Annotated in this window: 52 protein-coding genes, 2 tRNA genes and 1 pseudogene (1 of these 55 running past the window's edge); 33 read left to right on the forward strand and 22 right to left on the reverse strand. The window is 69.7% G+C overall.

Annotation, left to right across the window (positions count from 1 at the left end; genetic code table 11):
* Window positions 1-600: 600 nt before the first annotated feature.
* The 4 genes from AB0O93_RS04645 to AB0O93_RS04660 form a co-directional block, all read right to left on the reverse strand.
* Window positions 601-957 carry a hypothetical protein gene (locus AB0O93_RS04645; protein ID WP_363341028.1) on the reverse strand — a complete coding sequence of 119 codons (357 nt, stop codon included), beginning with the start codon at window positions 955-957 and terminating at the stop codon, window positions 601-603.
* Between the two features lie 87 nt (window positions 958-1,044).
* Window positions 1,045-1,953, reverse strand: a complete 909-nt coding sequence (locus AB0O93_RS04650) for a hypothetical protein (protein WP_363341029.1) — start codon at window positions 1,951-1,953, stop codon at window positions 1,045-1,047.
* A 395-nt stretch (window positions 1,954-2,348) separates the two neighbouring features.
* The gene (locus AB0O93_RS04655; RefSeq protein WP_363341030.1) at window positions 2,349-2,579 is read right to left on the reverse strand and encodes a hypothetical protein; all 231 of its coding nucleotides are present in this window, start codon (window positions 2,577-2,579) and stop codon (window positions 2,349-2,351) included.
* A gap of 288 nt (window positions 2,580-2,867) precedes the next feature.
* A complete protein-coding gene (locus AB0O93_RS04660) occupies window positions 2,868-4,367 on the reverse strand; it encodes a recombinase family protein (RefSeq protein WP_363341032.1) in 1,500 nt (499 codons plus the stop codon).
* Between AB0O93_RS04660 and AB0O93_RS04665 the strand changes: the two genes are divergently transcribed.
* The gene (locus AB0O93_RS04665; protein WP_363341838.1) at window positions 4,366-4,857 is read left to right on the forward strand and encodes a DNA-processing protein DprA; all 492 of its coding nucleotides are present in this window, start codon (window positions 4,366-4,368) and stop codon (window positions 4,855-4,857) included. The two genes, AB0O93_RS04660 and AB0O93_RS04665, sit on opposite strands and share 2 nt — an antisense overlap.
* A gap of 62 nt (window positions 4,858-4,919) precedes the next feature.
* Window positions 4,920-5,822, forward strand: a complete 903-nt coding sequence (locus tag AB0O93_RS04670) for a tyrosine recombinase XerC (RefSeq protein ID WP_363341034.1) — start codon at window positions 4,920-4,922, stop codon at window positions 5,820-5,822.
* A 10-nt stretch (window positions 5,823-5,832) separates the two neighbouring features.
* Here the strand turns inward: AB0O93_RS04670 and AB0O93_RS04675 are convergent, their stop codons facing one another.
* Window positions 5,833-6,357 (reverse strand): M23 family metallopeptidase, encoded by a 525-nt coding sequence (locus AB0O93_RS04675; RefSeq protein WP_363341036.1) that lies wholly within the window; start codon window positions 6,355-6,357, stop codon window positions 5,833-5,835.
* A 286-nt stretch (window positions 6,358-6,643) separates the two neighbouring features.
* On the opposite strand from AB0O93_RS04675, the gene rpsB reads away from it, so the two are divergent.
* The 9 genes from rpsB (at window position 6,644) to AB0O93_RS04720 (ending at window position 13,319) form a co-directional block, all read left to right on the forward strand.
* Window positions 6,644-7,579, forward strand: a complete 936-nt coding sequence (gene rpsB, locus AB0O93_RS04680) for a 30S ribosomal protein S2 (protein ID WP_363341038.1) — start codon at window positions 6,644-6,646, stop codon at window positions 7,577-7,579.
* Window positions 7,580-7,668: 89 nt separating this feature from the next.
* The gene (gene tsf, locus AB0O93_RS04685; RefSeq protein ID WP_363341040.1) at window positions 7,669-8,496 is read left to right on the forward strand and encodes a translation elongation factor Ts; all 828 of its coding nucleotides are present in this window, start codon (window positions 7,669-7,671) and stop codon (window positions 8,494-8,496) included.
* 78 nt (window positions 8,497-8,574) lie between these two features.
* Window positions 8,575-9,294 (forward strand): UMP kinase, encoded by a 720-nt coding sequence (gene pyrH / locus AB0O93_RS04690; protein ID WP_053548317.1) that lies wholly within the window; start codon window positions 8,575-8,577, stop codon window positions 9,292-9,294.
* 48 nt (window positions 9,295-9,342) lie between these two features.
* On the forward strand, window positions 9,343-9,897 hold the full coding sequence (gene frr, locus AB0O93_RS04695) for a ribosome recycling factor (protein ID WP_363341043.1): 555 nt from the start codon (window positions 9,343-9,345) through the stop codon (window positions 9,895-9,897).
* Between the two features lie 8 nt (window positions 9,898-9,905).
* On the forward strand, window positions 9,906-10,946 hold the full coding sequence (locus AB0O93_RS04700; RefSeq protein WP_363341045.1) for a phosphatidate cytidylyltransferase: 1,041 nt from the start codon (window positions 9,906-9,908) through the stop codon (window positions 10,944-10,946).
* Window positions 10,943-11,497: a DivIVA domain-containing protein gene (locus AB0O93_RS04705; RefSeq protein WP_363341047.1), complete on the forward strand. Its 555-nt coding sequence runs from the start codon at window positions 10,943-10,945 to the stop codon at window positions 11,495-11,497. The genes AB0O93_RS04700 and AB0O93_RS04705 overlap by 4 nt, the downstream gene beginning before the upstream one ends.
* 53 nt (window positions 11,498-11,550) lie before the next feature.
* The gene (locus tag AB0O93_RS04710) at window positions 11,551-12,306 is read left to right on the forward strand and encodes a lytic transglycosylase domain-containing protein (RefSeq protein ID WP_363341049.1); all 756 of its coding nucleotides are present in this window, start codon (window positions 11,551-11,553) and stop codon (window positions 12,304-12,306) included.
* Between the two features lie 4 nt (window positions 12,307-12,310).
* Window positions 12,311-12,598, forward strand: a complete 288-nt coding sequence (locus AB0O93_RS04715; RefSeq protein ID WP_363341051.1) for a hypothetical protein — start codon at window positions 12,311-12,313, stop codon at window positions 12,596-12,598.
* 1 nt (window position 12,599) lies between these two features.
* Window positions 12,600-13,319 carry an alpha/beta hydrolase gene (locus AB0O93_RS04720; protein ID WP_363341053.1) on the forward strand — a complete coding sequence of 240 codons (720 nt, stop codon included), beginning with the start codon at window positions 12,600-12,602 and terminating at the stop codon, window positions 13,317-13,319.
* 1 nt (window position 13,320) lies between these two features.
* On the opposite strand, the gene AB0O93_RS04725 is transcribed toward AB0O93_RS04720, so the two are convergent.
* The gene (locus AB0O93_RS04725; protein ID WP_363341055.1) at window positions 13,321-14,385 is read right to left on the reverse strand and encodes an AI-2E family transporter; all 1,065 of its coding nucleotides are present in this window, start codon (window positions 14,383-14,385) and stop codon (window positions 13,321-13,323) included.
* 174 nt (window positions 14,386-14,559) lie between these two features.
* Here AB0O93_RS04725 and AB0O93_RS04730 point away from each other — a divergent pair, with 174 nt between their 5' ends.
* On the forward strand, window positions 14,560-16,428 hold the full coding sequence (locus tag AB0O93_RS04730; protein WP_363341057.1) for a glycosyl transferase: 1,869 nt from the start codon (window positions 14,560-14,562) through the stop codon (window positions 16,426-16,428).
* The gene (locus AB0O93_RS04735) at window positions 16,425-17,360 is read left to right on the forward strand and encodes a tetratricopeptide repeat protein (RefSeq protein WP_363341059.1); all 936 of its coding nucleotides are present in this window, start codon (window positions 16,425-16,427) and stop codon (window positions 17,358-17,360) included. The genes AB0O93_RS04730 and AB0O93_RS04735 overlap by 4 nt, the downstream gene beginning before the upstream one ends.
* A 76-nt stretch (window positions 17,361-17,436) precedes the next feature.
* Here AB0O93_RS04735 and glgB read toward each other — a convergent pair whose 3' ends face one another.
* From glgB to glgX, 3 genes are all read right to left on the reverse strand, one after another.
* Window positions 17,437-19,596 (reverse strand): 1,4-alpha-glucan branching protein GlgB, encoded by a 2,160-nt coding sequence (glgB, locus tag AB0O93_RS04740; RefSeq protein WP_363341061.1) that lies wholly within the window; start codon window positions 19,594-19,596, stop codon window positions 17,437-17,439.
* Window positions 19,593-21,560 (reverse strand): alpha-1,4-glucan--maltose-1-phosphate maltosyltransferase, encoded by a 1,968-nt coding sequence (locus AB0O93_RS04745; protein ID WP_363341840.1) that lies wholly within the window; start codon window positions 21,558-21,560, stop codon window positions 19,593-19,595. Before AB0O93_RS04745 ends, glgB begins: the two co-directional genes overlap by 4 nt.
* A 167-nt stretch (window positions 21,561-21,727) precedes the next feature.
* Window positions 21,728-23,815 carry a glycogen debranching protein GlgX gene (glgX, locus tag AB0O93_RS04750; protein ID WP_363341063.1) on the reverse strand — a complete coding sequence of 696 codons (2,088 nt, stop codon included), beginning with the start codon at window positions 23,813-23,815 and terminating at the stop codon, window positions 21,728-21,730.
* A 59-nt stretch (window positions 23,816-23,874) separates the two neighbouring features.
* On the opposite strand from glgX, the gene AB0O93_RS04755 reads away from it, so the two are divergent.
* The 3 genes from AB0O93_RS04755 (at window position 23,875) to ligA (ending at window position 28,507) form a co-directional block, all read left to right on the forward strand.
* Window positions 23,875-25,062 (forward strand): cysteine desulfurase family protein, encoded by a 1,188-nt coding sequence (locus AB0O93_RS04755; protein WP_363341065.1) that lies wholly within the window; start codon window positions 23,875-23,877, stop codon window positions 25,060-25,062.
* A 9-nt stretch (window positions 25,063-25,071) separates the two neighbouring features.
* Complete coding sequence (gene mnmA, locus AB0O93_RS04760; RefSeq protein WP_363341067.1) at window positions 25,072-26,163, forward strand: tRNA 2-thiouridine(34) synthase MnmA; 1,092 nt, start codon at window positions 25,072-25,074, stop codon at window positions 26,161-26,163.
* Between the two features lie 76 nt (window positions 26,164-26,239).
* Window positions 26,240-28,507 carry an NAD-dependent DNA ligase LigA gene (gene ligA, locus AB0O93_RS04765; protein WP_363341842.1) on the forward strand — a complete coding sequence of 756 codons (2,268 nt, stop codon included), beginning with the start codon at window positions 26,240-26,242 and terminating at the stop codon, window positions 28,505-28,507.
* Between the two features lie 21 nt (window positions 28,508-28,528).
* Here ligA and AB0O93_RS04770 read toward each other — a convergent pair.
* Window positions 28,529-30,240, reverse strand: a pseudogene (locus AB0O93_RS04770) (long-chain-fatty-acid--CoA ligase).
* 56 nt (window positions 30,241-30,296) lie between these two features.
* Here AB0O93_RS04770 and gatC point away from each other — a divergent pair.
* From gatC to AB0O93_RS04800, 6 genes are all read left to right on the forward strand, one after another.
* Complete coding sequence (gatC, locus tag AB0O93_RS04775) at window positions 30,297-30,596, forward strand: Asp-tRNA(Asn)/Glu-tRNA(Gln) amidotransferase subunit GatC (protein ID WP_363341069.1); 300 nt, start codon at window positions 30,297-30,299, stop codon at window positions 30,594-30,596.
* Window positions 30,597-30,604: 8 nt separating this feature from the next.
* On the forward strand, window positions 30,605-32,128 hold the full coding sequence (gatA, locus tag AB0O93_RS04780) for an Asp-tRNA(Asn)/Glu-tRNA(Gln) amidotransferase subunit GatA (protein WP_363341844.1): 1,524 nt from the start codon (window positions 30,605-30,607) through the stop codon (window positions 32,126-32,128).
* Window positions 32,128-33,657, forward strand: a complete 1,530-nt coding sequence (gene gatB / locus AB0O93_RS04785) for an Asp-tRNA(Asn)/Glu-tRNA(Gln) amidotransferase subunit GatB (RefSeq protein WP_363341071.1) — start codon at window positions 32,128-32,130, stop codon at window positions 33,655-33,657. The genes gatA and gatB overlap by 1 nt, the downstream gene beginning before the upstream one ends.
* A gap of 63 nt (window positions 33,658-33,720) precedes the next feature.
* On the forward strand, window positions 33,721-34,986 hold the full coding sequence (dinB, locus tag AB0O93_RS04790) for a DNA polymerase IV (protein WP_363341073.1): 1,266 nt from the start codon (window positions 33,721-33,723) through the stop codon (window positions 34,984-34,986).
* A 39-nt stretch (window positions 34,987-35,025) separates the two neighbouring features.
* The gene (locus tag AB0O93_RS04795) at window positions 35,026-35,346 is read left to right on the forward strand and encodes a hypothetical protein (RefSeq protein WP_363341075.1); all 321 of its coding nucleotides are present in this window, start codon (window positions 35,026-35,028) and stop codon (window positions 35,344-35,346) included.
* Window positions 35,347-35,368: 22 nt separating this feature from the next.
* On the forward strand, window positions 35,369-35,914 hold the full coding sequence (locus AB0O93_RS04800; RefSeq protein ID WP_363341077.1) for a hypothetical protein: 546 nt from the start codon (window positions 35,369-35,371) through the stop codon (window positions 35,912-35,914).
* A gap of 4 nt (window positions 35,915-35,918) precedes the next feature.
* On the opposite strand, the gene AB0O93_RS04805 is transcribed toward AB0O93_RS04800, so the two are convergent.
* From AB0O93_RS04805 to AB0O93_RS04835, 7 genes are all read right to left on the reverse strand, one after another.
* Window positions 35,919-36,422 carry a DUF2017 family protein gene (locus AB0O93_RS04805; RefSeq protein WP_363341079.1) on the reverse strand — a complete coding sequence of 168 codons (504 nt, stop codon included), beginning with the start codon at window positions 36,420-36,422 and terminating at the stop codon, window positions 35,919-35,921.
* On the reverse strand, window positions 36,415-36,726 hold the full coding sequence (gene clpS, locus AB0O93_RS04810; RefSeq protein ID WP_363341081.1) for an ATP-dependent Clp protease adapter ClpS: 312 nt from the start codon (window positions 36,724-36,726) through the stop codon (window positions 36,415-36,417). The genes AB0O93_RS04805 and clpS overlap by 8 nt, the downstream gene beginning before the upstream one ends.
* Complete coding sequence (locus tag AB0O93_RS04815) at window positions 36,717-37,070, reverse strand: metallopeptidase family protein (RefSeq protein ID WP_053548298.1); 354 nt, start codon at window positions 37,068-37,070, stop codon at window positions 36,717-36,719. Before AB0O93_RS04815 ends, clpS begins: the two co-directional genes overlap by 10 nt.
* Window positions 37,071-37,104: 34 nt before the next feature.
* Window positions 37,105-37,180 (reverse strand) — tRNA-His (locus AB0O93_RS04820).
* 37 nt (window positions 37,181-37,217) lie between these two features.
* The gene (orn, locus tag AB0O93_RS04825; protein WP_363341083.1) at window positions 37,218-37,841 is read right to left on the reverse strand and encodes an oligoribonuclease; all 624 of its coding nucleotides are present in this window, start codon (window positions 37,839-37,841) and stop codon (window positions 37,218-37,220) included.
* A gap of 74 nt (window positions 37,842-37,915) precedes the next feature.
* Window positions 37,916-37,988 (reverse strand) — tRNA-Arg (locus tag AB0O93_RS04830).
* Between the two features lie 222 nt (window positions 37,989-38,210).
* The gene (locus AB0O93_RS04835) at window positions 38,211-38,918 is read right to left on the reverse strand and encodes a hypothetical protein (RefSeq protein WP_363341085.1); all 708 of its coding nucleotides are present in this window, start codon (window positions 38,916-38,918) and stop codon (window positions 38,211-38,213) included.
* A gap of 61 nt (window positions 38,919-38,979) precedes the next feature.
* Between AB0O93_RS04835 and AB0O93_RS04840 the strand changes: the two genes are divergently transcribed.
* The 5 genes from AB0O93_RS04840 (at window position 38,980) to AB0O93_RS04860 (ending at window position 43,901) form a co-directional block, all read left to right on the forward strand.
* Window positions 38,980-40,404: a PLP-dependent aminotransferase family protein gene (locus AB0O93_RS04840; RefSeq protein WP_363341087.1), complete on the forward strand. Its 1,425-nt coding sequence runs from the start codon at window positions 38,980-38,982 to the stop codon at window positions 40,402-40,404.
* A 179-nt stretch (window positions 40,405-40,583) separates the two neighbouring features.
* Window positions 40,584-41,120, forward strand: a complete 537-nt coding sequence (gene ssb / locus AB0O93_RS04845; RefSeq protein WP_363341089.1) for a single-stranded DNA-binding protein — start codon at window positions 40,584-40,586, stop codon at window positions 41,118-41,120.
* A 37-nt stretch (window positions 41,121-41,157) separates the two neighbouring features.
* On the forward strand, window positions 41,158-41,670 hold the full coding sequence (locus tag AB0O93_RS04850) for a hypothetical protein (RefSeq protein ID WP_363341091.1): 513 nt from the start codon (window positions 41,158-41,160) through the stop codon (window positions 41,668-41,670).
* A 61-nt stretch (window positions 41,671-41,731) separates the two neighbouring features.
* Window positions 41,732-43,411, forward strand: coding sequence for an energy-dependent translational throttle protein EttA (ettA, locus tag AB0O93_RS04855; protein ID WP_363341093.1), 1,680 nt, complete (start codon window positions 41,732-41,734; stop codon window positions 43,409-43,411).
* 1 nt (window position 43,412) lies between these two features.
* Window positions 43,413-43,901, forward strand: coding sequence for a thioesterase family protein (locus tag AB0O93_RS04860; protein ID WP_363341846.1), 489 nt, complete (start codon window positions 43,413-43,415; stop codon window positions 43,899-43,901).
* A gap of 4 nt (window positions 43,902-43,905) precedes the next feature.
* Here AB0O93_RS04860 and AB0O93_RS04865 read toward each other — a convergent pair whose 3' ends face one another.
* Window positions 43,906-44,751, reverse strand: a complete 846-nt coding sequence (locus AB0O93_RS04865) for an acyl-CoA thioesterase II (protein WP_363341847.1) — start codon at window positions 44,749-44,751, stop codon at window positions 43,906-43,908.
* A gap of 75 nt (window positions 44,752-44,826) precedes the next feature.
* Here AB0O93_RS04865 and AB0O93_RS04870 point away from each other — a divergent pair, with 75 nt between their 5' ends.
* Window positions 44,827-45,507 carry a hypothetical protein gene (locus AB0O93_RS04870; RefSeq protein WP_363341095.1) on the forward strand — a complete coding sequence of 227 codons (681 nt, stop codon included), beginning with the start codon at window positions 44,827-44,829 and terminating at the stop codon, window positions 45,505-45,507.
* Here the strand turns inward: AB0O93_RS04870 and AB0O93_RS04875 are convergent, their stop codons facing one another.
* Genes AB0O93_RS04875 through pepN form a run of 3 tightly spaced genes read right to left on the reverse strand, consistent with a single transcriptional unit; the run spans window position 45,508 to window position 49,600 of the window.
* The gene (locus tag AB0O93_RS04875) at window positions 45,508-45,933 is read right to left on the reverse strand and encodes a globin (protein ID WP_363341097.1); all 426 of its coding nucleotides are present in this window, start codon (window positions 45,931-45,933) and stop codon (window positions 45,508-45,510) included.
* Window positions 45,930-47,027 carry a mechanosensitive ion channel domain-containing protein gene (locus AB0O93_RS04880; RefSeq protein WP_363341099.1) on the reverse strand — a complete coding sequence of 366 codons (1,098 nt, stop codon included), beginning with the start codon at window positions 47,025-47,027 and terminating at the stop codon, window positions 45,930-45,932. The genes AB0O93_RS04875 and AB0O93_RS04880 overlap by 4 nt, the downstream gene beginning before the upstream one ends.
* A gap of 26 nt (window positions 47,028-47,053) precedes the next feature.
* On the reverse strand, window positions 47,054-49,600 hold the full coding sequence (gene pepN, locus AB0O93_RS04885) for an aminopeptidase N (protein WP_363341101.1): 2,547 nt from the start codon (window positions 49,598-49,600) through the stop codon (window positions 47,054-47,056).
* Window positions 49,601-49,725: 125 nt separating this feature from the next.
* Between pepN and AB0O93_RS04890 the strand changes: the two genes are divergently transcribed.
* From AB0O93_RS04890 to AB0O93_RS04905, 4 genes are all read left to right on the forward strand, one after another.
* A complete protein-coding gene (locus AB0O93_RS04890) occupies window positions 49,726-50,922 on the forward strand; it encodes a ferrochelatase (protein ID WP_363341103.1) in 1,197 nt (398 codons plus the stop codon).
* Window positions 50,923-50,958: 36 nt separating this feature from the next.
* The gene (locus tag AB0O93_RS04895) at window positions 50,959-51,504 is read left to right on the forward strand and encodes a ribose-5-phosphate isomerase (RefSeq protein WP_363341105.1); all 546 of its coding nucleotides are present in this window, start codon (window positions 50,959-50,961) and stop codon (window positions 51,502-51,504) included.
* Window positions 51,505-51,509: 5 nt separating this feature from the next.
* On the forward strand, window positions 51,510-52,508 hold the full coding sequence (locus AB0O93_RS04900; protein ID WP_363341107.1) for a DNA-formamidopyrimidine glycosylase family protein: 999 nt from the start codon (window positions 51,510-51,512) through the stop codon (window positions 52,506-52,508).
* Between the two features lie 142 nt (window positions 52,509-52,650).
* On the forward strand, window positions 52,651-54,156 hold the full coding sequence (locus AB0O93_RS04905) for an amidohydrolase family protein (protein WP_363341109.1): 1,506 nt from the start codon (window positions 52,651-52,653) through the stop codon (window positions 54,154-54,156).
* On the opposite strand, the gene AB0O93_RS04910 is transcribed toward AB0O93_RS04905, so the two are convergent.
* Complete coding sequence (locus AB0O93_RS04910; protein WP_363341111.1) at window positions 54,157-54,642, reverse strand: DNA starvation/stationary phase protection protein; 486 nt, start codon at window positions 54,640-54,642, stop codon at window positions 54,157-54,159. It lies immediately after the preceding gene.
* Window positions 54,643-54,819: 177 nt separating this feature from the next.
* Here AB0O93_RS04910 and AB0O93_RS04915 point away from each other — a divergent pair, with 177 nt between their 5' ends.
* On the forward strand, window positions 54,820-56,660 hold the 5' portion of the coding sequence (locus AB0O93_RS04915) for an acyltransferase family protein (RefSeq protein WP_363341113.1). The gene runs 304 nt beyond the window's last position; 1,841 of the gene's 2,145 nt are visible here — the first part of the coding sequence; its start codon is at window positions 54,820-54,822; the stop codon falls past the right edge of the window.

A 56,660-nucleotide genomic window follows, 5' to 3' on the forward strand; every position in this document is an offset into this window, starting at 1 on the left:
ATCGAGCAACACGACGAATGGGACGGCGCCGACCGCCGATACTTCAGCGAGCACTCCATGAAACTCCTCGACACCACCGAAGAGGAGGTGGCGATCCCAGAACTGACCGCGGCATAATCACAACAGCTGACCCGCACGGTGTTGAGAAAATCCACCACACAGCGGGACGTCACCCGGGCGAGCGGAACCGGCACCCCCCGGTGGTACTTGCCGGGGGGCCAGCACCCGGGGCATTGATAGGGGGGGTATGTTTCCGCCCGGCTGATCGAGGGGGCCTGTCGTCGGCCGCTGTGATGGCCGCGCTGGGCGTCGGCGGGCGGTGGGGTGCGAGGGTTAGCGGCGGCGCCAGGGGCGTCCCCGGCCTCTGCCGTTCCAGGAGGGAACCAGAGGCCGGGGCGCCGGTGTACATGCCGCGTCGCCCACCCCTGGGCACCGCATGTTCACGCCGTCGGGGCATCCAACCCGCGCGTGCCCTCGCCGCCGGGGGAACGGAAACCCCGCGCGAGAACACGACCCGCGGTCCACTGCGGGTCGTGGCCCCCTGCGACACGGATTAGGTGCCGGGGGACGTGTGAGCGTGACGGCGATGTCACGGGGAGGTTAGGGGGCGCGGTGGCCCGTGGTGTAGTTGTGGCCCGCGCGGGCGAGGATGCCGCGCAGGTCGGCGATGGTCGCTTCGTTTGGTCGCAGGAGAAGGGCGGCGCCCATTCCCGGCGCGACGTGGGCGAGGTAGGCGGCGGCGAGCAGTTCGAGGACGTCGGCGGGGATGCGGTAGAACGCTTGCGCGATCGCGACGGCTGCGCCCCATCGACCTTCGTAGGCCTCAACGGCGAGGCCTGCGCCGAGTTGGATCAGGTCGGCGTCGGGGGTGCTGGTGAGGCTTGCCAGGATGTCGTTGTCTCGGACGGCCTGCACGAATGCGGCGCGGGCTTCGTCAGTGGCGCGGGTGGGGACCATGAGTGTCGTTCCTTCGGGATGGGGTGAGTTGGGGCGGGGCCTGGCCCCAGCCGTGGCGAGCGGCCGGGCTGGGGCCAGGCGTGGGCGTTACGCGCCGGTCGCGAGGCGGACGACGCCGCCGTGCTCGACGAGATCGACGGTGCCGTCCTCCCGGTCGACCGGGAGCGGCAGCGGCGTCACCGCGGCGAAGGTCGAAACCAGCGAGCGGTCAGCGGCCACGCCGCTGTCGTAGTCGTTCACGACGCGAATTGCGAACGGGACGGAGCCCTCGCGGTCCACGGGCGTTTTGATCGACGCGCCGTAACTGGCGCCAGCGGGCACCAGCGGGGCGCGGACGACCAGCGAGAACGCCTGCGGGATGAACGCCACGATGTCGTCGGCATCGAGTCGGGTGGACTCGGTGACCGTGAACCCGCGGACCGTCCCGTCGGCGTCGAACCCGGAACCGGTCGGCGCGTCGAGCAGGTCGGCGTAGACGTTGGACCCGACAGCGGCCTGCAGGGGAACCTCGCCGGGCACGCCGTTGCTGCGCAGGACACGCCGGGCGGCGGTGAACGCCTTGGCCGGGGTGGCCGCCGCGTAGGTGATCGATGTCGTCGCCGGGACGGCGGTCATGGCCGACGCGGTCAGCGCCTCAATCTTCGTCGCGATCGCACGGGCCTGCGGGCGCAGGACCTGAGCCGCGTAGTCGGCGATGTCCAGGGACAGGTCGCCCTCGGAGAGGATCGCGAGGTTGTAGAGGTGGTCCGACAGGGTGACCTCGATGTACTGCTCTTCGAGGTCGTCGGCGACCAGCGTGGTCGTCGTGTCGTAGATCCCCCGGGTGCGGGTCGGGATCGCCGCGGGAACCGGGATCCGGATCGTCGCGCCCTTGCCTGCCGAGAAATCGGCCTCGACGTCCCGACTGATCAGGGCGGCGAGGTTGAGGTCCACGCCGACGACCCGCGCCGCGATGGTCGCGACGTCGGGAAGGCGTTCGAGGATGGTGTTGCTCATGGTGTGTCTCCAGATGGGGAAGTGACGCGGTGGCGTCGTGTGAGTTGGATGGCACACGCCTGGTGTGGTGACGCCCTCTTGCCGACCTGCGGCTGACGTCGTGTGGGGGTCCTCGGGTCGTGGATCAGCGGCTGACGCGCGCCTGTCGCGTCGGATCTGATCCGGTGACCGTGGGGAGGTCGTGCGGCCTGTGAGGGCCGCACAGAGGCGCCTGGCGGGCGCCCGGTGGGCGGTTGCGGACACGGCCCCGTCGGGTCATGTCGTTTACACGCGCCTCGCTGATCGCCCATGGGCGCGCGAGGATGCCCGGCGATGCACCTACCCCCGTCGGGGTCGTGGCGTCTACCGGGGCGTCCCTGTCCTGGCCCGCGGGGCGGAACCAGGCAGGGGAAGTGTCAGGCCGCCTTCGTGAGCAGGGCGGCGGTCGCCGCTGCGATGCGGCGAAGTTCGGCGACGTCGTCAGTCTCTGCGGCGGCAGCAGCGTCGGCGGCGAGGCGCTCGCGCTGGACGCCGAGGGCTGCGCGAACACGTCGCATCCGGCAGGCGGGGGAGCAGGTGACGGCGTGGCTGCGCGCCGCCTGGAAGGGCTGATCGCACGCGGGGCATGTCTTGGTGTGCAGCGTCATTGGGTCACCGTTCTAGGAATGTGCAACGTGCGGTTCCATTAGGAATACGGTCCGCTTGCCCATCCCGCCGTGAGGGGGAGCGCTGCGCGCCCGGCGCAGGCCCAGGTGACGAATGTGACGAAAGTGACGCCCTCTCTATATCCCGCCCTAAAGAGAGGTCTTCTAGAAGAAGTAATAGAGAGTGACGTCACAACCGTCACATTCGTCACCTGCAGCGCGCCGGGACCGGTCAGCAGCCACCCCGGCGCCCGTCGCGGCGCCTACATGGCGCCCCCCCACCGGCGCCGATCAGGCCTCGCGGCCCTCCCGCGGCGCGCGCCGGGGTGAGCGTCCGGGACCGCGGGACTCGCCTTCGCCGGTCATCCCGGAGAGGACGGAGGTCAGGTCGGCCTCGGGGTCGACCGGCGCGGCCCGGTCGAAGTTCGTCGTGACGACGATGCGATCGGGCGCCCGGCCCTTGTGGATCTTCACCGTGACCAGCCCGCGGATTGCCTCGCGCTTGCGGTCGAAGTCGAGGGCGTCGTACCGGTCGAGAATGGCGACCCGGATCGCGTCCACGTCGGCGACCGAGATCGTGCGCGCGTCGCCGAGCAGATCCTGGAGCAGGTCCACCAGCATGGCGTCGGCGGCCTGCGCCGCGCGTACCGCCTGCAGTTCCGCCTCGATGGCGGTCCGGTCGCTGGTCAGGGTTCGCAGGCGCTCACGGGCGACGTCGTGGGGCAGGATGCCCATGTCTCGGTCCTCGGCGGTGGCGGTGAGGGCGCGGGTCAGCCGAGCATGCTCGGCGACCAGGACCGAGTGGTTACCGCCCCCCGCGCTGCGCTGGATCTCGCCGATCTCCAGTACCGCCGTCGCGACGCCCTCGCGGACCGCGGCGTCGGCCTGTTCCTCGACCATGTAGCAGTGGGCCGCCGAGGCGCGACAGATGTAGGCGTTGCGGTAGAACAACGTCGCGCCGCACGTGGCGCACGTCGCGATGCTCGACAGCAGATGCTTCGGGCTGTTCCCCGGCGTCGTGCGCCGCGTGGGGTCGTTCAGGACGGTCTGCACCTTGTCCCAGACCTCGCGATCCACAATCGGCGCGACGTGATCCGAGTCGTACGCCACACCGCGGTGGATGACGGCGCCGCGGTAGGCGGGATTCATCGCGATGTTGCGCACCTGGCGATTCGACCATGACGACGCCGTACCCGGCGGGACGCTCTCAGCCTGCAGTTCCCGCACGATGCTGCCCAGGCTGCGACCGTCCGCGACGGCGTCATAGATCCGCCGGACGATCGCGGCTTCGTCGGGGACGGGTGTACGGCCGTCGGGCTGCATGCCGTAGCGACGGCGCCCGGGGTTGGGGCGTCCGCGGGCGGCGCGGTCGGCGTTCGCCCGTTCCTGCCGCTCCCGTTTGCGGGAGGTCTCGAACTCAGCGAGCGACGCGAGCAGTTGCGCCCGGAACTTACCGTCGGCGGTCGTCGTGTCCAGGTCGCCCTCTAGCGTCGCGATCCCTACGCCGGTAGCGCTTAGCGTCAGGATGTCGTGAACGCTGCGCGCGAGCCGGTCCAGGTTGACCGCCACGACGACGTCGATCCGTCCGGCTTCGGCGTCGGCCAGCAGGCGCGCCCACTGGGTGTCCGCGTTGCGGGCCTTGGTCGCGCTCGTATCGTTGTCGCTGTAGACGTCCGCCTCGGCCCAGCCGCGGGCATCTACCAGCGAGCGGCAGCGGCGCAGTTGCCGGTCTATGCCTTCGTCCCGTTTGAGGGACTGCCGAACGTAGAGGCCCGCGCGTGTCGACTCCATACCAGGCAGACTAGGACACAGTTCGCACTTCTGGCAGCGGAATCGGCTCATCGCCGCTCTGTCGGCGGCGACCGTCGTGGTCGAGGCCGGCTGGCGGAGCGGCTCGCTGAACACCGCCGGTCACGCATCGGCACTCGGCCGTCCCCTCGGTGCCGTCCCCGGCCCCGTCACCAGCGCCGCGTCGGCCGGCTGTCATCGGTTGCTCCGCGAGTACGACGCGGTCTGCGTGACCGGGGTCGACGACGTCGCGGACCTGATCGGGGCCCTCCCCGCCGATCCGCCGTCGGAGCGCGCGACTGCCGACGCGACGTCCGTCGACACCGATTCCCTACGGGTGCGGGACGCTCTGAGCTCGCGCACGCCGCGCAGCGTCACCGCCATAGCGCGGCACACGGGTCTTGCCGAAGCCGACGTGACGGGATGCCTGGGCATGCTGGAACTGGAAGGCCGGGCACGTCGGACCCTGAACGGCTGGCTCCGGGGTGGATGAACCCGCGTGCGTCCGGAGCGGCGGTCGGACCCGCGTACGCGCGGTGCGCGATAGTGGACCTCATGCAGGTGCACGCCGCCGTCGAGGAGTATCTCGCCCATCTCTCCTCCGTGCGCCGCGTCGCCGATGCCACGCTGCGTGCGTACCGCTCCGATCTCGTCGATCTCGAACGGTGGCTCCCGGAGGTGCCGCTCGCCCACGTCACCCGTGACCACCTGCGGGATTGGCTCTGGGCGGCCACGCAACGGGGCGCGTCCCGCGCGACCCTCGCCCGCCGGATCGCGTCGGTCCGGGGATTCTTCACGTGGGCCGTCGAGACCGGGCGTGTGGGCGCCGACGCGAGCCTTCGGCTGACCGCACCACGGAGGGGCCGCACCCTGCCGCGGGTCGCCGCGGCGGACACCCTGGGCCGCGTGTTGGGCGAGCTCGCCCGTCGAGCCGAGGGCGGAGATCCGATCGCCTTGCGCGACCATGCCCTCGTCGAGCTGGTCTACGCCTCCGCGTTGCGGGTCGCGGAGGCGTGCGGTCTCGACCTGGACGCCGTGGACGCCGGACGACAGACCGTCCGGGTATCGGGAAAGGGCGGGAAGGACCGCGTGGTTCCCTACGGCGACGCCGCTGCGGAAGCCCTCGCCGCCTACCTGGTGCGGGGTCGCCCCGCACTGGCGGAACGCGGCGCGGGGGTCGCGGGCTCCGCGCTGTTCCTGGGGGCGCGAGGGGCGCGGTTGAACACCCGCTCGGCGTACGACGTCGTGTCGCGGCTGCTCGGCCACGAGATCGGGCGCACCGCCGGCCCGCACGCGCTCCGTCATTCGGCGGCCACGCATCTGCTCGACGGCGGGGCCGACCTGCGCGCGGTGCAGGAGATGCTGGGTCACGCCAGCCTCGGCACGACGCAGATCTACACGCACGTCTCGACCGAGCGGTTGCACGCGAGCTATCGCCGCGCCCATCCGCGGGCGTGAGGGCCCTGCGTCAACAGCACGGGAGAAGTACGGCTCGCGCGGGCGAGGACAGCAGAGAGAGCGGGTCCACGTACGCGCCCTGCACGCGGATGCCGAGGTGGAGCCGCCCGGGTGCTCCGTGACCTTCGGGAGTGACGGATCCGATCCGCGAACCGGCGTCGACGACATCGCCCGCCTCGACCGTCGGGTCGATCGGCTCCATCGAGCTCACCACTCCGTCGCCGTGGTCGATCGAGATCACCGGGCGATCGACGACGTGGCCGGCGAAGACGACCATGCCCGCCGCCGGCGCATGGACGGGGGCCCCCGGCGTCGACCCGATGTCGATCCCTCGATGCCCCGGTGCGTACGCGTGAGCCGGCGGTTCGAACGGGCGGACGAGGGCGGCAGGGGAGACCGGCCACGTCCATGACCCGGCGGCAGGTGCGGGAACAGCGGTGTCGGCATCAGGGGGATCCGCCGGGCTCATCCCCTGCATCGGCGCCAGCAGGACGGAGGCGGTCACGAGGACGGTGCGGAGCGCATGGGCGGTCATGTGAGCAGTCTGCGTCCCGGGATCCGCTCGTCGACGGCGTCTGCCGGATTCGGTGGAAAGGTCGACCCGGTGCGCCGTGGGGGAGGAGGGCCGGCTGATACACTGGCAGACGCATCCCGCTCGTCGGGATGACTACGCGTGCCCGAACGTGCGGCCAGCCGCACGTGGCGTTCCTCCCCTCGGTCCCTTCACGGGGTGGGAGTGCGCCGGGCACCAGGGACACCGGCCACCGGCTCGGTGCGAAACAACCGCAAGGGGCGACAACGCCCAGACAAGGAGTACGGCCATGGCCGTCGTCACCATCCGCCAGCTGCTCGACAGCGGCGTTCACTTCGGACACCAGACCCGCCGGTGGAACCCGAAAGTCAAGCGCTTCATCCTGACCGAGCGCAGCGGCATCCACATCATCGATCTGCAGCAGTCGCTGAGCTACATCGACAAGGCCTACGAGTTCGTCAAGGAGACCGTCGCCCACGGCGGCACGATCCTGTTCGTCGGCACCAAGAAACAGGCTCAGGAGATCCTCGCCGAGCAGGCGACGCGCGTGGGCCAGCCCTATGTCAACCAGCGCTGGCTCGGTGGTCTGCTGACCAACTTCCAGACCGTGTCCAAGCGTCTCGCCCGGATGAAGGAGCTCGAGGAGCTCGACTACGACAACCCGGCGGAGAGCGGCTTCACCAAGAAGGAGCTTCTGCTCAAGAAGCGCGAGCTGGACAAGCTCCACAAGTCGCTCGGCGGTATCCGCAACATGACCAAGACGCCGTCGGCGATCTGGGTCGTGGACGCCAAGCGCGAGCACCTCGCCGTGAACGAGGCGACGAAGCTCGGCATCCCCGTCATCGGTATCCTGGACACCAACGCCGACCCCGACGAGTTCCAGTACCCGATCCCCGGCAACGACGACGCGATCCGCTCGGTGAGCCTTCTCACCCGCATCATCGCCGACGCCGCCGCCGAGGGGCTCATCCAGCGTCACCAGCCCGCCGGCGAGGCGGAGCAGGCCGCCGAGCCGCTCGCCGAGTGGGAGCGGGAGCTGCTCGAGCAGGGCGCGCCGGAGCAGTCCTCGGCCGCCACCGAGGCGGTCGCCGATGTCGCCGAGGCCGAGAAGGCCGCTGACGAGGCCGTCGCCGACGAGCAGGCCGTCGAGGGCGAGGCCGCGACCGAGTCCTCGGCCGACGCCGCGGGCGCAGAGGCCGCGACCGACGCCGAAGCAGCCAAGTAAGCACGTCCATCCCTTCGCCGCGGCGGGAGCGTCTTCACGACGCCCCGCCGCGGCATCTGACACCGTCACCAAACAAGGAGCCGCCACCCATGGCAAACTTCACGATCGCCGACATCAAGACGCTGCGTGAGCAGCTCGGCACCGGCATGGTCGACACCAAGAAGGCGCTCGAGGAGGCCGACGGCGACCTCGAGAAGGCCGTCGAGATCCTGCGCCTCAAGGGTGCGAAGGGCAACGCCAAGCGCGCCGACCGATCCACCTCCGAGGGTCTCGTCGCGGCCAAGGAGCTCGAGGGCAAGGTCACGATCATCGAGCTGAACACCGAGACGGACTTCGTCGCCAAGAACGACCGCTTCATCGCGCTGGCCGATCAGGTCCTGGATGCCGCGGCCGCCGCGCACGCCGACTCGGCCGAGGCTGCTCTCGCCGCTCCCGCCGGTTCGTCGACCGTCGCGCAGCTCATCTCCGACGAGGCCGCGATCATCGGCGAGAAGGTCGAGCTCCGTCGCGTGGCGACCCTCGCCGGCGACAAGTTCGAGATCTACCTGCACAAGACCAGCAAGGACCTGCCTCCCCAGGTCGGCGTGGTGCTCGCCTACACGGGCGATGACGCGGAGACGGCGCGGAGCCTCGCGCAGCACATCTCGTTCGCGAACCCGAGCTACCTCTCCCGCGACGAGGTCCCCGAGGCCGATGTCGAGAAGGAGCGCGAGATCGTCACCGAGATCTCCCGCAACGAGGGCAAGCCGGAGGCCGCCCTCCCGAAGATCGTCGAGGGCCGTGTCAACGCGTTCTTCAAGCAGGTGTCGCTGCTCGATCAGGACTACGCCAAGGACAACAAGCTGTCGGTGGCTCAGGTCGCCAAGGACGCAGGTCTGACGCTCACCGGCTTCGCCCGGTTCAAGGTCGGCGCCTGACTCGCCTAAGGGCCCGCATCGTTCGCCGATGCGGGCCCTTGTCATGCCGTAGGTTGTCGTCAGACGAGAGGAAGACCGTTGATCAGTGAGTCCACCGGGCGCCGCCGCGTCCTGTTGAAACTTTCCGGCGAGGCGTTCGGCGGAGGCCAGCTGGGCGTGAACCCCGATGTGGTCGGTCAGATCGCGCGGGAGATCGCCGAAGCGGTCGATCGGGTCGAGGTCGCCATCGTCGTGGGAGGGGGCAACTTCTTCCGCGGCGCAGAGCTCAGCCAGCGAGGAATGGACCGTGGCCGCGCCGACTACATGGGGATGCTCGGGACCGTGATGAACGCACTGGCCCTCCAGGACTTCCTCGAGCAGGCGGGTGCCGCCACGCGCGTGCAGTCCGCGATCTCGATGACGCAGGTGGCTGAGCCGTACATCCCCAGACGCGCCGAGCGGCACATGGAGAAGGGCCGCGTCGTGATCTTCGGCGCCGGGGCCGGTCTGCCCTACTTCTCGACCGACACCGTCGCCGCCCAGAGGGCTCTGGAGATCGGCGCGTCCGAGGTGCTGGTGGCGAAGAACGGCGTCGACGGCGTCTACACGGCCGACCCGAAGAAGGACGCGTCCGCGACCCGTATCGACCGGATCACCTACCTCGATGCGCTCCAGCGTGGGCTGAAGGTCGTCGATTCCACAGCCTTCAGCCTTTGCATGGACAACAAGATGGACATGCGGGTGTTCGGCATGGAGCCCGCGGGGAACGTCACGCGCGCCCTTCTCGGCGACTCCATCGGCACGCTGGTCACGGCGTGACGCGCCCCGCTGAGTAGACTGAACCGACCCCAACGCGAAGGAGACACTGTGATCGCGGACGTCCTGGCTGAAACCGGAGAGCGCATGGATCGCGCCGTCGAAGCGGCGAAGGAGGACTTCTCCACCGTTCGCACGGGTCGGGCGAACCCGCAGCTCTTCCAGAAGCTGATGGTCGACTACTACGGTTCGTCGACGCCCCTGGCCCAGCTGGCCTCGCTGAACACGCCCGAGGCGCGCACGATCGTCGTGACCCCTTACGACAAGTCGGCGCTGAAGGCGATCGAGCAGGCGATCCGCGACGCGCCGAACCTCGGAGCCAATCCGGGCAACGACGGCAACATCATCCGGGTCACGATGCCCGAGCTCACTCAGGAGCGTCGCAAGGAGTACGTCAAGCTCGTACGGACCAAGGGCGAGGACGCGAAGGTGCATGTCCGCGGGATCCGCCGCAAGGCGAAGGACGACCTCGACGCGCTGAAGTCCGAGGTCGGCGAAGACGAGCTCGTCCGGGCCGAGAAGGAGCTGGACGCACTCACGCGCGCCCACGTCGACGCGATCGATGAGGCGCTCAAGCGCAAAGAAGCAGAGCTTCTGGAAGTCTGACCGACGCCATGTCCGATCGCTCGGGTGGCCCCGCGGAAGTGCCGGGGGAGCCGGCTCCGCCGCTGTCCCGCCGGCAGGCTGCGCGTGCGCGCGAGGCCGGCGAGCCGTCCGCGGCGTTCCAGGCTCACGTGCGCGCCGCACGCAGCGAGTTCGACAGCCATGTCGCGCACGCGCGGGCCGAGTTCGAAGAGGCCAATGAGCGGATCAAGCAGCGCACCGGACGCAATCTGATTCTGGCGATCGTGATCGCCCTCGCGATCGGCGCGGTGGTCCTGTCGACCCTGCTCTTCGTGAAGTGGTTCTTCCTCGTCTTCGCGCTCGGGGCCGCATTGCTCGGGGTCTTCGAGTTCTCCCGTGCGCTGTCCGCTTCGGGTCGCCGCGTCGACCTCGTCCCGCAACTGGTCGCGGGCACGGTCCTGGTGCTCCTGCCCGCGATCCTCGACCCGTGGCTGCACTGGGTGACGGTGTTCGCCGCGGTGGCCTTCGTGGTCGTGTGGCGACTCCTGCGCCAGATGGTCGCCGACGACGGGCGCCCCGGAGGCGCGATCCTCTCGGATGCTCTCGTCTCCGCGTTCGTGCAGCTCTACGTCCCCTTCTTCGCCAGCCTCTGCGTCGTCCTGCTCCGGCAGGAGGGCGGGCAATGGTGGATTCTCTCGTTCGTCATCATCGCCGTGGCGGCGGACACCGGAGCGTACGCGAGCGGCCTGGCGTGGGGACGGCATCCGATGGCGCCGAAGATCAGCCCTAAGAAGACGTGGGAGGGTTTCGCGGGAGCAGCCGCGGCGGCCGTGATCGCCGGTGTGCTCCTGGCGGTCTTCCTCCTGTCCCTGCCGTGGTGGGCAGGCATCGTCGTCGGCCTGGTGATTCTGGGCACGGCGACCGCCGGCGACCTCGGTGAATCGATGATCAAGCGCGATCTCGGCATCAAGGACATGAGCTCGTGGCTTCCGGGACACGGCGGCGTCCTCGACCGGCTGGACTCGATCCTCCCGTCCGCGATGGCGGCACTGGCCCTGTACTACCTCTTCTCCCCTCTGGTGATCGCATGAGTGACACGTCGTCCCCGATGTTCCCCGAGACGCGCGGCCGCGACCGGGGCTACGACAAGGGCGCCGTGGAGGATTTTCTCGCTCGCGCGCGCGTTGCTTTCGAGGACGCGGATGCCGGACTGACTGCGGCCGATGTGCGTGCGGTTGCTTTCCCGCTCGTGCGCGAGGGATACGTGATCGCGGCGGTCGACGCGGCCCTGGGTCGCATCGAGGACGCTTTCGCCCTGCGGGAGAGGGAGGCCGCACTCTCTTCGGACGGCGTCGAGGGATGGGTGGACCGCACCCGAGAGACGGCACAGGTCGTGCTCGATCGGCTCGCGCGCCCGCGCGGGCATCGGTTCCGCCGCGTCGGAATCCTGCGGTATGGCTACCGCGTGGACGAGGTCGACCTGGTTGCGGACAAGATCGCGCGCTACCTCGAGGACGGCTCTCCCGTGAGCGTCGAGCAGGTGCGCTCGGTCGCATTCCGCATGCAGCGCGGCGGCTACCACGAGGGCCAGGTCGACGCTGTTCTCGACGCGGTCGTCGAGGTCATGCTGGCCGTCTCGTGATGCTCCGCGCCGGGGTGACAGTGCCCGTGACCGCTCGGTAGACTCGGCGCATTGTGACCCCGTCCGACGAGCTGACCACGCGCCGCGCGTACCGTGATGCGGCTCGCACGGACTCGCCGACGTCGGGCGCACGGCCCCGAGAGACGGGACGTTCTGCGCCGCGGCGCTCGCGCCGTCGTGACGTGCTCGCGGTGTTGGGCGTCGTCGCGGTGACGGGATTCGCAGCCGCCTCCATCGGTCCTGCCGGCCTCGCCGTCGCCGAGGCGCCCTCGACGACCACGACCTCGACGGTCAGCCTTTACGCGAGCTCGCTGGCCGACGCGCAGGTCTCCGCGCAGAGCGGCGGCGACGCCGCGCCCGAGCCCGCCGTGCTGGATCGCGGGAACTACACCGTCTACGTCACGCCCACCCCGACGCCCGAGCCCGAGCCGGAACCCCCCGTCGAGACCGCAGGTCCGCCGGCGGTGGAGTCGGCCGCCTGGCAGCCGCCGTTCGTCACGCCCGATCCGGGTTCGGCCCAGGCGATCGCGTACGACATGGTCATCGCGCGTGGCTGGAACGACGACGAGTTCGCGTGCCTGGTCGCCCTGTGGAATCGCGAGTCCGGGTGGCGCGTGAACGCCTACAACGCCTCGAGCGGGGCGTACGGCATCCCTCAGTCGCTCCCCGGAGGCAAGATGGCCTCCGCCGGCGCCGACTGGGAGACCAACCCGGCGACGCAGATCACCTGGGGCCTCGGCTACATCGGCGCCCGCTACGGCGCGCCGTGCGGGGCCTGGGGGCACTCTCAGAGCGTCGGGTGGTACTGACCCCATGCCCCGTTCCCACCGTCGCCGCCCCGAGCCCGCCGGCGACGACGATTCCTTCGCCCGTCTGCTGGCGGGCTTCAGACGCACCGAGTCGAAACGGGGCGTCGAGTGGACGGTGCAGCCGATCTCGGCGGCGCAGGCGCAGAAGGCTTACGTCTGTCCCGGATGTCCGAACGACATCGTCCCCGGGACGGCGCACGTCGTCGTGTGGCGAGCGGCGGGCATCCTGGGGGACTCCGCCGACCTGGCGGGTCGCCGACACTGGCACACGCACTGCTGGAGGATCAACTGAGATGGAGATCCGTGGACCGATGCTTCTGCCCGCGCGCCGGGAAGACATCGAACTTCAGACGATCGACGGTCTGACCCTGGTCGGCGAGCTCGCCGTTCCGCACGACCGGGATCCGGTCGCCACCCTGGTGACCTGTCATCCGCTCCCCACCGCGGGTGGGTTCATGGACTCTCACATCTTCCGGAAAGCGGCCGGTCGTCTGCCCGCTCTCGCTGACCTCGCCGTGTTGCGGTTCAACACCCGCGGCACGACCTCCCCACGAGGGACCAGCGAGGGGGCTTTCGACGGCGGCCGGAACGAAGCGTTCGACGTCGCCGCCGCCATGGACTTCGTCGCGTCGCGATCCCTCCCGAACCCCTGGTTGGTGGGGTGGTCGTTCGGAACGGAACTGGTGCTGAAGTATGGGCGCGATCATGCGATCGACGGCGCCATCCTGCTGTCGCCGCCGCTGCACCGGGCGTCCGACGAGGACGTCGCCGCTTGGGCCGGAGATCCGCGGCCGCTCGTGATCCTCGTCCCCGAGTTCGACGACTACCTGCGTCCGGACGAGGCACGAGAGCGGTTCGCGTCCGTTCCCGCCGCTACGCTCATCGCCGTCGAGGGGGGCAAGCACCTGTGGGTCGGGGAGAACCAGACCCGACGGGTCCTCACGGAGATCGTCGCGGCCGTGAACCCTGGTGCGCTGCCGCTCGCCACGGAGTGGTCGGACGCCACCGCCTGAGTCACCGCTCGTTCTGGCGGGGGATGACCACCTGGCGGTAGATGATCAGGATGCTGGCGGCGATCGGGATCGCGACGAGGGCACCCAGGAGTCCGAGGAGCGAACCGCCGGCCAACGCGGCGATCACCACGACCGCGCCGGGGACGGAAACGGCGCGGCCCATGATGCGCGGGGCGATGACATACGCCTCGAGCTGCATGTAGATCAGGTAGTAGATCGCCGCCACGATCGCGGTCGTCGGAGATCCGAGACCGAGGCAGATCAGAACGATGATCGTCGAGCCGGTCAGGGTGCCGACCAGCGGGATCAACGAGAAGAAGAAGGCGATCACCGCGAGCACGGCGGGGAACGGTGCCTGGATGATGCTGAGGAAGATCATACTCAGGACGCCGTTGATCACCCCGAGGCTTCCCTGGCCGATGACGAAGTAACCGACGGAGTCCGTGATCTGCTCCCCGAGGTCGATCACACGGGCCCGCTTGGAGGCGGGGACCAGCTGATACACCGCACGCTTGAGACTCGGCGTGGAGGCGGTGAAGTAGATGGTCAGGATCAGAACGATGAAGGCTCCCGCGAGGCCGGCGATCACGGCGCCCCCGACGACGAAGATCCCGCCGCCGATCTCGCTGCCGATGGCGCCGAGATCGAGCGAGTCGACCCATTCCTGCACATACGCCAGAACCCGATCGACATCGAGCGCGGGGAAGGACGCCGCCATCCACTCGCGCACATCGCTGATCGGGTCCCAATCCGCGCGCTCCACCACGGATTGCACCTGGGCGATCAGCTGCGCGATCTGTCCGACGATCACGGGGACGACGATGAGGATGACCCCGGCGAACGCGGCCAGCACTCCGAGGATCGTCACCAGGACGGCCGCCCAGCGGGGCAGCCCGCGCCGCTCGAGCCACCCGACCAGCGGGTCGAGGCCGAGCGACAGGAACAGGGCGGTGCCGACGTAGAGCAGGATCGTGGACAGCGTCTGGATGCTGCCGATGAACAGAAGCCCCAATCCGACACCCAGAGTCGCGACGAACGCTACGCGGAACGGGTTGTGCACCTTCATGGAGACTCCAGGGGTCGAACGGCGTCGCGCAGACGCGTGTGGTCAGAATACGCAGGGGAGGCCCCACACACGGGCATTGGGTGCTCCCGGGACGCTTTCAGGTCGATTTCGCTAGTCTGAAACGTCGAGTCCGTCGCCCGATGACCCGTGGGCCGGCTCGGGAAGGATTCCTCCGTGCGTTTCGTGTGGGCCGTCGCGGCCTTCGTCCTCGCGGCGCTGATGATCGGCGCCGGGATCGCTCAGCGCACCGTCTTCCAGGGGCCGACGACGCAGAGTGCCAGCGCCGTCATCGACAGCGAGGCCCGCTATGTGCTCGTCGACGGTGCGGTCATGAACATGTATCCCGGCGCGCAGACGCTCCGCGCCGACGGCGAGGGGGAGATCTTCGCCGCCTACGGGCGGACGACGGACATGCAGGCCTGGCTGTCCGACACCGCGTACACGGCCGTCACCGTCGGCGACGAGGGCGTGCTCATCACCACCGACATCGAACCCGCGGTCACGGCGGAGGCGGGGGAGGACTCGCCGGCCGGCGACGACCCGAGCGCGACTCCCGAGGCGACGACCGAGGAGGATGCGGCGGACGCCGAGGTTCCTGATACGGCCGCCGCGACGCGCGATCCCCGCGGATCGGACCTGTGGTTGGCCGAGTACGAGCAGACCGACGACCTGGTCACCCCCCTCCAGATCCCGGAAGACCTCTCCGTGCTGCTCGCGGCCGACGGCGAGTCCGCAGCTCCGGCGCAGCTGTCGGTCACATGGCCGATCACCAACCGCACTCCGTGGGCCGGTCCCCTCATCGTCGGCGGCGCGATCGTCATGGCGGTCGGCGTCTGGCTGTACTTCCTCGCGATCCGACACGTCCGCCGCTCGAAGGGGCCGCGTCGCAAGGGACTTCCCGTCCCTGTGACGGAGCCCATCGATCTTTCGAACAGCGCTTCGCGCAAGGGTGTCATCAGCGCCGGCGGCGTGCGGCGTGCGCTCTCACGAGGTCGCCGGCCGATCCTCGCCGCCCCCGCGCTCGGCGTCTCCCTGCTCCTTCTGGCCGGATGCTCCGCAGACGCATGGCCGCAGCTCGGCGCGTCGCCCACCCCGACCCCGACGCAGACGGTCATCGCGCCGGAGGGCCAGCAGCAGCCGGCGGTCACCCGTGACCAGGCTGAGACCATCGTGGAACGTGTGGCCGACACCGTCAGTGAGGCCGATGCAGCGCTCGACGTGGACCTCGCCGCCACGCGGCTGGATGGAGCGATGCTCGCCGCCCGCGCGACCAACTACACGCTGCGCGGGGCGATCCCGGACTACGCCGCGCCCGCTCCCATCGTCTCGGGCTCCCTCGAGATCATCCTGCCCCAAGCGTTCGACGGGTGGCCCCGGTCCTTCCTCGCCGTCGCTGACGACGAATCCTCCAACACCTCCAGCATCATGGTGCTGACGCAGAAGGATCCGTGGTCGGACTTCCTCCTCTCTTATGCGGGAAGCCTCGAAGCCTCCACGCTGATGCCGGATCTCGCGCCCACGTATGTCGGAGCGCCGCAGGTGCAGCCGGACTCTCCCTTCCTGATCATGCCCCCCGAGGAGGTGGCAGCCGCTTACGCGGACGTCATCAACAACGGAGAGGACAGCGAGTTCTTCGAGGTGTTCGAAGAGGAGGGCGACCAGCTGCGCGCCAGCATCGCGTCCGACCGCGCACGCCGCCTGGAGGAGTTCAACCAGACCGCTGCGTCCACCGGAAGCCTCACGTTCTCGTCCACCGAGGGCGCATTCGCGCCCTATGCCCTCGCGACCTTGGAGAGCGGCGCGATCGTCGCCGTCAGTGTTCGGGAGAGCGACGAGGTCCGACCCACCAATGAAGACGCGGTCATCAAGCTGGACAACAACGCCACGGTGCAGACCCTCGCGGGGGCGGACCAGTCTGCAACGGGGTTCGAGACGACGTTCAGCGATCAGATCTTCTTCTACGTGCCCGGTCAGGGATCCAGCGAACGGATCCGTCTGCTCGGCTACGCGTCCGACATCCTCGAAGCGAAGGTGATCCCGTGACCGATCTCTCCCCAGCCGCCCTCCGCGGCGCCGTGGACCTCTCGTCCCTCCGCCAGGCCGCAGCGCGCCCCGCCCCCGGAGCGGGCGCGACCCCGGCAGCCGCACCGGCGCCCTCGCTCGTCTTCGACGCGACCGATGACACCTTCGCGCAGGTGCTCGAGCTCTCGCGAACGGTCCCCGTCGTCGTCGACCTCTGGGCGGAATGGTGCGGGCCCTGCAAGCAGCTGAGCCCCGTCATCGAGAAGGTCGTCACGGAGCTCGACGGGCGCGTCGTCCTGGTGAAGGTCGACGTGGACGCCAATCCGCAGCTCGCGCAGGCGTTCCGCGCCCAGTCGATTCCGATGGTCGTCGGGCTCGTGGGCGGTCAGCCCGTACCTCTGTTCACCGGAGCGGTTCCCGAGCAGCAGGTCCGCGAGGTGCTCGGTCAGCTCCTCCAGCTGGCGGCCCAGCACGGGGTGACCGGCACCGTTCCCCGTGGGGATGGCGACGGAGCGGAGACCGAACCCGCGGAGGCGCCCCTTCCGCCGCTGCACGCGGAGGCGTTCGCGGCGATCGAGGAGGGCGACTACGCGCGAGCCATCGCCGCGTACGAGAAGGCGCTGGCGGAGAACCCCCGCGACGCGGACGCCCGGGCCGGACTCGGGCAGGTGCGTCTGCTCGACCGCGTCCAGGGAGTCGACCTCGCGCAGGCGCGATCGGCCGCCGCGGCTGACCCCTCCGACGTTCCGGCGGCGTTGCTCGTAGCGGATCTGGATGTCACGGGTGGCCACGTCGATGACGCCTTCGAGCGTCTCCTCGATCTGATGGCGGCCCTTCCCGATGCGGAACGCGGGCCGCTCCGAGAGCGCCTGCTGGAGTACTTCGGTCTGGTGGGCGACACCGACCCGCGCGTGCTCCGCGCGCGCGGACGGCTCGCGTCGCTGCTCTTCTGATCGATCGGGGTCACCCGCACCGCTCGAGTGGAGGCGGGGTGCTGCCGGACGATGTCCGACATCACCCCGCCTTCCCTCATTCCGCGAGGGTCGGGATGTGCGCCTCGCGACGGTGGCGCAGCCAGACCGCTCCCAGGGGCGGAAGCGTCAGGTGCGCACGTCCTCCCTCACCGGCGTGCACGACGCCGAAGTTCCCCACGCCCGATCCACCGAAGTCGTCCGCGTCGCTGTTGAGGATCTCCTCCCATACACCCGGCTCCGGCAGATCGAGCTCGAAGCCGTGGACGGGGACGCCCGAGAAATTCGAGATCGAGACCACCGTATTGCCGTGCCAGTCGCGGCGCGCGAAGGAGATCACGTTGGGATTCCAGCTCGGTGCACCGAGCCGGTGGAAGGCGGCGCCGTCGCTGTCGCGCGACCACAGCGCCGACTGCTCGCGGTACACACGGTTGAGGCTGCCGACGAACCGCTGGAGTGCGGCGTGCGACGGCTGGTCCAGCAGCCACCAGTCCAGAGAACGACCCTCGGACCATTCGGACATCTGCCCGAACTCCTGCCCCATGAACAGCAGCTGCTTGCCGGGGTGAGACCACATGTACGCGAGGAACACGCGGAGGTTGGCGAGCTTCTGCCAGTGATCACCCGGCATCCGTGTGAAGAGACTTCCTTTTCCGTGGACGACCTCGTCGTGGCTGATGGGCAGGACGAAGTTCTCGCTGAAGGCGTACACGAAGGAGAAGGACAGCTCACCCTCGTGATGCGATCGGTACATCGGGTCACGCTTGATGTACTGCAGCGTGTCGTTCATCCACCCCATGTTCCACTTGAAGCCGAAACCGAGACCGCCGTGGTCGGTGGGGGCGGTCACACCGGGGAAGCTGGTGGACTCCTCCGCGATCATGACGATTCCCGGGTAGCGCTTGTAGGCGGTGGCGTTCACCTCCTGGAGGAAGGAGATCGCTTCCAGGTTCTCCCGACCGCCGTGGACGTTGGGGACCCACTCGTCCGGCTCCCGCGAGTAGTCCAGATAGAGCATGGACGCCACCGCGTCGACCCGGAGTCCGTCGACGTGGAACTCCTCCATCCAATAGAGGGCGTTGGCCACCAGGAAGTTCCGGACCTCGCGGCGTCCGTAGTCGAAGATGTAGGTCCCCCAGTCCTTGTGCTCGCCACGCCGCGGATCCGGGTGCTCGTAGAGCGCCTCGCCGTCGAACCGGGCGAGGGCGAAGGAATCCTTCGGGAAGTGGCCGGGGACCCAGTCCATGATCACGCCGATCTCAGCCTGATGCAGTCGGTCGATGAGGTACTTGAGGTCATCCGGGGTGCCGAACCGGCTGGTCGGGGAGTAGTACCCGGTGACCTGGTATCCCCAGGACCCTCCGAAGGGGTGTTCCGCGAGCGGCATGAACTCGACGTGCGTGAAACCCTGGGCGGTGACGTAGTCGATGAGACCCTCGGCCGCCTCGCGATAGGTGAGTCCGGGGCGCCATGAGCCGAAGTGGAGCTCGTACACCGACATGGGGGCGCTGAGCGGCGTGCTCCGCGCCCGTGCCTCGAGCCAGGCGGCGTCCTGCCATACGTAGTCCGAATGCGTGACGACGGACGCGGTGGCCGGCGGGACCTCCGCCCACCGTGCCATCGGGTCGGCCTTGGTCACCCACTCGCCGTAGCGGGAGAGGAGCTCGAACTTGTAGACGGCACCGACGTCCAGCACCGGGATGAACAGCTCCCACACGCCGGTGGACCCCATCGAGCGCATCGCGTGGCCCTGGCCGTCCCAGCCGTTGAAGTCGCCGACGACGCGCACGGCCTGCGCATTCGGTGCCCAGACGGCGAAAGCCGTCCCGGGGACGCTGTCCTGGGTGCGCACGTGAGCACCGAGCACCTTCCACAGCTGCTCGTGCCGACCTTCTCCGATGAGATGGAGATCGAGCTCGCCGACGGTGGGGGTGTGCGCGTAGGGGTCCGCAGCGACGTGGACGGTGCCGCCGTCGTACGTCGCCTCGATCTCGTAGGGGCCGGGCGCGGCGGCGCGACGCCCCTCCCAGATACCGCCGCGAACGTGGGCGAGCTCGACGCGCTCCCCATCCGCGAAGACCGCCGTGACGGTCTCCGCGAGCGGGCGTCGGGCGCGAACCGTCCACCCCTCGGCTACCGGGTGCAACCCGAGGACGGCATGCGGGTCGTGATGCGAGCCGGTGGCGACGGCATCCCAGACGTGGTCGTGATCGCTCATCGGGTCTCCTTGACGTGAAGGATGTGCACGGGCTCGGTGAAGGCGTCCAGACGGACGAAGTTATGGTCTGCCCACGTCCAGCGCGCACCGGAGAGGAGATCCTCCACCTCATAGGCGTCGCCCGCGGGGACACCCCACACGGTGGTGTCCAGATGCACCATCGTCTCTCGGACGGAGTGCGGGTCGGTGTTCACGACCACGATGATCGTGTCGGACTTTCCGCTCGGTGACAGATCGCCGTCGAGATGCTTGGAGTAGACCAGCACGGCGTCGTCGTCGCTCCAGTGCACGCGGAGGTTGCGCAGCTGGCCGAGCGCCGGGTGGGCCCTGCGGATGTCGTTCAGGCGCCCGAGGAAAGGCGCGAGGGAGTCGCCGCGTTCCACGGCGCCGTCCCAGTCGCGCACCTTGTACTCGTACTTCTCGTTGTCGATGTTCTCCTCGGAACCCGGACGTGCCACGTTCTCGTACAGCTCGTAGCCGGCGTAGACACCGTACGTGGGAGCCGCGGTCGCGGCGATCGCGGCACGGATGCGGTAGGCGGGCCGACCGCCGAACTGCAGGTACTCGGTGAGGATGTCGGGGGTGTTCACGAACAGGTTGGGGCGGAGGAAGTCCGCCGTGTCCTGCGCCAGCGAGAGGAGGAACTCCTCGAGCTCGGTCTTCGTGTTCCGCCAGGTGAAGTACGTGTAGCTCTGCTGGAACCCGACCGACGCGAGGGACTGCAGCGCCGCGGGCCGGGTGAACGCCTCGGCGAGGAAAACGACGTCGGGGTGCTCGGCGTTCACCGTCGCGATCAGCCATTCCCAGAACTGCAACGGCTTGGTGTGGGGGTTGTCCACGCGGAAGATCTTCACGCCCTGATCGATCCAGTGTCGGACAACGCGCAGCGCCTCCGCACGAATGCCCGCCGGATCGTTGTCGAAGTTGATCGGGTAGATGTCCTGATACTTCTTCGGGGGGTTCTCGGCGTAGGCGATGGATCCGTCCGGGAGCGTCGTGAACCACTCGGGGTGCTCGCGCACCCACGGGTGATCCGGCGCCGCCTGCAGAGCGAAGTCCAGGGCCACCTCGATCCCCGCCTCGCGTGCGGTCGTCACGAACACCCGGAAGTCATCCAGGGTCCCGAGGTCGGGATGCACGGTGTCGTGACCGCCTTCGTCCGATCCGATCGCCCAGGGAGAGCCGGGGTCACCGGGCTGCGGGTCGAGCGTGTTGTTCCGGCCCTTTCGGTTGATCCGCCCGATCGGGTGGATCGGCGGCAGGTAGAGCACGTCGAACCCCATGTCGGCGACGGCGGGAAGTCGCCGGACCGCGGTCTGGAACGTTCCGCTGCGGATCTGGCCGTCCGCAAGGACCTCCGCGCCCTCCGAGCGCGGGAAGAACTCATACCACGCACCGGACCCGGCGCGGTCGCGCTCGACGAGGAGCTCGTACTGTTCACCCACAGTGTGGAGAGAAGCGAGAGGCCGAGCGTGCATCACCGCGGCCAGCTCGGGGTCGCGGACGACGGCGAGTGCGCCGTCGCGGTCGACGGTCGCGTCGCGCAAGGAGGCCGCGGCGCGGACGAGCCGTGCGCGCTCAGCCTTCGCGCGGCCCTTCTGGGCACCGGCGCGTTCGAAGAGCAGCGCGCCCATCTCGCGCATGAGCTGTTCGTCGACGCCCGCCGCGATCTTGAGGTCGGCCGCGTGCTGCCAGGTGGCGAAGTCATCGGCGAACGACTCGAAACGGAACGTCCACGTCCCTTGCTGGACGAGCGCCACCTCGGTGCTCCAACGGTCGAAACCGTCGCCGAGAGCGCGCAGGCGGTGCAGGGATACGTCGCCGTCGGGCGCGGTGAGGCGCACCAGCACCCCGATGCTGTCGTGTCCTTCCCGGAACGCCGTCACGGTGAAGGGGACGACCTCGCCGGCGAACGCCTTGGGTCGGAACGGCCCCCAGGGCACGGAGGGGTGGGGCTTCGCCAGCGGGATGCGGACGCTCCGGGTGGCCTCGCCTCTGGCCTGGGGCGGGGCGTCGAAGACGGGAAGCGAGCTTGCGCTTCGCCAGGGACGGGGATGCGCGACGCGCGTTGTCGTAACCACGCTCCGAACCTACATCGGCCCCGTCGGGGTCAACAGGCTCTTGCGGAGTGTCACTCGGCCCGGAACAATCTCATCGCCGTCGGGGACAGCGACACTGTGTCACCGGGGGCGCAGCTCTCGACATCCGCCCAAGGGTGCTCATCGGCGCTCGACCACAGCGGGACGTATCGGGACACGCCCTCGATCTCGGGCAAGGTCACGTCGATGGGCTCCTCGTTGCCGTGGATCATCAGCAGGATGCGGTTGAGCGCTTCCTCTTCGGGCGTCGAGGTGGCGACGTACTGCAGAGTCCGGTGCGCGGGATTCGTCCACTTCTCGTGCGACATGGTCCGGCCGTGTTCGTCGTACCACTCCATCACGGATGCCGAGGGGGTGTGCTCGCCCGAGCGCGCGAATCGCCGCGGGCGAAGTGCCGGGTTCTCGCGACGCAGGCGCGTGAGCTCCCGCACATGGGCCGCGAGGTCCTCCTGCCACGGGGCGTGGTCCCACGACAGCCAGGTGAGGGGGGAATCGTGGCAGTAGGCGTTGTTGTTCCCGCGCTGCGTACGGCCGAACTCGTCGCCCGCCGTGAGCATGGGAACCCCCGCGGAGAAGAGCAGGGTGCCGAGGAGATTGCGCATCGCCCTGCGCCGCGTGGTGAGGATCCGCACGTCGTCCGTCGGGCCCTCCGCGCCGTGGTTGAAGGATCGGTTCGTGTCGGCTCCGTCGCGATTCTGCTCTCCGTTGCCCAGGTTGTGCTTGACGTCGTACGAGACGAGATCCCGGAGCGTGAAGCCGTCGTGCGCTGTCACGAAGTTCACGCTCGCCAATGGTCCGCGCTCGGCCGTGAACGTGTTGGAGGAACCCGCCAGGCGGGTGGCGAATCCGCCGATGCCGACGGGTGCCGTCGACGCCCGGCGGGCGTAATCGACATCGCTCAGCCAGAAATTGCGTACACGGTCGCGATACCGGTCGTTCCACTCGCTCCAGCCGGGGCCGAAGTTTCCCGTCTGCCAGCCTCCGAGACCGACATCCCACGGTTCGGCGATCTTCTTGACGTCGCGCAACGCGTCGTCCTCGAGGATCGCCTGAAGGAGCGGATGCTCGGGGGTGAAGGTGTGATCGCGATCTCGCCCGAGCGTGACGGCGAGATCGAACCGGAAGCCGTCGATCTGCACATCGCGCGCCCAGTACCGCAGCGAATCGAGGACGAGCCGGGCCGCGGCATCCGTGGACGTGTCGACGGCGTTGCCGCATCCTGTCACGTCGATGTATGCGCCGTCGGCGCCCTGACGGTAGTAGGCGCTGTTGTCGATCCCTCGCAGACTCGACCGCGGACCCCCGATGCCCTCCTCGGCGGTGTGGTTGTAGACCACATCGAGGATCACCTCGAGACCCGCTTCGTGCAGGAGACGCACCATCCCCTTGAACTCCCGCAGCACCGCCTCCGGACCGGCCGCGCGACTCTCGGCGGTCGCGTACGGCGCGTGCGGGGTGAAGAAGTTCAGGGTGTTGTAGCCCCAGTAGTTGGTCAGGCCGTGCTGCAAGAGGCGCAGCTCGTTGCCGAAGGCGTGGACGGGCAGGAGCTGCACCGCCGTGACACCGAGGGAGTGGAGATGCTCGATCATCGCCGGGTGGGCGAGTCCCGCATAGGTCCCGTGCAGGGCCGGCGGAATGGCCGGATGGCGCTTGGTCAGGCCCTTCACGTGCGCTTCGTAGATCACGGTCCGATCCAGCGGCGTGGCGGGCTTGGTCACCCCGCCCCAGTCGAAATGTCCGTGCACGGCCACCGAACGCCATTCGCCGACGCCGTTGTCGATCACGCCGCGCGAGTACGGCTCCACCAGCAGGGTGTTCCGGTTGAACGTGTTCCTCGGTCCCTGCGGGCCGTCCACGCGGACGGCGTAGCGGGTCCCCGGACGGAGCAGCTCCGAATCGACCGACCACACGCCGCCGCCGACGGCGGACATCGGTCGCGTGTCCACGATCCAGTCCGCGTCGACGTCGTCGAACACGACGAGCTCCACCGCGTCGGCGGCCGAGGACCACACGCGGAGGGTGCCGCCGGTTTCGCCGAGTCGCAGACCGAGATCGTCGAGATCCGCGGCCAGGAGACCGGATGCGGGGGAGGCCGCTTCGGAGAGCGAGGTGCCGAGCATGCGATCTACAGTAGTAACGCGCGGGAGCACCCGGTGGCTGCGGCGCAGACGAGGGAGGAATGACCGTCTACCTGGATCACGCGGCGGCCACTCCATTGAGGCCTGAAGCACGCGACGCATGGCTCGGCGCGCTGACGTCGATCGGAAACGCATCGTCGGTGCACTCCCACGGTCAGGCCGCCCGGAGGATCCTCGAAGAGGCGCGTGAAGCGCTCGCAGGGGTCATCGGCTGCGAGGCTGTCGAGGTGGTCTTCACCTCGGGCGGCACCGAGTCCGTGAATCTCGCGCTGAAGGGCCTGTGGGGAACCCGGCGCCCCGGCGCCGAGGCGATCGTGCTGCCGGACGGCGAGCATCATGCGACACTCGACGCCGTCTCCCATCTCGCCGAGCGGGACGGGGCCGAGGTGCGGTCCGTGCCCCTCGACGTCGAGGGCGGCATCCGCGTGTCCGACTTCTCCGCCGCACTGGATGGCGCAGCGCTGGCCACCGCCTTGGCGGCGAACAACGAGACCGGCACGATCAACGACGTCGAAGCGATCGCCGGCGCCGCCGCAGTGCGCGGCGTCCCCCTCCACGTCGATGCGATCGCCGCCTTCGGACACATCGACGTGGACTTCCGTCGCCTGCGCGGTGACGCGGCCGCGGGCGTGGGCCTCTGCGCCCTCAGCGTCTCCGCGCACAAGGTCGGCGGCCCCGCCGGGACAGGCGCGCTGGTGGTGTCGCGGACCGCGACGCTCACCCCGCTCCTCCACGGGGGCGGTCACCAGCGCCGCCTCCGCGCCGGTTCGCAGGACGTCGCCGGTGCCGCCGCCTTCGCCGCCGCTGCGACCGCCGCCGTCTCCGACCTCGCCGCCGAGGCCGATCGTCTCGCCCTTCTGCGCGATGAGCTGATCCGCGGGGTGCTCGCCGCCGTCCCGGACGCCCGTCTCCTCGGCTCTCGGGAACGGCGACTCCCCGGGAACGTCCACATCCATTTCCCCGACGCCGCCGGTGAGACCCTTCTGTTCCTCCTCGATCAGCGGGGCGTCTCGGTGTCCACCGGGTCCGCCTGTCAGGCGGGTGTGACGGAGCCGTCGCACGTCGTCCTCGCCCTCGGTGAGGACGAGCGGGTCGCCGGTGAGGTCCTCCGCCTGACCCTCGGGCACACCAGCACCGCGGCGGACGTCGCCGCCGTCCTAGCCGCGCTGCCCGATGCCGTCGCCCGCGCCCGCGCCGCATCCGGGAGACGTCGAGGAACACGCTCGTAGACTGAACCGATGCGAATCCTTGCGGCCATGAGTGGAGGCGTGGACTCGGCTGTGGCCGCCGCCCGTGCGGTGGATGCCGGGCACGACGTCGTCGGGGTGCATCTCGCCCTGTCCCGTGCCGGTGGCACGCTGCGCACGGGCAGTCGTGGGTGTTGCACGATCGAGGATGCGATGGACGCTCGGCGTGTCGCTGATCTGCTCGGCATCCCCTTCTACGTCTGGGACTTCTCGGAACGCTTCCGTGACGACGTCATCGAGGACTTCATCTCCGAGTACCGTGCCGGCCGCACGCCGAATCCCTGCATGCGGTGCAACGAGAAGATCAAGTTCGCCGCGCTTCTCGAGCGTGCACTCGAGCTCGGCTTCGACGCGGTGTGCACCGGCCACTACGCCGTCGTGCACAAGGGCCCCCGGGGCTGGGAGCTGCATCGGGCGTCGGACGCCGCGAAGGACCAGTCCTATGTCCTCGGCGTCCTCACCCAGGAACAGCTGGCCCACACGATGTTCCCGTTGGGGACGACGCCGTCCAAGGAGATCGTCCGCGCCGAGGCGGAGGCGCGCGGGCTCCGTGTCGCGCGCAAGCCCGACAGCCACGACATCTGCTTCATCCCCGACGGAGACACCCGTGGCTGGCTCGCCGACAAGGTCGGGACGGCACCGGGACCGATCCTCGACTCCGACGGCGTCGAGGTGGGGCGGCACGACGGCGCACACGCATATACCGTCGGCCAGCGGAGAGGTCTCGCTCTGGGCACTCCCGCCCCCGACGGCAGACCTCGATTCGTCCTCGAGGTGCGGCCGGTCACGAACACCGTGGTCGTGGGCCCGAAAGAGGCGCTCGCGATCTCGGAGATCGCCGGCGCGCGACTGACGTGGGCGGGCCCGGCCCCGGAGGACACGACCTTCGCCTGCGACGTGCAGATCCGCGCGCACGCGGATCCGGTCCCGGCCCACGCCGAGTGGGGACCTGACGGACTCCGGGTGACCCCGGCGGAGCCCTTCTCCGGCGTGGCTCCCGGTCAGACCGCGGTGCTGTACGACGGGACCCGGGTGATCGGGCAGTTCACGATCGATCGGACCGCATCGGCCGTCCCCGCGTGAGTCCCGTGTCGGAGCGCCTCTTTAGACTGCTGGGGTGACCGACGCGGAACCCGTGACCCCTGCCGTGGATGCTTCCTTGGAGCGCCTCGATCTCCCGGCTGCGCGGGCGGAGGCAGAGCGGCTCGCCGACCTGATCCAGGGTGCGCGCGACGCCTATTACGGACGCGACGAGGTCCGCGTCGACGACGCGACCTACGACGCCTGGATGCGCCGGCTCGAAGCGTTGGAGCGGCTGCATCCCGAAGTCCAGGGCCAGGATTCACCCACCCTCTCGGTCGGAGCCGCGTCGAGCACGCTGTTCGCCCCGATCGTCCACGCCGAGCGGATGCTGAGTCTCGACAACGTCTTCAGCGAAGAGGAGTTCCTCGGCTGGGCGGCCCGCGTGGAGCGGGACGCCGGGCGCGCGGTCCGGTATCTGTGCGAACTCAAGATCGACGGACTCGCGCTCTCGCTCCGGTACGAGCGCGGACGTCTCGTCTCGGCCGCCACCCGCGGGGACGGTCGCGTGGGCGAGGACGTCACCGAGAACGTCCGCGACATCGGCGGTATCCCCGCCGAACTGCGCGGCTCGGGGCACCCCGCTCTCGTCGAGGTGCGCGGCGAGGTGTTCTTCACGGTGGAGGACTTCGCCGAGCTCAACGACTACCAGGCGTCGGTGGGCGATCGCCTGTTCGCCAACCCGCGCAACGCGGCCTCGGGGTCGCTTCGGCAGAAGCGCGAGGGCAAGAACGAGCGTCAGCTCGAGGCGATGGTGCAGCGCCTGTCGCGACTGCGTCTGACCGTGCACGGCATCGGCGCGTGGCCCGATCCGCCGGTCGCCACCCAGAGCGAGGTGTACACGCTCCTCGCGTCGTGGGGACTGCCGGTGTCGGCGCACTTCGCCGTCCGCGACGACGCGGAAGGAGCGGCGGAGTACATCCGTCACTACGGAGCGCACCGACACGACGTCGAGCACGAGATCGACGGCATCGTGGTCAAGATCGACGACCTCGCGCTCCATGCGGAGTTGGGTCAGACCAGCAGGGCGCCCCGCTGGGCGATCGCGTACAAGTACCCGCCGGAACAGGTCAACACGCGACTGCTGGACATCGTCGTCTCCGTGGGACGTACGGGCAGGGCCACGCCGTTCGCCGTGATGGATCCCGTGCAGGTCGCGGGCAGCGTCGTGCGCCAGGCCACCCTCCACAACCAGGACGTCGTCAAGGCGAAGGGGGTGCTCATCGGCGACACGGTCGTCATCCGCAAGGCCGGCGATGTGATCCCCGAGGTCCTCGGACCGGTCGTGGAGCTGCGCGACGGCTCAGAGCGCGAATTCCTCATGCCCGAGTCCTGCCCGGAGTGCGGCGCGACCCTGGCTCCGGCCAAGGAAGGCGACATCGACCTGCGATGCCCCAACACCCGGACCTGCCCGGCGCAGGTGCGCGGCCGTGTGGAGCACATCGGATCGCGCGGCGCGCTCGACATCGAGGCGCTCGGCGAGGTGACGGCGGCCGCGCTCACGCAGCCCGTGGTCCCCGCGCACCCGGTGCTGCAGACGGAGGCCGGGCTGTTCGACCTCACGCTCGAACAGCTCGTGCCGATCGAGGTCCTGGTGCGCGACGCCGAGACGGGCGCGGTGAGAGTGGACGAGCAGACGGGGGAGCCGGTGCGGCGTGCGCCCTTCCAGAAGCTCGGTCCCGCGACCTATCCGCCCGGGACGGAGGACTGGGACGCCGCGACCCGACGTCGCGCGGGCGTGCGCAAGACGCACCGCGCCGTGCTCCCGTCCGAGCAGGCGGTGAAACTCCTCGCCGAGGTGGGGCGGGCGAAGACCAAGGACTTCTGGCGCTTCCTCGTCGCCCTCAACATCCGACACGTCGGTCCGGTCGCCGCCCGCGCTCTGGCCGACTGGTTCGGGTCGATCACGGCGATCCGCGCATCGTCCCGGGAGGAGCTCGCCGCCGTCGAGGGCGTGGGCCCCACGATCGCGGACGCGATCATCGACTGGTTCGAGGTCGACTGGCATCGCGAGATCGTCGACCGGTGGGTGGCCGCGGGCGCGCGGCTCGAGATCCCCGGGCATCCCGGCCCCGGCGCGCGCGTCGTGCACGGGGGTGTCCTGCAGGGTCTCACCGTGGTCGCCACCGGTTCCCTCGACGGATACAGCCGGGAGGGCGCGCAGGAGGCGATCATCGCCGCCGGCGGGAAGGCGGCCTCCAGCGTGTCCAAGAAGACCGATTTCGTCGCCGCCGGCCCCGGCGCGGGGTCCAAGCTCGCGAAGGCCGAGGCGCTCGGCATCCGGGTGATCGATGCCGCACAGTTCCGGATGCTGGTCGAGGAAGGTCCGTCGGCACTCGACGGCTGAGCGGCGCAGGTCGTCTCTTCCTCAGGGCTTCGTGTGCGAACCGGGGTCCGAGAGCAGAGCCTCCCGGACCCGGCGGCGCAGCACCTTTCCGATGAGGGACGTCGGGAGCTCCTCCACGACGACGATGCGACGCGGCACTTTGTAGGGCGTCAGGATGCCGCGGGCGAAGGCGTCGAGCGCCGCGCGGTCGATGTGGTCCACACCCGAGTCGAGCACGACGGCCGCGACGACCTCTTCTCCGGAGTGCTCCGAGGGCATCCCGACGACGGCCACGTCCGAGATACCGGGGAATTGCCGAAGCACCTGCTCGACCTCCGTCGGGGCGACGTTGAACCCGCCCGTGATGATCAGCTCCTTGATGCGGTCGACGATGCGGACGAAGCCGTCGCCGTCGATCGTGACGATGTCGCCCGTCCGGAACCACCCGTCGACGAACACGGCGTCGGTCTCCTCCGGCTTCCCGTGATACCCGGAGAACACCTGGGGCCCGCGCACGAGGAGCTCGCCCTCGGCGCCCTGCGGCACGTCCCGCGACGGGTCGTCGGGATCGACGACCCGGCACTCCGTTCCCGGAAGCGGGAGCCCGACGGTTCCGGGCTTGCGGTTCTCGGCCACCGGATTCGCCATCAGCACGGGGGAACATTCGCTCAGTCCGTACCCTTCGACGAGATACCCGCCGGTTTCGCTCTCGAACGGGACGACGAGGTCGTGGGGGAGGGCCATGGCCCCCGAGATCGCGACCTGGATTCCGGCGAGCGACACGCCCGCGCGTCGCGCCTCCGACAGCAGCCGATCGGCGATCGGCGGCACGAGCGGAAGGAAGGTCGCCGGCCGCCGGCGAGCGACCTTCAGGACCAGAGCCGGGTCGAACCGCGGGAACAGCACCAGACGAGCCCCCATCGACATCGCGAACGTCAGGCAGAGGGTGAGTCCATAGGCGTGGAACATCGGCAGCACCGCATAGACGACACAGCCGTCACCGCGGGCGATGGTGGGCACCCAGGCGCGCGCCTGAGCCGCATTCGCGAGGAGATTCCGGTGCGTGAGCGACGCCCCCTTCGGAGTGCCGGTGGTCCCGCTCGTGTACTGGAGCAGCGCGACGTCTCCGGCGGCCGGCGCCGGGTGGTCGGGTGACAGCGGGGCGTGTCCGATCAGGGAACGCCAGGACACGGCATCCGCCACTCGCGTCGTCAGCGCCGCACGCGACGTGCGCGCCTTCGGGATCGGAAGCCGCAGGGCCCATCGCGTCGTCCACGGCATCGCCTCCGTCACGTCGACGGAGACGAGCGTGTCCACGCGCAGATCGCGCGGGAAGTCCTGCAGCGTCTGCACCGTCTTGCTCCACACGACCGCGTGCCGTGCTCCGTGATCCTCGAACTGCTTGCGGAGCTCTCGCGGCGTGTAGAGCGGATTGTGCTCGACGACGACGCCGCCGATGCGGGCACGGCGTAGAAGGCCACGATGTGCTGGGGGCAGTTGGGCAGCACGAGCGCGACCGGATCGCCCGGGCGGACGCCGTGGGCGTGGAGCGCTGCGGCGACCCGTCGGATCTGCTCGTCCAGACTCCGATAGGTCGTGGTGCGGCCGAAGAACTCCAGCGCCACGGCGTCGGGATGGGAGGCGGCTGAGGCCGTGACGATGTCCACGAGCGAGCCCGTGATCGGGCCGATGTCCTCCGGAACCCCCGCGGCGTAGCTGGCGATCCATGGGCGGGGCGGCACGAACGCTGTCACCGGGTCAGCCTATGGCCACGGCGGGGCGGACGAAACGCGCCGACTAAGATGTCGGAGTGTCTGAAATCACTCCTGATCTCGTACGTCATCTCGGCGTGCTCGCCCGGATTCAGCTGAGCGACGAGGAGGTCGGGCGTCTCACGGGACAGCTCGACGCGATCGTCGACAACATCGCGAAGGTGTCCGCGGTGGCGACGCCCGATGTCGTCGCGACGAGCCACCCGATTCCGCTCACCAACGTCTTCCGCGAAGACGTCCCCGGCGGCGAACTCAGTCCGGAGCAGGTCTTGCAGAACGCACCCGACGCAGCCGATGGCCGCTTCCGCGTCACCGCGATCCTCGGAGAGGAGCAGTGACCGTGCAGATGGACGATCTCACCCGAATGAGCGCCGCCGACCTCGCGTCCGCCCTCGCGTCCGGTGACGTCTCCGCCGTGGAAGCCACGCGCGCGCACCTGCAGCGCATCGAGGAGGTCGACGGCGATGTGCACGCCTTCCTCCACGTCAGCGATCACGCCGTCGACGTCGCCGCGGACATCGACCGTCGACGCCGCGCCGGCGAAGAGCTCGGCGCGCTCGCGGGGGTTCCGCTCGCGGTCAAGGACGTCCTCGTCACCACCGACATGCCATCGACGAGCGGCTCCCGCATCCTCGAGGGTTACATGTCGCCGTACGACGCGACGGTCGTCGCCAAGGCCCGCGCGGCCGGTCTCATACCGATCGGCAAGACGAACATGGACGAGTTCGCCATGGGCTCCTCCACCGAGCACAGCGCCTACGGCCCCACGCGCAACCCCTGGGACCTCGATCGGATCCCCGGCGGATCCGGCGGCGGCTCTGCCGCCGCCGTCGCCGCGTTCGAGGCCCCGCTGGCACTCGGCTCCGACACGGGCGGCTCGATCCGTCAGCCCGCACACGTGACGGGCACGGTGGGTGTGAAGCCGACTTACGGCGGCGTCAGCCGCTATGGAGCGATCGCTCTGGCGTCGTCCCTCGACCAGGTGGGCCCCGTCACTCGGACGGTGCTGGACGCGGGTCTCCTGCACGACGTCATCGGCGGCCACGATCCGAACGACTCCACGTCGCTCACGGACACCTGGCCGTCGTTCGCGGAGGCCGCGCGGGCCGGAGCCTCGGGTGCCTCCCTCGCGGGTCTGCGCATCGGGGTCATCCGCGAACTGCCGCAGAGCGGGTTCCAAGCGGGAGTATGGGCGGCGTTCCAGGACGCGCTGACGACGCTGGAGACACAGGGCGCGGAGATCGTCGACATCAGCGCCCCGCACTTCGAGTACGGCGTCGCCGCCTACTATCTGATCCTCCCTGCGGAGGCGTCGAGCAACCTCGCGAAGTTCGACTCCGTGCGATTCGGCCTCCGGGTGGACGTTCCCCGCGGTACGGTCGAGGACGTCATGGCCGCGACGCGCGAAGCCGGCTTCGGCGACGAGGTCAAGCGACGCATCATCCTCGGCACCTATGCACTCTCGGCGGGGTACTACGACGCCTACTACGGCTCGGCCCAGAAGGTGCGCACGCTCATCCAGCAGGACTTCGCCGAGGCCTTTGCGCAGGTCGACGTCATCGCGACGCCGTCCGCCCCGACCACGGCGTTCCGACTCGGCGAGAAGATCGACGATCCGCTGCAGATGTACCTCAACGACATCACGACCATCCCGGCGAACCTCGCCGGGGTCCCCGGGATCTCGGTGCCGGCGGGACTCGCTGCCGAAGACTCCCTGCCCGTGGGGGTGCAATTCCTCGCGCCGGCGCGTGAGGACGCGCGCCTGTACCGCGTGGGCGCCGCCGTGGAGACGTTGTTGACGGAGAAGTGGGGTGGTGCGCTCCTCGACCGCGCCCCGCACCTGGGTTCCGCGAAGGAAGGGAACCGCTGATGGCCAAGGCCGCACTCATGGATTACGACGAGGCGATCGAGCGCTTCGAGCCCGTGCTGGGCTTCGAGGTGCACGTCGAACTCAACACCCGGACGAAGATGTTCTCGTCGGCTCCGAACCCGGCGCACTCCGAGAATCACGACGCCGCTCCGAACACCTTCGTCGCGCCGGTCGACATGGGCCTCCCGGGCGCGCTCCCCGTGGTCAACGAGACCGCGGTGAGGTTCTCGATCAGCCTCGGACTCGCGTTGGGCTGCGAGATCGCGACGTCCTGCCGCTTCGCGCGGAAGAACTATTTCTATCCCGACCTGGGCAAGAACTACCAGATCTCCCAGTACGACGAGCCCATCGCCTTCGAGGGCTCCGTGGACGTCGAGCTCACCGACGGCACGATCGTCTCCGTGCCGATCGAGCGGGCGCACATGGAGGAGGATGCCGGCAAGCTCACGCACATGGGCGGGTCGACCGGCCGCATCCAGGGTGCCGAGTATTCGCTCGTCGACTACAACCGTGCCGGCGTACCGCTCGTGGAGATCGTGACGAAGCCCATCTTCGGAGCGGAGGGCCGGGCGCCGGAGATCGCGCGGGCCTACGTGCAGACGATCCGCGACATCGTGCTCTCCCTCGGGATCTCGGAAGCGCGCATGGAACGCGGGAATCTGCGTTGCGATGCGAACGTCTCGCTCCGCCCCCGTCGCGGACCGGGGGAGGACCCCGCTCCGCTCGGGACCCGGACGGAGACGAAGAACGTCAACTCGATGCGGTCGGTCGAGCGCGCCGTCCGCTACGAGATCCAGCGACAGGCGGCGATCCTCGCCGCGGGCGGAACGATCACGCAGGAGACCCGTCACTGGCACGAGGACACCGGGACCACCTCGCCGGGCCGTCCGAAGTCGGATGCCGACGACTACCGTTACTTCCCCGAGCCCGACCTGCTCCCCGTCGTCCCGGCCCGGGAGCTCGTGGAGGATCTGCGGGCCGCTCTCCCGGAATCGCCCGCCGTTCATCGGCGCCGTCTGAAGGACGCCTGGGGCTTCACCGATCTGGAGTTCCAGGACGTCGCCAACGGCGGACTCCTCGTCGAGGTGGAAGCCACGGTGGCGGCCGGCGCCTCACCTGCGGCAGCGCGGAAGTGGTGGACCGGCGAGATCACCAGGGTCGCGAACGCGGCGGGTCGCGAGCCCGCCGATCTGATCGCACCGGCATCGGTGGCGGATCTCCAGCGCCTCGTCGACGCGGGGACGCTCACCGACAAGCTCGCCCGTCAGGTCTTGGAGGGCATGATCGCCGGCGAGGGGACCGCCGAGGAGGTCGTCGCCGCCCGCGGGCTCGCCGTCGTCTCCGACGACGGGGCCCTGCTCGCGGCGATCGACGAGGCCCTCGCCGCCCAGCCCGATGTCCTCGCGAAGATCCGTGACGGCAAGGTGCAGGCGGCCGGTGCGGTCATCGGTGCGGTGATGAAGGCGATGCGCGGCCAGGCGGATGCCGCGCGGGTCCGAGAACTGGTCCTGGAGCGCGCGCAGAGCTGACACCGGCATCCGCCTCCCGAGGGGCGGACCGCGCGGATCGCGCATCGCGGAGAGAAGGGCTTCATGGGACGGGGGGACGGCACCGGAAGGCTCGTCTCGACGACGGATGCCGACGACAGCGGCACCGGCATCCTCCACGTCGACATGGACGCCTTCTATGTCGCCGTCGCGCAGAGACACGACCCCTCTTTGCGCGGGAAGCCGGTCATCATCGGCGCGCCGGAGAGTCGGTCGGTCGTCTCCAGCGCGTCCTACGAGGCGCGCCGATACGGCGTGCGCTCCGCAATGCCCGTCGGCCAGGCCCTGCGGCTGTGCCCGACCGCGCTCGTGGTTCCCCCGGACTTCCCGCGGTACCTCTCCGCGTCGGCGGAGGTCATGGCGATCTTCCGCGACGTCACACCGCTCGTGGAGCCGCTGTCGATCGACGAGGCGTTCCTCGACGTGCGCGGGGTGAGGCGCCTCTGGGGCACCCCCGGGCACATCGCGCGCACGCTGCGTGCGCGGGTCCTCGACGACACCGGTCTGACGTGCTCGATCGGCGTCGCCGCGACCAAGCACGTCGCGAAGATGGCCTCGACCATCAGCAAGCCCGACGGGCTGCTCATCGTGCGCGACGTCGACACCGACGCCTTCCTCGCGCCCCGTCCCGTCGGAGCCCTCTGGGGCGTCGGCCCGAAGGCGACCGAGACCCTCCTCGCGCGGGGGATCCGCACCATCGGGGACGCCCGCGCGACGCCCCGTCCGGTGCTCGATCGCGCGCTCGGCCCCGCGATGGGGGAGCGCGTGTGGAACCTGGCGCGCGGAATCGACCCGAGGGAGGTCCACACCGATCGGGTCGAGAAGAGTATCGGACACGAGGAGACGTTCGACAGCGACATCGCCGACCGGGGGATCCTCAGGACCGAGGTCCTGCGGCTCGCCGATCGCGTCGCCGCGCGTCTGCGAGCCGGCGGCTGGGAGGCCTCGACGGTGTCCCTGAAGCTCCGCTTCGCGGATTTCACCACCCTCACGCGGTCGATGACTCTTCCCGATCCGTCTCATGTCGGTCAACGGCTCGGCGAGGCCGGGCACACGCTCCTCGACGCGATCGACCTCCGCCAGAGCGTCCGCCTCATCGGGTTGCGCGCGGAACGTCTGCTCCCCGCAGGTTCGACGGCGCCCGCGCTCTGGGACGCCGATGAAGACTGGCGGCGTGTCGACGCCGCTCTCGACACCGCCACCGCGCGCTTCGGGCGCGGAGCGATCACCCGAGCCACCCTCCTCGGCCCCGCACCCGGCGGCCGCACCCTTCCCTCGAACCCCCGCCCGGAGCATCGACCGCCGGACTGAGGGTGGGCAGCACCCGCGTGCCGGGGTAGCGTGGAGGACATGTCCAACATCGCGATCGAACTCGCCAAGCAGTCCGCCGCCCTCGGCGTCACGAGCGTCTACGGCGAACAGCAGGACGTCGACGGAGTCCGCCTGATCCCCGTCGCCCTGACGTGGACCGGCTTCGGCGGCGGCGCAGACGAGTCCGGCAACGGCGGCGGAGGGGGCGGGGGATACGCGATCCCGGTCGGCGCGTACATCCGTCGCGGAGATGACCTGCGCTTCGAGCCGAACCTCGTGTCGCTCCTCGCGGTGGCGATCCCCTTCGTCTGGGTCGCGGGCCGTGCGCTCAGCCGTGTCATCCGCGCCCTCAAGAAGTAGCGCCGATCCCCTCCGCGCGGCGTTGGACCGGGCGGCCGACGCCGTCCTCGGTGCCATGGCGGGGCTGGACGCGACCAACCCGGTGATCATGATCGACGGACGCAGCGGCGCCGGGAAGACGACGCTCGCGCGTCTGATCCGCGCCCGTTGGCCTCGTCGTGATCGTGTGCAGGAGGTCGCCCTCGACGCGATGTATCCGGGATGGGACGGATTGGACGCCGGTGTCGATGCGGCGCGTGAGCAGATCCTCGTCCCCCATGCGCGTGGCCTCGTCGGGGTCTGGCGTCGCTGGGATTGGGAGGTCGGCGCGCACGCGGAGGCGTACGCCGTGGATCCGGCGCTTCCCCTCGTGATCGAAGGCTGCGGAATCCTGACACCGGCGACGGCGCGCTTGGGCGACATCAGGGTGTGGGTCGAGGCTCCGGCCGCGGCCCGCAAGGCGCGGGCGCTGGGGAGAGACGGGGACGCCTACCGGCCGCACTGGGAGCGCTGGGCGCGTCAGGAGGAGCGTCACCTGCGCCGGGATGCTCCGGAGGCTCTCGCCACCCATGTGATCGCCGTTCCGTGAGGGCTCACGGGCGCGGATCATCCAGGACGGCGACCAGTCCGTCGAGGCGGTACCCGAGCCATTCGTAGACGCCGAAGCGGGGATCCTCCTCCGCATCGCCCTCCGGTGACCCGTCGAACACGCCCAGGCGCTCGGCCAGCACGAGCCGGACGGCCGCGAGGGTGCGCAGCCACGCATCGACCTCGTCCGGCGGCAGCGTCAGCGCCACGCTCTCGCGGAGCACGGCATCCGTCGGGTGGTCCGGCAGCGTCGCCGGTTCGTGCAGCCGCGTCAGGACGACGCCCGCGTCGAGCCGGCGACGATCCAGGAGATCGTTCTCGGTCATCGCGCGGAACTCCGCCGCTGCGTCGGCGTCGTCCGCGTAGCCGTCGGGTGTGATCCGCCCCAGCGCCGGGTCGTCGCCCGCCGTGTCGCGGGATTCGAGAAGATCGACGAACTGCGAGATCAACGTCGTCATGTGCGCCGCCTCGATCCGTGTGATCTCCATGATCACGGTGCGCTCAGTCATGCGGCTCTCTCCTCACGGTGGCCCACAGTCCGTACTCATGGAGCGCCCGCGCATGCAGCTCCATCTGCTCGCGCGGGCCCTCCGCCACAACGGCGTGCCCGTCGTTGTGCACCGCCAGCATGAGGCGTTCGGCGACGGACGGGGAGAAGCCGAAGTACCGGCGGAACACGTGGGTCACGTAGGACATCAGATTCACCGGGTCGTCCCACACCACGGTCTGCCACGGTCGTTCCGGCGCACCGCGCGTGTCCTCGGCGGTGTCGATCTCGGCGGCGGGAAGGGTGGCGGACACCATCATGCCCATCCCAGTTCGTGCAGGCGTTCGTCGTCGATCCCGTAGAAGTGGGCGATTTCGTGGACGAGCGTCGTGTGCACTTCGTCGCGCAGCTCGTCCATGTCGCCGCACGCGGCCAGGTGCGGTTCGCGGTACACGATGATCCTGTCGGGCAGCTCGCCCACTCCGTAGCGGTCGCGCTCGGTCAGGGCCCAGCCGTCGTAGAGCCCGAGCAGATCGAGGGAGCCGTCCTCGGGTCGATCTTCGACCACGAAGACGACGTTGTCGAGGCCTGCGACCATGTCGTCGGGAAGGCGATCGAGCTCGTCGACCACAAGGCGCTCGAAATCCTCCACGCCCAGGTACAGACTCATCGCGGGCTCCCGAAAGTGCACACACGCACGTACTTGGGGTGAGTAACGGGACTTGAACCCGCGACCCCCTGGACCACAACCAGGTGCTCTACCAACTGAGCTATACCCACCATGTCTCCCGCCTGCGCGGGCAACTGAAAGATTCTCTCACACTCCCGAGGCGAACGAAGACACCACCGAGGAGGCGACCGCGCGCGCCCCGTCGCTGGTGGGACCGGGCTCGGGCACGAAGACGGCCTGGCGGTAGTAGGCGAGCTCCCGGATCGACTCGAGGATGTCGGCGAGAGCCCGGTGACCGCCGTCCTTCGCCGGCGCATGGATGTAGGCGCGGGGATACCACCGGCGGGACAGCTCCTTGATGCTGGAGACGTCCACGTTGCGGTAGTGCAGCCACCGGTCGACGCGGGGCATGTATCGGGCGAGGAACATCCTGTCGGTGCCGATGGTGTTGCCGGCCAGCGGCGCCTTCCCTTCGACCGGCGCGTACTTCTGGATGTACTCGAGGACCTGGAACTCCGCCTCGGCCACGGAGACGCCGTTCGGGATCTCGTCGAGAAGTCCGGAGGAGCGGTGCATCGAGGTGACGAACTCGTTCATGTGCGCGAGGGCCGAGTCGTTCGGCCTGATGACCACATGGAATCCCGGATGCAGGGGGCGCAGCTCGAAGTCCGTGACGACGACGGCGATCTCGACCAGTTCGTCGACGGAGGTGTCGAGTCCCGTCATCTCGCAGTCGATCCACACCAGGCGGTCGTTCTCGGCTGTCCCCACCGTGTCACCGGTCCTTCCGCGGCCTGGACGAGGCCGATCGTCGCGCCACGGACCATCGCCCGAGCACCCGTACGCCCCCCCGGGAGGATTCGAACCCCCGACCTTGCGGGTAGAAACCGCTCGCTCTGTCCCCTGAGCTACGGAGGGAAAGGTGATGCCAGGTTATCGGGTCGTCCCGACACCGCGTGCATCTGGCGCAACCCGCGCGGCAGGCGTAGCTTCTGATCAGACGTGGAGAAGGGAAATCGACGATGATCACCACCCACCCCCCTCGGGCCCTGTGGGTCGCGTTCGGATCCCGCGGCGTCGTCGGGAGCATCCGCAAGGATGCGGACGGCTACACCGTGACGATGGCCGGCGCCACCGAGATCACCGGAACGTATCCGTCGATGGAGATCGCCAAGAGCGCACTGCACGCGAAGATGCGCCCGGGGAGCGATTGGCCGCACTTCGAGGAGCACTGAGCCCACGTCGAGCCGGCACGAACCGGATCCGCCACGACGACCGGATCCGATCCACCAGAGCGATCGAGGCGTGGACGGCGGGACCGATGGTCACGGCGAACACAACCGTCCCGATGCCGACCGAGCCGCCGAGCACGAGACCGATGAGCAGCACGGTGGACTCGACCCCGGCGCGGCATGCCCAGAGCGGCCACCCGAACCGCGCATTCAGCCCGGTCATGAGGCCGTCGCGGGGTCCCGGACCGAGGCGCGCGCCGATGTAGATCCCCGACGCCAGCCCGATGACGGCGACCCCGCCGACGAGGAAGGCCGCCTGACCCGCCGGGTTCGTGGGGGAGGCGAGGAACCCGAGGGAGATCTGAAGCGTCGTCCCCACGAGGGCGATGTTCGCGATCGTGCCGAGACCCGGGCGTTGCCGCAGCGGGATCCACAGCAGAAGCACGGCGAGGCCCACGAGATTCGTCACCCACCCGATCCCCCAGCCGGTCTGCACGGAGATGCCCTGAGCGAGGACGGTCCACGGGTCCACGCCGAGACCCGCGAGGACGATCAGTGCGCATCCGAATCCATACAGGACGAGGCCGGAGACGAGGGCGACGAGTCGAGCGGTCATTCCATCAGTTGATCGCACGATTGGACTGCGCGCACCGGGCCACTTCGCATAAAGTGGCCCGATGGACTCCCGCATCTCCTCGAGGGCGCTCGCGGCCGCGCTCGGTGGATGGCGTGCCCGCGAACCGGCCTACGAGGCACTCGCCGACGGCATCCGGCTGCTGTGCCTGGACAATCGACTCGCGCCACGGACGACGCTGCCCGCGGAGCGGGATCTCTCCGCCGCACTCGGCGTGAGCCGGGCGACAGTGGCCTCCGCCTACCGGAGCCTTCGAGACTCCGCGCACATCGCGAGTCACCGGGGCTCGGGGAGCGTGACGCTCCCGCTGCCCCGTCGAACGCCCGCGAGGAGCGACACGCACGACGGACTGATCGATCTGCAGCAGGCGAGCCCCGCGGCATGGCCGGGCCTCGCCGCCGCCTTCGCCGAGGCCGCGGCTGACATCCCCTCCCTCGCAGCGCGCCCCGGCTACGACCTGATCGGCATGGATGCTCTGCGCGCCGCCGTCGCCGAGGCGTACACCGCCCGCGGCGTCCCGACGACGGTCGAGCAGGTCATGATCACCGCGGGCGCGCAGAGTGCGATCCACCTGATCGCCAGCGTGGTCGTCGGTCGCGGGGACCGCGTCGTGATGGAGACCCCGACGTATCCGCACGCCGCGGACGCGTTCCGCCAGGCCGGCGCACGTCTGGTCGGTGTTCCGGTGACCACGGATGCCGGGTGGGACATGGATCGCCTCATCCAGACGTTCGAACGGACGGCGCCGGTGGCCGCCTACCTCATGCCCGATTTCCAGAACCCGACGGGGCGATCGATGACGTCCTCCGATCGGGCCGTGACCTTCGAGGCCGCGCAGCGCGCCGGAACCCTGCTCATCCTCGACGAGACCACCGCGGACCTCGACATCGACCGCGGGCCGCTCGACCCGGGCTTCGTCGAGGAGGACGCGGATCTCGTCGTGCGCGTCGGTTCGCTCGGCAAGACTGTCTGGGGCGGACTGCGGGTGGGGTGGATCCGCGCGGCGGCTCCGGTCCTCCGTCGTCTCGTCGCCGCACGACCGGCACGGGACCTGGGCACGCCGGAGTTCGAGCAGGCCGTCGCGGCACGCGTACTTTCGCACTACCCCGAGGTCACCGCCCAGCGCGCGGAGCTGCTGCGCCTCGGGAGGGACACGGTCACCGCGCAGATCTCCGGGCGACTTCCGCAATGGCGGGTGCCTCCCGTGCACGGCGGCGTGTCCCTGTGGGTCGCCCTCGATGCTCCGCTCAGCGCGGCGCTCGTGATGCAGGCGCGGGCCGAGGGGCTCCTGCTGTCGGCGGGGCCGAGGTTCTCCCTCGATGGAGGCCACGAGCGTCACCTGCGCGTGCCGTTCACCGCGGACGCGACCACCCTTGCGCGCGCCGTCGACGTCCTCGCCGGCGCATGGGAGCGCGTGGTCGCGGGCGTGCCCACGACCGGCCACGCGGCGTTGGACGCCGTGGTCTGAACCGCCCTCGCCGCGTCTGCCGCGCACCGTCGCCCCTCCTCCCCAGGAACGAGATCGCGCACACGATCCCCAGATCGGGGAGGTTCCGCTCACGCGGACGGGGAGACCGCGCAGTGTGGTCGACAACCGTTCCCGCGACTCCCGTGGGGCGGATCGTCTCGGACCCGGAAGAGGACACCATGACCGCGCAGATCACGCTCGTCGGCAACATCGCCACACCGCCCCAGCTCAAGACCCTGCCCTCCGGGCTCACGATCACCACCTTCCGACTCGCGTCGAGCCAGCGCCGTTTCGACCAGTCGAGCGGCGGATGGGTGGACGGCGAGCGGAGCTTCTTCACCGTGTCGGCCTACCGCCGGCTGGCGGAGCACGTTCATCGTTCCCTGAACAGGGGCGACCGGGTCGTCCTGACCGGACGCGTGAAGGTGAGGGAGTGGGAGAACGATTCCGGAAGGGGCACCGCGGTGGAGATCGACGCCGAGGCGATCGGTCCCGACCTCATGTGGGGCACCACCGTGTTCCAGCGCGACGGGGCGCCGCAGGGCGCGGCCCCGGCATCATCCGACACCTGGGCGGTTCCGGGTGGCGGCGATGTCGTCGGCGGAGGTTCGGACGCGGGCCCGCGCGGCTCCGCCACATCCGGGGAGTGGCCGACGGCCGAGCCCGGTGCGGCGCTGGCGAAGGACGCGCGAGAGCTGGAGGGAACACCGTTCTGACGCCGGGCGCCACGGCGGGGCGATCTAGACTCCCAGAGTGTCCCGATTCCGTCGCGAGCCGTCCCGCATGCCCCTCCGCCGTCGCGGCATCGGCCTCGGGCTGGTCCTGAGCGTCGCGGTCCTCAGCGGCTGCGTCCCCGAGCCGGTGCCGGTCCCGACTGCCGAGCCCGAGCCGTCTCCGACCGTCACCGCGAGCGAGACCGTCGCCCCGCCGGTGGATGCCTTGATTCCGGATGGTTCGGCCGAGGACAATCTGCCGTTCTTCTCCTCGATCGTCGGGCAGGTCTGGGCCTCGGACTCTCAGGAGTCCGGGCGCGCGTACGTCGACGCACTCGTCGCCGCCGGCTTCGACAAGGCCGCGATGCAGGTCACGGAGGACCTGTCGACGGTCGGGAATCGCGCCGAGTCTCTCCAGTTCTCGGTGCGATGGGGGCAGCAGTGCCTCGTCGGTCAGGTCGGCCCGGCGACAGGGGAACCCTTCTCCACCGTCACGGACGTGGTCGGCGACGGCGCCTGCCTGCTCGGTCAGACCCGGCCCATCGACTGGTGAGCCCCGCACCGGCCGGTAGGCTGGGGCGCTGACGCTCGCACGGCAAGGAGAGGGAACAGACATGGCTGAGTACATCTACTCCATGGTTCGCGCACGCAAGGCGGTGGGCGAGAAGCTCATCCTCGACGACGTGACCATGGCGTTCCTTCCCGGCGCCAAGATCGGCATGGTCGGGCCGAACGGCGCGGGGAAGTCGACGATCCTCAAGATCATGGCGGGCCTGGACACCCCCTCCAACGGCGAGGCGAAGCTCAGCCCCGGCTTCACCGTCGGCATTCTCATGCAGGAGCCCGAGCTCGACGATGCCAAGACCGTGCTGGAGAACATCCAGGAGGGAGTGGCGATCAAGGCCAAGCTCGACCGGTTCAATGAGATCTCCGCCCTGATGGCCGATCCGGATGCCGACTTCGACGCCCTGCTGGCGGAGATGGGCACCCTGCAGGAGGAGATCGACGCAGCCGACGCGTGGGACCTGGACTCCCAGCTGGAGCAGGCCATGGACGCCCTGCGGACCCCGCCCGGGGACGCGGACGTGTCCAACCTCTCCGGTGGTGAGCGCCGCCGCGTCGCGCTGGCGAAGCTGCTGCTGCAGAAGCCTGACCTGCTGCTCCTCGACGAGCCGACCAACCACCTCGATGCCGAGAGCGTCCTCTGGCTCGAGCAGCACCTCCAGAAGTATCCCGGTGCCGTGATCGCCATCACCCACGATCGCTACTTCCTCGACAACGTCGCGGAATGGATCGCGGAGGTCGACCGCGGGCGCCTGATCGGCTACGAGGGCAATTACTCGACCTATCTGGAGAAGAAGGCCGAGCGCCTCGCCATCCAGGGCAAGAAGGACGCCAAGCTCGCCAAGCGGCTCGCCGAGGAGCTCGACTGGGTCCGCTCCAACCAGAAGGGGCGCCAGGCGAAGTCGAAGGCACGCCTGGCGCGGTACGAGGAGATGGCGTCCGAGGCCGAGCGCACTCGCAAGCTCGACTTCGAGGAGATCCAGATCCCGGCGGGCCCGCGCCTGGGCAACGTCGTGATCGAGGCCAAGAAGCTCAAGAAGGGCTTCGACGGCCGTTCGCTCATCGACGGCCTCAGCTTCAGCCTGCCTCCGAACGGCATCGTCGGCGTCATCGGTCCGAACGGCGTCGGCAAGACCACGCTGTTCAAGACCATCGTCGGGCTCGAGAGCCTCGACGGCGGGGACCTGAAGATCGGCGAGACCGTGAAGATCAGCTACGTCGACCAGTCGCGTGGCAACATCGATCCCGAGAAGTCGCTGTGGGAGGTCGTCTCCGACGGACTCGACATCATCACGGTCGGGAAGACCGAGATCCCCTCGCGCGCCTACGTCTCCAAGTTCGGATTCAAGGGGCCGGACCAGCAGAAGAAGGCCGGCGTGCTCTCCGGTGGTGAGCGCAACCGTCTGAACCTCGCACTCACCCTGAAGGAGGGCGGAAACCTCCTCCTCCTCGACGAGCCGACCAACGACCTCGACGTGGAAACCCTGCAGAGCCTCGAGAACGCGCTCCTGGAATTCCCCGGCTGCGCGGTCGTGATCACCCACGATCGGTGGTTCCTGGACCGCATCGCCACGCACATCCTCGCCTACGAGGGCACCGAGGAGCACCCGGACCGGTGGTACTGGTTCGAGGGCAACTTCGAGGCCTACGAGGAGAACAAGGTCGAGCGTCTCGGACCGGATGCCGCCAAGCCCCACCGTTCGGCCTACCGCAAGCTCACCCGTGACTGACATCTCCGCGGAGACCGGCCGGCTGCACATCCCGATCGCGCTCCGATGGGGTGATCTCGACGCCTTCAACCACGTCAACAATGCGGCGATGCTGAAGCTCCTCGAAGAGGCGCGCGTCCGTGCGTTCTGGCGCCCGGCGGCAGGGGAGACCGCCCCCCCGACGGCGATCCTGGATTCCGGCATCCACAGCGGAGTGCTCACCCTGGTCGCCCGTCAGGAGATCGAATACACCGCACCGGTTCCCTACCAGCGGCATCCGCTGGATGTCCAGATGTGGTTCGGGAGCCTGGGCGGCTCGAGCATCGAGGTCTGCTACGAGGTGTGCTCTCCGCGGGAGATCGCCGGTGATCCGACGGTGTACGCGCGGGCGACGACGATCGTCGTCAAGGCGGATGCCGCCTCGGGGCGCCCGCTGAAGCTCAGCGCGCACGAGCGGGCGACGTGGGAGCCGTTCGTGGGCCCGCCCATCGTCTACGCCCGGCGGCGCTGACCGGTCAGTCGGCGGGGGCGCGGACCATGATCTCCTGCGCGACGCTCGCAAGAAGCGTGCCGCTTCGCGTGAAGATGCGACCCGTGGACAGCCCGCGACCGCCGCGCGCGCTCGGGGACTCCTGAACGTAGAGGAGCCAGTCGTCCGCGCGGCCCGGGCGGTGCCACCACATGGCGTGGTCGAGGCTGGCGACCTTGAGACCCGGCGTGATCCAGGGCAAGCCGTGGGCGCGCAGGACGGGTTCCTGGATCGTCAGGTCGCTCAGGTAGGCCAGGGCGGCGGCGTGCAGTCGGGGATCGTCCCCGATCGGACGGCGCAGCTTCATCCACACGGCCTGTCGGGGCACGTGCGCGCCCTCCACCCGGAGATACACCGGCGACGGGACATGACGGACCTCGACCGGCCGATCCGCGAGAAGCCGCTGCGACATCGGGTGCGAACCGCGCAGGTGCTCCTCGATCGCGGGCAGATCCTCGGGCGCCGGGACGTCGGTCGGGGGAGCGGCAGCATGGTCGAGTCCGGGATCGACATCCTGGAACGAGGCGATCATCGAGAAGATCGGCACCCCTTCCTGGAAGGCCTGCGTCCTGCGGGTCGAGAACGAACGCCCGTCGTGGATGCGATCCACCGCGAACGTGATGTCTCTCCTCGAGTCGCCCGGCCGGAGGAAATAGCCGTGCATGGAGTGGATCAGACGGTCCTCCGCGATCGTGCGCGAAGCCGCCACCATCGCCTGAGCCAGCACCTGACCCCCGAAGACGCGTCCGAGCGGCATCGACTGGGAACGGCCGACGAAGATGTCCTCCGTGGTCCGGGCATCCGATCCGGAGAGGTCGAGCACCGCGAGCATCGAGCCCACGGGATCGGGATCGGCGGGGTCCTGAGCGGGCGGGGCGTCGTCGGTCACTCCGGTAGTTTAGGTCGGATGTCCCCCCGCCTGATGTTCCCCGATCCGCTCGCGGTCGCCGATGTCCTGACCTTCTCCGGACGCGCCGCCGCCCTCGGTGACGGAAACGTGCGTCTGAAGGCCGAGAACGGCGTCCTCGTGCTGTCCTCGGCACCGTTGGCGCCGCGGACGTTGCTGGACACCACGCCCACGGTCCTCGGGATGCGCGCGGTCGAGGTCGATGCCGAGCTCGTCTGCGACCTCGTGGTGGACGCCGCGGCTCTCGCGGCCGATGCCGGCGACTCCCGTGCGATCGTCCTCCCGGAGACCGCCCGGACGGCGCCGTGGGCGGGGATATCCGCGCCCGCCGGCGGATGGACGCGGATCGGGGCGCTCCCCGCCTCCGTCCTGGCCGCGCGGGCGCAGTGGGGGATCGCCGCCGTGGCGGAATCCATGCCCGCAGACCCCGGTGAGGATATCGTCCACACCGTGCGAGCGGCGGTGTGGGGCGAATCCGACACCGCCCTGCTCGACGTCGCGCGCGGTTGCGCGTTCGCGGCCTTCGCCCTCGGCTTCATCGCGGGCGAGGAGGAGGTGGCGGTGCGGACCGCGGGACCCTGGACGCGGCTGTCGTTCGCCCGCGGACACGTCCTCGTGCGCGGTTCCCGCCCGCCGGGACTCGGACCCGTGCGGAGCACCGGCTCGAGTGGCGCGCTCTGATCAGTCGCGATCGAAGGTGTTGACCATCGCGTGCGCCGCCCGGTCGAGGTAATCCCACAGGACCTCCTCGTGCATCGGTGACAGCTCCAGCGAATCCACCGCGTCCCGCATGTGGCGCAGCCACCGCTCGCGCGCATCGGGATTGACCCGGAACGGCGCGTGACGCATCCGCAGCCGCGGGTGCCCGCGTTGCGCGCTGTAGGTGCCCGGGCCGCCCCAGTACTGCTCCAAGAACAGCAGCAGACGCTCTTCCGCGGGGCCCAGGTCCTCTTCCGGGTACATCGGGCGCAACACCTCATCCTCGGCGACGCCCTCGTAGAACCGGCGCACCAGGCGCACGAAGGTCGGGTGTCCGCCGACCTGCTCGTAGAAGCTCGTGGGGGAGTCGGCGTCCGGCGTCGCCGAACCGTTCGGGGGAGTGATCATGACGGTCCGTCTTCCTTCGGCGCCTCGGGCTTGAGCTTGGGTCGCCACTTCGGTCGGGGGGCGGGCACCTCGTCGGTCGCGGGCGCGAGAGGATTCGGACGGGTGCGCGGCGGATTGGCCCCGCGCACCCTCTGCGCGCCCTCGATACCGGTGAGGACCACGGAATTCAGCTGCGGGACGGTCAGCCCCATCCCCTCGATCGCGCGCTTCAGGCGGACGCGGAGCTCCCGGCCCACGTCGTCCTTGGCGTTCGCGCGGGTCTTCATCACCAAGCGGATGATCAGCGTGTCGCCCGCGACCGATTCCAGACCCCAGACCTCCGGCTTGTCGACCATCCGGGTCCGCCACTTCGGATCCTTCGCCAGGGCCTTGGCCGTGTCGAGCATCGTCGCCTCGACCTCGTCGATGTCGGCGTCCGCCGGCACGGCGACATCGATGATCACGCGCGACCATCCCTGAGAGAGGTTGCCGATCCGGAGGATCTCGCCGTTGCGCACGTACCAGAGCGTGCCGTTGGCGTCCCGTACGTGCGTCACGCGAACGCTGACGAACTCCACGATGCCGGTCGCGAGCCCGAGGTCGACCACGTCGCCGATCCCCACCTGGTCCTCCGCGACGATGAAGATGCCGTTGAGGACGTCCTTGACGATGTTCTGCGCGCCGAATCCGAGCCCGGCGCCGACGGCGGCGGTCAGGAGCGTCAACGACCCCAGGGCGTTCGGCGCGAAGACGTTGACGATCAGCAGCAGCGCGATCACCACGATCGCGACGTTGACGATGTTGTGCAGGATCGACCCGAGCGTGCGTGTGCGCTGCACGACCCGCACCGACGCGAGCGGAGACCGCTCGAGCGCCTGCGTGTCGTCCACATTGGCCTTGGACTTCGCGCCGCCGACGATTCGGTCGACCACCCTCCGGATCACGATCCGGAGGATCCAGGCGAGCAGGAGTGCCCCGACGATGATCCCGACCGCCGCGATAAGGTTGCTCCCGGCCTCGCTCAGGAAGGCGAGGATGTCGGTCCACCACTCCGGCGTGAGCGGAGCCTCGGGCGGCGCCTCCTCAGCGGCGAGCAGGGAAACGAACGGCATCATCGTCCCGAGTGTAGATCGTGCGCCGATCACCGGCCGTCGCGATCCTGCGCCGCCAGAGCCCGCTCGACGCCGGCGAGGTTCTCCTGAACCAGGCGTCGCAGTGCGGGCGGGGCGTCCCGGTGTTCCGTCAGCCATGCACGCGTCGCGTCGCGCAACGCCACATCGGCCAGCGGCGCCGGGTACAGCCCCACCACCAGATACTGAGCGATCTGATAGCTGCGCGACTCCCAGACCGGCAGAAGCATCTCGAAGTAGGGCGCCACCCACTCCGCGAGTACCTCGGTCCCGGCCGGGTGCACGAACCCGGCGGCCGCGGCGCGGATGATCGTGTTCGGTGCGTCCCGACGGGCCACGAGCCGCTCCCACGCGCCGGACTTCGCGGCGGACGTCGGCATCGCGGCCTTGGCCTGTGCCGCGAACTCGCCGCCCTTGGCCGTGTTGTCGGCGTCCAGAGCCTGATCGACGGCGGACTCGTCTGCCCGGCCGCCTGCGGCGAGGGAGACCAGAAGCGCCCAGGCGAGATCGGTGTCGACGGACAGCCCGTCGATGACGAGGGATCCGTCCCGCAGTCCCGCCACGCGGTCCCACTGGGCCGGAGTCGCCGCGGCGGAAGCGAATGCGGTCGCGAACTGGAGCTGGCTGTCGCTGCCGGCTTCCGCGCTCTCGAGGAGCGCCCACAGCCCTTCGGCCACGCGCTCGCGGGTGGCCGCGCGCGCGTCCGGGGAGACATAGGAGTTCGCGGCGAGCTGGAGCTGCGCGAGCGTCGTGCGAACGGTCGTGGACTCCGTCTCGGACCCGATGTTGCGCAGGACCAGGTCGACGTAGTCGGACGCCGCGGTCTCGGCATCCCGCGTCTGATCCCAGGCCGCGCCCCAGACCAGCGACCGCGCCAGGGGGTCCCTGATGTCCCGGAGGTGGTCGATCGCCGTGGCGAGGGATCGCGCGTCGAGGCGGATCTTCGCATAGGCGAGGTCGTCGTCGTTGAGGAGGACCAGATCCGGACGGCGGCGCCCCTTCAACTCGGGCACCTCGGTGAGGTCACCGTCGACGTCGAGCTCGAGGCGGTGGACGCGCACCAGCGCGCCGTCCTGGAGGTCGTAGAAGCCCACGGCGAGGCGGTGCGGGCGGATGGTGGGGTAGTCCGCGGGCGCGGTCTGGACGATCGCGAAACGCGTGATCACGCCATCCGCATCCGTCACGATCTCGGGCGACAGGGTGTTGACCCCGGCCGTCTCCAGCCACTTCTTCGACCAGCCGGTCAGCTCCCGCCCGCTGGTGGCTTCGAGCTCGACGAGGAGGTCAGACAGCTCCGTGTTGGACCACTCGTTCTTGCGGAAGTAGGCGCCCACGCCGGCGAAGAAGGCGTCGATGCCGACCCAGGCCGCGAGCTGCTTGAGGACCGATCCGCCCTTGGCGTAGGTGATGCCGTCGAAGTTGACCTGCACGTCCTCGAGATCGTTGATCTCAGCGACCACGGGGTGCGTCGAGGGGAGCTGGTCCTGGCGATAGGCCCACGTCTTCTCCATCGCGTTGAACGTGGTCCAGGCTTCGGTCCACTCCGTCGCCTCGGCGGTGGCGATGGTCGAGGCCCACTCCGCGAAGGACTCGTTGAGCCACAGTCCATCCCACCACTTCATGGTGACGAGGTCGCCGAACCACATGTGGGCGAGCTCGTGGAGGATCGTCACGACGCGACGCTCGCGTACCGCGTCGGTCACCTTGGACCGGAAGACGTACGTCTCGGTGAAGGTCACCGCTCCCGCGTTCTCCATGGCACCGGCATTGAACTCCGGGACGAAGAGCTGGTCGTACTTGGCGAAGGGGTAGGGGTAGCCGAACTTCTCCTCGAAGTAGGCGAAGCCCTGACGGGTCTTGTCGAAGACGTAGTCCGCGTCGAGGTGCTCCCACAGGCTCTTGCGCGCGTACACGCCCAGCGGGATCTCCCGGCCGTCGGAGCTGGTGAGGCTCGAGAAGACCGACGCGTACGGTCCGGCGACCAGGGCGGTGATGTAGGAGGAGATCCGCGGCGTCGGCTCGAACCGCCACGTCGCCCGCCCGTCCCCGTGGTCCTCGGGGGTGGGGGTGGGCGAGTTGGAGACGACCTTCCACGCCGCGGGGGCGGTCACGGTGAACCGGAAGGAGGCCTTCAGATCCGGCTGCTCGAAGACCGCGTACATCCGACGCGAGTCGGGCACCTCGAACTGCGAGTAGAGGTAGACCTCTTCGTCGACCGGATCGACGAAGCGATGCAGGCCCTCGCCGGTGTTGGTGTACTCGCAGTCCGCGTCGATGATGAGCTCGTTGTCCGCGGCGAGATCGGACAGTGCGATCCGCGAGTCCGCGAAGGCCACGGCGGCATCGATCGATCGCCCGTTGAGCGTGATCTCCCGAACGCTGCGTGCGATGAGGTCGATGAAGGTGGAGGCGCCGGGGGTGGCCGCGAAGCGGACCGTGGTCCGTGAGCCGAACACCTCGGGTCCCGTCGTCAGGTCCAGGATCACGTCGTAGGACGCGGTGTCGACGATCGCGCGGCGCTCCTGCGCCTCCAGTCGGGTGAGGTTCTCTCCAGGCACTGTGGTTCTGCTCCCATGGGTGAGGGTGAGGGGGACCGCGCCGGCGCTGCTGGCTCCGACGGCAACCGTGCCAGCCTACGCCAGCAGACGGCGCCACCCCCCGTACACGGTGAGAGGATTGCCGGGTGAGTTCGACTGAGCAGCTGGTCTCGTACGCCTCGGATGCTGCGGCATCCGGCCCCGCCCACGTCGAGGTCCCCGTGGCCTACGACGCCATCCTCCTCGCCGGGTTCGGAGGACCCGAGGGGCAGGAGGACGTGATCCCGTTCCTGCGCAACGTCACGCGCGGCCGCGGGATCCCGGACGAACGCCTCGAAGAGGTGGCCCATCACTACCGTCACTTCGGTGGCGTCAGCCCCATCAACGCGCAGAACCGTGCGTTGAAGGCCGCCCTCGAGGAAGAGCTCGCCCGGCGCGGGCTCCGCCTCCCGGTGTACTGGGGGAACCGCAACTGGGCGCCCTACCTCGCCGACGCCGTCACCGAGGCGGCGGATGCCGGGCACACCACGCTCCTGGGCCTGGCGACGAGCGCCTACTCGTCCTTCTCCAGCTGCCGCCAGTACCGCGAGGACTTTGCCCGCGCGCTCGAGGACTCCGGACTCGCCGACACCGTCACGATCGACAAGGTGCGCCAGTACTTCGACCACCCGGGCTTCGTGCAGCCGTTCATCGACGGCGTGCGGGACGCGGTGGCGGGATTCGTCGCCGACGGCGTCCCGGCGGCATCCGTGCACGTGCTGTTCTCCACGCACAGCATCCCCACCGCCGACGCGCAGCGTTCCGGCCCCCGCGAGGGCGACCCCCGCCACCGTGACTTCGGCGAGGGCGGAGCGTACGCCGCTCAGCACCTGGCCGTCGCGGAGGTCGTCATGGCGGCCGTCGCCGCGGAGTTCCCCGAGGCCGCGGACGTCCCGTGGGAGCTGGTCTACCAGTCGCGCTCGGGCCCGCCCACGCAGCCCTGGCTGGAACCGGACGTGTGCGACGTCATCGAGGAGCTGCCCGGTCGCGGAGCCCGGGCCGTCGCCATCGTCCCGGTCGGATTCATGAGCGACCACATGGAGGTCATGTGGGATCTGGACACCGAGGCGCTCGAGGCCGCGGAAGCGGCGGGTCTCCGCGCCGTCCGCACGCCGACGCCCGGCATCGACCCGGTCTTCGTGTCCGGGCTCGTGGACCTGGTCGAGGAGCGGCTGAACGGCACGCCCGCGGGAGACCGCCCGCACAAGACGGATCTGGGGCCCTGGTTCGACGTCTGCCGGACCGCGTGCTGCGAGAACGTCCGTGCGGGCTTCAAGCCCGCCGCGTCAGGGCTGAAACCGTGACCGGTCGACGGTTCCCGGCTCTCTAGGATGAGGCCCATGCGTATCCACATCGCCACCGATCACGCCGGGTTGGAGTTCTCCACCCAGCTGCAGCATCACCTCGCCGAGCAGGGTCACGAGGTCATCGACCACGGGCCGCTGGACTACGACCCGCTCGACGACTACCCCGCCTTCTGCATCCGCGCCGCCCAGGCGGTGGTCCGCGACCAGGAGTCCGGGATCGCGGCCCTCGGTGTGGTCTTCGGCGGTTCCGGCAACGGCGAGCAGATCGCGGCGAACAAGGTGCACGGAGTGCGCGCCGCGCTGGCGTGGAGTCTTGCGACGGCCGAGCTCGCGCGGGAGCACAACGACGCGAACGTGATCGCGATCGGCGCCCGTCAGCACACCTTCGCCGAGGCCGCATCCTTCATCGACACCTTCATCGCGACGCCGTTCTCGGGGGAGGAGCGTCATGTGCGTCGCATCGGGCAGCTCGCCGCCTACGAGATCGACGGCTCCCTCGCGCCGGATCCGCGGGCGGACACGTCGGCCGCGGACGTCCTCGACGCACCGAACAGCTCTTTCGACCCCGAGGCGGGCTGAACCGGATGCCGGAGGGGCACTCCGTCCACCGCATCGCCCGGCAGTTCGCGCGGAACTTCGTCGACCAGACCGTCGCCGCGTCGAGTCCTCAGGGCCGCTTCGCCGACGGCGCCGCCCTCCTGGACGGTCGGCGCATGATGACGGTGCGCGCGGTCGGCAAACAGATGTTCGCCGAGTTCACCGATGACGTGTGGCTTCGCGTGCACCTCGGGATGTACGGGGCTTGGGACTTCGCCGGCGAGATCGAGGCGGACCCCACCATCGCCGCGGCGAACGGCCGTATGGGACAGACCAATCAGCGGGGCGTCCCCATGGAGGAGCCGATCCTCGACGAGGCGGGGGAGAACTCGCTCGCCTCGATCGGTGCGCCGCGGCGCGCACGCGTCCACGTGCGGATGTCGGAACAGACCACCGGGCTCGCCGACGGGGACGCGGACTTCCCCCCGTCGGTGGTCGGACAGGTGAGGCTCCGCCTGCTCACGGAGCGGACGTGCGCGGATCTCCGCGGCCCGACCGCGTGCCAGATCCAGGATCCCGACGAGGTGCTCGCCTCCATCGCGAAACTCGGTCCCGATCCTCTCGTGGGAGACCCTCGCGAGGGGGAGGATCGTTTCGTGGCGGTCGCGTCCCGCAAGCCCACCGCGATCGGTCTCGTGCTCATGGACCAGGCCGTCGTCAGCGGGATCGGCAACGTGTACCGCGCCGAGCTCCTCTTCCGCGCGCGCCTGAATCCGCACACGCCCGCTCGAGACGTTCCCGTCGAGCTGTTGCGCGAGCTGTGGCGTGACTGGGTCCGACTTCTCGCGATCGGCGTCGAGACGGGCCAGATGATGACGATGGACGATCTGTCCCCCGAGGATCACCGTCGCGCGATGGCGCATCGCGACGATCGTCACTGGGTCTACCACCGCGCCGGCCTGCCGTGTCGCGTGTGCGGGACGAATGTGGTCGCGGAGGAGGCGGCGGGCCGCAAGCTCTACTGGTGCCCGTCCTGCCAGGCATGAGCGGGCGGGACTCGTAGGCTGAGCGGATGCGCACGAAACCGTTCTCCGCGATGACAGAATCCGCCGGGCGGGTCCCCGCGGATCCGCGCTCGAGGGGCCCTCAGCTCCTCGGCGCATGCATCGGCGCACGAGGGGGAGCACGATGAGCCTCGGCCGCGCAGCCTCGGTCCGCGTCATCGCCGACGTCCGTCTCCGTGCCGCGGAGCGCACCGATCCCTTCGAGGACGACCTCGTCGACGTCCACCTCTCGGACGGCCTCGTTGTCGACATCGCTCCGGCCGGCGCGCTGCCGCGCACGGGGGCCGTCCTCGACGGAGAGGGACGCTTCCTCATCCCCGGCCTCTGGGACCACCACGTCCACGTCACCCAGTGGGCGCTGGTCGCGCAGCGGACCGCGCTGCACGCCGCGGCATCCGCTCGGGCGGCGGCCGAGCTCATGGGGCGCGCCCCCGTCCTCGGGGACGGGCGGCGCGTCGGCAACGGTTTCCGCGACGCCCTCTGGCCGGATCAGCCGACACGTACCCTGCTGGATGCCGCCACCGGTGATGTGCCCAGTTACCTCATCAACGCCGATGTGCACAGCGTGTGGCTGAACTCCGCCGCGTTCCGACGCGAGGGCATCGCTCCCACGGACGACGGGATGCTGCGCGAAGAACCGGCGTTCGAGATCTCGCGACGCCTCAATGCGGTCGAGCCTGCCGAATCCGACCGTCTCGTCTCGGACATGGCGCGACGCGCCGCAGCGCGCGGCGTCGTGGGGATCGTCGACCTCGACATGGCCTGGAACGAAGAGGCCTGGGCGCGCCGTGCGCGGGCCGGATTCGACGCGCTGCACGTCGAGTTCGGCATCTATCCCGGGTGGCTCGACCGGGCGATCGCCGAAGGTCTCCGCACGGGCGAGCCGGCCCGCGGGGGAGGGTCCGACCTCGTCCGGGTCGGACCGCTGAAAGTCATCACCGACGGATCTCTGGGGACGCGCACCGCCGCCTGCTCGCACCCGTATCCGGGTCCTCTCGACGACCGTGGAGCGCTGACGGTCGGACCCGATGAGCTCAGGGACCTCATGACGCGCGCCGCCGGCGCGGGTCTCGCGTGCGCGATCCACGCGATCGGCGATGTCGCCAACTCCCACGCTCTCGACGCGTTCGCCGCGACGGGATCGTGGGGGACCATCGAGCACGCGCAGCTGGTGGCGCACGCCGACATCCCGCGTTTCGCACGGTTGGGAGTGGGCGCCAGCGTCCAGCCGGAGCACGCGCTCGACGATCGGGACCTCACGGACCGGCTCTGGGCGAGCCAGACGGCCCAGCCCTATCCGCTGCGCGCACTCTCGGATGCCGGGGCGAACCTGCTGTTCGGATCGGATGCGCCGGTGTCGGCGCTCGATCCGTGGGCCGCCATCGCCGCGGCCGTGCACCGGACCCGGGACGGCCGCGACGCGTGGCAGGGGTACGAACGGATCGATCCGCTCACGGCCCTCGCCGCGTCCACCCACGGCGGGTCGCAGTCGCCGCAGCGCATCGAGCCGGGCGCACCCGCCGATCTGGCACTGTGCGACACCGACCCGGTGACTGCGGACGACGGGGCCCTGCGGGCGACACGCGTGTCGGCGACCCTCCTCGGAGGGCGCCTCACGCACGTCGCGTGATCACTCCGCCACGTGGGCGAAGAGGAACCACCGGTCCTTCTCGATCGTCTGCATGATCGCGATCGCGATGTCCTGGCTGGTCAGATCGAACTCGTCGAGACCGTCGATGGCGGCCTTGAGGTCGGCGATCACGACGTCCATGTCGGCGATGACCGCGCGCACCGTGTCCTGCCACGGGGCGAAGCCTGCCGCGACCGCCGTGGGTGCTGACTTCTCCGCCACCGTGGCCGCCCGCGCGTCGACCGGAAGGCCGAGGGCGACGATGCGCTCCGCGGCGCTGTCGGCACCGGCCTGGGCATTGGCGACGATGGTGTCCAGCAGCTCGTGGATCGCGATGAAGTTGGCGCCGCGGACGTTCCAGTGCGCCTGCTTGCCGTTGACGCCGAGGGCCTGCAGGCCCAGGACGACCGGTGTCAGGAACTGCGCGGCGGCGGACGCGGCGGTGGGGTCGGCGGCGGTAGCGGGGGTGGTCTGCGTGTTGCTCATGGGTTCGCCTCCATCTCGATGGCCCGCGTGCTCGACGGGGCCTCAGGAGGAAAACGCTACTCAGCGCCGGACATTCCGCAAGCAAGCCAAGCCAATGCTTACCGACGAATGCCGTGCACCGCCCTCGACGGCGGGGCGCAGCGCACGGTGCGCCGTCCGACGGGTTAGCGTCGTCTCGTGCCTTCCGCCGACCATCGATTCGGACCCCAGAATCTCAACGCTCCCGCCGGTGTCGTCACCCGGGAGCCGAAGGGTCGTTCTCCCGAACACGCCGAACCCACCGGCTTCCTCCCGCACGTGCAGGGGCTGCGTGCCATCGCCGTGCTCTGCGTCGTGCTCTACCACTTCTGGCCGGGCCGCTTCCCCGGAGGCTACGTCGGTGTGGACGTCTTCTTCGTCATCTCCGGCTTCCTCATCACGGCGCACCTCATGCGCGAGCTCACCGCGACCGGGACCGTGCGGCTCGGTCAGTTCTGGGCGAGACGGGCACGGCGCCTCCTTCCCGCCTCGCTTCTGGTACTCCTCGTGTGCGCCTTGGTCGCCGGGTCCGCCTACCTCACGCCGACCTCGGCACTGCCCGCCGAAGTCCGCGAGATCATCGCGTCCACGTTCTACGTCCAGAACTGGTATCTGGCGCTCACATCCGCGGACTACCTCAACAACGCCGGCGACCCGACGACCGTCCAGCACTACTGGACGCTGTCGCTGGAGGAGCAGTTCTATCTCGTCTGGCCGCTCCTGCTCCTCCTCGCCGCATGGATCGGAGTCCGCTGGTTCCGCGGCGCACGGCGCCGTGCCGTGCTCGTGGCGATCGGGGTCGTCACGCTGGTCTCGTTCGCCTTCAACGTCTGGCTGACGCTCACCGATCCCGCTCCGGCCTACTTCGTCACCTTCGGTCGGATGTGGCAGTTCGGCGTCGGCGCGTTGATCGCGCTGGCGCCCCTCCTGCGCATCCGGAACGCGACGGCGAGCTTCGTGCTCGGGTGGGCGGGGATCCTCACCCTCGCCGTGGTCACCTTCCGATTCGACGCCCAGACGCCGTTCCCCGGCTACATGGCGGCGATCCCGACGCTCGCCGCCGGCGCCGTGATCGCGGCGTCCCGCACCGAGCGCTGGTGGTATCCGACCCGTGTGCTGTCCGTCCGGCCCGCGCAGTTCGTCGGCGACATCTCCTACTCGCTGTATCTCTGGCACTGGCCGCTCATCGTCATCGCGCCCTCCGTCCCGTTCTGGGGCCTGACGATCTGGCACCGTCTGGCGCTCCTCGCGCTCTGCTTCGTCCTCGCGTGGCTGACCAAGCGCTTCGTGGAGGACCCCGTTCGGAGCTGGAAGGTCCTGACGTCGCGTCCGCCTCGCGTCACCCTCTGGGCGTCGCTCGTCGCGATGGTCCTCGTCGCCGCGACGGCCGGCGGAGCGTGGGCGGTCAATGCACCGGCCTATCGCGATGGCATCCAGGCGATCGAGCAGCTCCGCGCCGATCCGCCGGAGTGCTTCGGAGCCGCCGCAGCCCTCGACCCCGGATGCGCGGAGGCGGACTTCGGTGCCCGGATCCTGCCGGCGCCCGGCTTCGCCGGTGTCGATCGCCCGGAAGACGCGCAGTGCTTCGTGCAACTCAACGATGCGCGTCCGTTGTCGTGCGAGTTCGGCGCGGACGCAGCGGATGCCCCGCGGATCGCCCTGGTGGGGGATTCCCACGCGTACCAGCTCCTCCCGACCTTCCAGCGCCTGGCGGACGAGCGCGGCTGGCATCTCACGACCTGGTTCAAGGGTGCATGTCCGTGGAACGACACCCCGCTGTCGACGCCCGGGGCGTTCGGAGCCGCATGCACCGAGTGGCGCGCAGGCGTGGAGTCGGCGATGGCGGATGCCGATCTCGATGCGGTGTTCACCGCGGCCCTCGCGACCACGCCCTACTCCTCCGCCGGCTACCCGACGGCGCAGGACGCCGCGGTCGCGGGATATCGCGAAGCCTGGGGGCGGATGCTCGCGCGTGACGTGCCGGTGATCACCGTGGTGGA

The organism is Microbacterium sp. NPDC077184 (assembly GCF_040687055.1).
Taxonomy (GTDB): Bacteria; Actinomycetota; Actinomycetes; order Actinomycetales; family Microbacteriaceae; genus Microbacterium.

Coding starts and splice junctions, on each gene's coding strand:
- AB0O93_RS04645 (WP_363341028.1), bottom strand. CDS start 957: ATGGTCCCCACCCGCGCCACTGACGAAGCCCGCGCCGCATTCGTGCAG.
- AB0O93_RS04650 (WP_363341029.1), bottom strand. CDS start 1,953: ATGAGCAACACCATCCTCGAACGCCTTCCCGACGTCGCGACCATCGCG.
- AB0O93_RS04655 (WP_363341030.1), bottom strand. CDS start 2,579: ATGACGCTGCACACCAAGACATGCCCCGCGTGCGATCAGCCCTTCCAG.
- AB0O93_RS04660 (WP_363341032.1), bottom strand. CDS start 4,367: ATGGAGTCGACACGCGCGGGCCTCTACGTTCGGCAGTCCCTCAAACGG.
- AB0O93_RS04670 (WP_363341034.1), top strand. CDS start 4,920: ATGCAGGTGCACGCCGCCGTCGAGGAGTATCTCGCCCATCTCTCCTCC.
- AB0O93_RS04675 (WP_363341036.1), bottom strand. CDS start 6,357: ATGACCGCCCATGCGCTCCGCACCGTCCTCGTGACCGCCTCCGTCCTG.
- rpsB (WP_363341038.1), top strand. CDS start 6,644: ATGGCCGTCGTCACCATCCGCCAGCTGCTCGACAGCGGCGTTCACTTC.
- tsf (WP_363341040.1), top strand. CDS start 7,669: ATGGCAAACTTCACGATCGCCGACATCAAGACGCTGCGTGAGCAGCTC.
- AB0O93_RS04700 (WP_363341045.1), top strand. CDS start 9,906: ATGTCCGATCGCTCGGGTGGCCCCGCGGAAGTGCCGGGGGAGCCGGCT.
- AB0O93_RS04705 (WP_363341047.1), top strand. CDS start 10,943: ATGAGTGACACGTCGTCCCCGATGTTCCCCGAGACGCGCGGCCGCGAC.
- AB0O93_RS04715 (WP_363341051.1), top strand. CDS start 12,311: ATGCCCCGTTCCCACCGTCGCCGCCCCGAGCCCGCCGGCGACGACGAT.
- AB0O93_RS04720 (WP_363341053.1), top strand. CDS start 12,600: ATGGAGATCCGTGGACCGATGCTTCTGCCCGCGCGCCGGGAAGACATC.
- AB0O93_RS04725 (WP_363341055.1), bottom strand. CDS start 14,385: ATGAAGGTGCACAACCCGTTCCGCGTAGCGTTCGTCGCGACTCTGGGT.
- glgB (WP_363341061.1), bottom strand. CDS start 19,596: ATGAGCGATCACGACCACGTCTGGGATGCCGTCGCCACCGGCTCGCAT.
- glgX (WP_363341063.1), bottom strand. CDS start 23,815: ATGCTCGGCACCTCGCTCTCCGAAGCGGCCTCCCCCGCATCCGGTCTC.
- AB0O93_RS04755 (WP_363341065.1), top strand. CDS start 23,875: ATGACCGTCTACCTGGATCACGCGGCGGCCACTCCATTGAGGCCTGAA.
- mnmA (WP_363341067.1), top strand. CDS start 25,072: ATGCGAATCCTTGCGGCCATGAGTGGAGGCGTGGACTCGGCTGTGGCC.
- gatA (WP_363341844.1), top strand. CDS start 30,605: ATGGACGATCTCACCCGAATGAGCGCCGCCGACCTCGCGTCCGCCCTC.
- gatB (WP_363341071.1), top strand. CDS start 32,128: ATGGCCAAGGCCGCACTCATGGATTACGACGAGGCGATCGAGCGCTTC.
- dinB (WP_363341073.1), top strand. CDS start 33,721: ATGGGACGGGGGGACGGCACCGGAAGGCTCGTCTCGACGACGGATGCC.
- AB0O93_RS04795 (WP_363341075.1), top strand. CDS start 35,026: ATGTCCAACATCGCGATCGAACTCGCCAAGCAGTCCGCCGCCCTCGGC.
- AB0O93_RS04805 (WP_363341079.1), bottom strand. CDS start 36,422: ATGACTGAGCGCACCGTGATCATGGAGATCACACGGATCGAGGCGGCG.
- clpS (WP_363341081.1), bottom strand. CDS start 36,726: ATGGGCATGATGGTGTCCGCCACCCTTCCCGCCGCCGAGATCGACACC.
- AB0O93_RS04815 (WP_053548298.1), bottom strand. CDS start 37,070: ATGAGTCTGTACCTGGGCGTGGAGGATTTCGAGCGCCTTGTGGTCGAC.
- AB0O93_RS04835 (WP_363341085.1), bottom strand. CDS start 38,918: ATGACCGCTCGACTCGTCGCCCTCGTCTCCGGCCTCGTCCTGTATGGA.
- AB0O93_RS04840 (WP_363341087.1), top strand. CDS start 38,980: ATGGACTCCCGCATCTCCTCGAGGGCGCTCGCGGCCGCGCTCGGTGGA.
- ssb (WP_363341089.1), top strand. CDS start 40,584: ATGACCGCGCAGATCACGCTCGTCGGCAACATCGCCACACCGCCCCAG.
- ettA (WP_363341093.1), top strand. CDS start 41,732: ATGGCTGAGTACATCTACTCCATGGTTCGCGCACGCAAGGCGGTGGGC.
- AB0O93_RS04865 (WP_363341847.1), bottom strand. CDS start 44,751: ATGCTCGCGGTGCTCGACCTCTCCGGATCGGATGCCCGGACCACGGAG.
- AB0O93_RS04870 (WP_363341095.1), top strand. CDS start 44,827: ATGTCCCCCCGCCTGATGTTCCCCGATCCGCTCGCGGTCGCCGATGTC.
- AB0O93_RS04875 (WP_363341097.1), bottom strand. CDS start 45,933: ATGATCACTCCCCCGAACGGTTCGGCGACGCCGGACGCCGACTCCCCC.
- AB0O93_RS04880 (WP_363341099.1), bottom strand. CDS start 47,027: ATGATGCCGTTCGTTTCCCTGCTCGCCGCTGAGGAGGCGCCGCCCGAG.
- AB0O93_RS04895 (WP_363341105.1), top strand. CDS start 50,959: ATGCGTATCCACATCGCCACCGATCACGCCGGGTTGGAGTTCTCCACC.
- AB0O93_RS04900 (WP_363341107.1), top strand. CDS start 51,510: ATGCCGGAGGGGCACTCCGTCCACCGCATCGCCCGGCAGTTCGCGCGG.
- AB0O93_RS04905 (WP_363341109.1), top strand. CDS start 52,651: ATGAGCCTCGGCCGCGCAGCCTCGGTCCGCGTCATCGCCGACGTCCGT.
- AB0O93_RS04910 (WP_363341111.1), bottom strand. CDS start 54,642: ATGAGCAACACGCAGACCACCCCCGCTACCGCCGCCGACCCCACCGCC.